The sequence below is a fragment of the Oerskovia sp. PE-21s genome (genome assembly GCF_056158145.1).
In genome coordinates this window covers 56,148-113,818 of the sequence record NZ_JBUXJM010000008.1, presented here as the reverse complement: position 1 = coordinate 113,818, position 57,671 = coordinate 56,148, and the positions used below count along the sequence as shown (strand labels likewise).

Here is a 57,671-nt window from a genome sequence, read left to right as displayed (position 1 = left end):
TGGTACCAGGGCGGGATCTCGGTGTGGGACTTCACGGACTCGGCCAACCCGGTCGAGGTCGCGTGGTTCGACCGTGGCGCGCTGTCGCCCGACCGGCTGATCCTCGGCGGGTCGTGGTCGGCCTACTGGTACAACGGCGCGATCATCTCGAACGACATCCAGAAGGGCCTCGACGTCCTGCTGCTCGACGACCCGGTCACCAACGCCGCGAAGTCGGTCCTGACGGACGAGCTCAACCCCCAGGCCCAGCCGACGTACGTCGAACCGGCCGCGTGGTCGAAGAAGACCGCGTACGCGGGCGGAGCGACGGTCACGTACGGCGGCGCAGTCTGGCGGGCCCAGTGGTGGACCTCGAGCCAGACCCCCGGGGACCCGTGGGGCCCGTGGGAGGAGATCGCGGGCGTCGACTCGAAGGGCGTCGGGGCGTGGAAGCCCACCCGGGTCTATTCCTCGGGGGACACCGTGACGCACGACGGCACCACGTACACCGCGAAGTGGTGGACGAGGAACCAGGCCCCCGGCGACCGCTGGGGACCGTGGGCGCCGCAGGGCTGACCTGCGTCTCGCCCGGGCCCCGGCCCGGGTGAGCCACTGCCCGACGGCGCCGCTCGCCTCACAGGTGAGCGGCGCCGTCGGGCTCCGGCTCGTCCGGGATCAGCCGGGTCCCGCTCGGCGATGTCCTGACACCTGGCCACCCTCCGTGGGCGGCCCTGACCGGAGCCGGTCGGCCACCCGGCCGAGGACGAGCATCGCGTCACGGCTGGTCGTGGCTCGTGCCCCGACGTCTGCGGGCAAGGGCGGCCGCTGCCAGGCCGCTCAGGACGAGAGCGCACGCGAGCAGTGCCAGGGGGCCGAGATCCGCTCCGGTCGTCGCGATGAGACGACCGGCTGCGGGGGTGTCCGCCGAGGTGTTCGAGGGGTCGGTGGGCAGGGTCGGCGGGGGCGCGGGGGTCGGCGGGGGCGCGGGGGTCGGCGGGACCACGGCCGCTGCGACGGTCCACACGCCCTCGGTGTCGTTGTTGGTGGGGCTGGCGCTGGTGTCCGTCGCGAGCGTCGGCACGACGAGGGGGTTGGCGAGCTCGGCGATCACGTCCGCGAAGCCGTCGCCGTCCAGGTCGGTCGCGTCGGGTTCGACGAGCGGAGCCACGTACGCGACGTTCTTCATCTGCGTGTCGGCGTCCACGACCTCGGTGATGCGCACGACCACGGTCAGGACCGGGCCGTCGGCGCCCACGGGCAGGTCCGAGTCGGCGGTCGCCACCAGGCCCGCGACGGAATAGCCGGCGCCGGTGAAGGAGACCAGCTCGACGCCGTCGGGCAGGAGCTGGGTGACCGTCCACCCGGCCGGCGCCGGCAGGGGGCCGTCGTTGTGCGGGACGAGCGTCCAGGTGACCTCGTCTCCCGTCGCGAACGGGCCGGCTCCGGCGGGCCCGAGAGCCTCCGTGACGGTCAGGTCGATGCAGTTGCGCGGGTAGAGAGCGGGCGCGGCGGCGACCTGGTCGACGCGCGCACCCCCGCCCGCGTACACGACGACGCCGTCCACGATGCCGGTCGCCCTGCACTGCGAACCCCAGTCGTTCGGATCGCCCTGGTCCCTGGCGTCCACGGCGACCAGCGCCCCGGCGACGTCGCTCTCGTAGTCCGCGGTGGGGTCGGTGTCGTCCCCCACGATGGCGTTGCCGAACGTGCGGACCGCGGTCGAGTCGGCGGGGAAGGTGTTGCCGACGACCTGCGCGGTGTCTGTCGTCGCGCGCCACGCGGCGGAGGTGCTGCCGAGCGGAGGCGGGTCGACGAGCGGGAGGACGGCCAGTGCGAGCGCCTCAGGAGCCGGGTCGGGTGCCGGCTCAGGTGCCGGTTCCGGCTCGGGCGGCGGGGTCGGCCCGGGAGTACCCACCTCTCCGAAGCCCTGGTCGTCGAGCGAGCCGACCTGGACGAACGGGCCGGTACCCGTGAAGTCGTTGTTCAGGACGCTGAGCCCCGAGGACGAGTGCGACCCGGTCTCGCCGAGGTTCTCGTAGTACGGCACCACGCGGACCGCGGCATCGAACGCCGGGTTGGTGGCCGTGAACGCGATGTCGTTGTCACGAACGACGACGTCGTGCGCGGGGGTGATCTGCACGACGTACGTGTTCGTCCCGGTCACGACGTTGCGTTCGAAGGTGAAGCCCCGGAACCCGAGGGGCAGGTAGACGCCGGTGATGTTGTCGGTGAACTCGTTGTCCGCGAAGACGACGTCCCGGCTGATCTGGGTCAGGTCCTCGGTGCTCGACTCGGTCGGGTTGATCGTCAGGTTGGCGATGCCGACGTTGCCCGTGAAGGTGCTGTCGCGCAGCTCCAGGCCGGTGGCCGACTCGGAGTAGATGCCGTACCAGGTCTCGGCCGACACCGTGACGCGGGTCAGGATCGCGTCGTACGTCACGTCCAGGTAGATGCCGGTCGAGCCGCCCGTGATCACGGCGTCGGTGACGGTGACGCCCTCCGAGAAATAGGTCCGGACCCCGTTGGTCCCGTTCTGGTAGGACGTACCGGCATGACCGGTGATCGTGATCGTGTCGATGGTCAGGTCGCTCAGGTAGCGCCCGTAGACACCGCTGCCCGTGGCGTCGATGGTGGCGTTCGTGATGGTCGCGCCACCGTTGTTGTTCAGGGAGATGCCGTTGCCTCCCGAGAGGACGGCGTCGGTGATGGTGGCGCCCGGGACGTCCTTGCGGAACGTGCCGTCGGTGCGCGACATGATGCCCGTGACGAACGCGTCGGTGACCGGCCGCACCACGGTCGCGCCCTGGGAGACCGAGAGGTCGATGCCGACGGAGCTGCCGAACATCGTGCCGGTCACGTGGACGTCGGTCAGGACCGCGCCCGCGGTCGATCCGATGGACACACCGGCATCGATCGCGCCCGTCACCGTGACGTCGGTGGCGATCATCCCGGTCCCGGTCGTCGCACCGAGCGTGCGCACCCCGTAGCCGAAGTCGCTCACGACGATCCTGGAGACCACGGCGCCGGTCGAGCCGGACAGGTCGATCCCGACGCTGTTGCGGATGCTGTTGCCGGTCACGGTCGTGTCCTCGATACGCGCCCCGGTCGTCGCGCCCGTCGTGATCCCGAAGGTCGCCGCCGCGCCCACGGGCGTGGTCGTGACGGTCGAGCCGGTGATGACGGGGCCCGCGCCGGTCGTGGTGAGTGCGGTGCTCACCCCTACCGGATATCCGGCCAGGTTCGCGCTGGTGATCACGACACCCGTCGACGCCTGGAGGTCGATGGCCGCGACCGTCCTGTTCGCGATGCCCGTCCCCGAGATGGTCACGCGCGTGAAGGAGGCCCCCGTGGTGGCCCCGGTGTTGACCGCGTTGGCGGTCGCCCCGGTCACGGTCACGTCGGTCATCTGCACGCCGGCCCCGGTCTGGGCGGGGGTCTGGGCGTAGGCGCGAGCAGCGCCGGTGATGGTCGAGCCGTCGACCGTGACCCCGGTGGCGCTGGCAGCGTTGATCGCGGTGGCCACCCCCGTCGTGGCGGTCACCGTGAGACCTGTGATCGTGACGCCGGTGGTCCCCGTGAGGTTGATGCCCGTGACCGAGGTCAGCGCCGCAGGGTTGGTGATCGTCAGTCCCGTCAGCACTGCACCCGTTCCGGTCACGGAGACGACCGCCCGGTTGGCCAGGTTCGGCGAGAGGGTCAGGTTCCTGGTCGTCAGTCCTCCCCCGGTGACGGACCACAGGGCGACGATCTGCGACGGCGTCGCCGAGGTCACGGTGACGTCGCGCGGCACGGCGAGCGTGCCCGTGAAGGTGAAGGTGCCCTCGACGACGTGCAGCGTGTCCCCGGCCGCCGCCGCGTTCAGTGCTGCCTGCAGGGTGACCAGGGTCGGGGGCTGTACCTCTCCCCCGACCCAGGCGACGGGGACGTTGTTGGCGGGGTTGACCACGATCGGGTCGGCGAGAACCACGGCTTCGTCCTGCTCGGCCGCCACCGCCACCGTCTTGGCCTCGGACGCGGGGCCAGCCTCGGGGACGGGCGCGGCAGCTGCCAGCTCCGCCGCGCTCTCGGTCGGCGCGTCCGCGGGTTCCGCAGTGCTCTGCGGGACGGGTTCCAGTGCACCCGGGGGTCGGGGCGCGGGTGCGTCGACAGCGGCGGCCGGTCGAGGCGCCGCTGAGCTCGCGTCGGCCCCCGGCCCTGCGGGGTCCGCGGGGCCCACCTGGGTACCGACGGCGGGCTGCTCCGTCGCGCCGTCCGCCGGGGCGTCGTCGACGGCCCACGCGCCCGAGCCGGGGAGCAGGAAAGCGGCGACCAGGGCCAGGACGACGAGTCCCCGCCCCGGGCGCGACCGGACCGGACGACTGCTCAGCCTGGTGTTGGACATCTCTGACCCGCCCGCTCGTCGACCAGCATCGGTTCGAGGCCCCCGAGGCGGAGCCTGACGTCTCCACGTCACCGTATCCACGGGCGGCGGCGAGCGCGAGCCGTGTCCCCTCAGCGGGTGAGAGGTCGCGCCGTGTCGGCCTGCAGCGCAGACCACAGGGCGGTCATGGTCTGCGCGACGGTCACCGCCTCGCTCACCGGGCGGCGTACTCGGCGTCGGTGACGTGCTCGAGCCAGGTCGTGCTCCGGGCGGGGTCGTCGGCACCCTCCGAGATCGCGAGGTGTTCCATGAAGGAGTCGGGGGCAGCGCCGTGCCAGTGCTGCTCACCCGGAGGGCAGTACACCGTCTCGCCGGGCAGGGCCCGGACGACCGCGCCGTCCCTGGTACCGACCAGCGCGACACCGGAGACGACATGGAGGAACTGACCGCGGGCGTGGACGTGCCAGGCGGTGCGTGCACCGGGGGCGAAGCGAACGCGTCCGACGACCGTGCGTTGGTCGTCGTCCTGCGGGCTGACGATCATGTCGAGCCAGACGTCGCCGGTGAACTGCTCGGGCGGGTTCTTCGTCGTGGGGGTCTGCGGCAGGTTACGCATCAGCGTTCTTCTCCTCGAAGCGTGGACGGGGACGGGGACGGGGACGGGGCGGGGCGTTCCTCCTGCTCGCGGGTCGCCGCCCAGGACGCGAGGAGCTTGAGCCCGTCGTCGGACGGGGAGCCGGGGACCGCGGTGTAGACGTTGAGCTGCAGACCGGTGTCGGCGGGCAGTTCGAGGGCCTCGTAGTCGAGCTCGAGCGTGCCCACTGCGGGGTGGTGGAAGACCTTGGTGCCCGTGCGGTGGAGCCGCACGTCGTGCGACGCCCACAGCCGGCGGAAGTCCTCGCTGCGTGTGGAGAGCTCCCCGACCAGTCCGGTGAGGGCCGTGTCGTACGGGTTCTTGCCCGCCTCGGCCCGCAGGATCGCGACCGCGTCGTGCGCGATGCGGTCGTACCGGTCCCCCCAGAATGCCCGTGCCGCCTCCGCGTCGAGGAACTGGAACCGGGCACTGTTGACCGGCCTCTTCGCGATCCGCTCGGGCGACTCGTACATGGGCGAGTACAGGGCCCGCCCCAGCGTGTTCGCCCCGAGCACGTCGAGCCGACCGTTGCGCACGAACGCCGGCGCGCCCTCCATCGCGTCCAGGATCCGCTGGACGGCCGGACGGAGGACGGGCGCAGAGGTGCGCCTGGCGCGTGACCGGGCAGCCCCGGACTGGTTCGCCGCGCGGGCGAGATCGAACAGGTGGTGGTGCTCGGCCTCGTCGAGCTGCAGTGCCTGGGCCACGGCCTCGAGGACCTCCTCGGACACGCCGCCCAGGTTCCCGCGCTCGAGGCGCGTGTAGTAGTCGACGCTCACGCCCGCGAGCATCGCGACCTCCTCGCGGCGCAGACCTGGCACACGCCGGTTGCCGCCGTACGCGGGCAGCCCGGCACGCTCGGGGGTGATGCGCGCCCGGCGGCTGGTGAGGAACTCGCGGGTCTCGGCCTTCAGGTCCATGCCTTCGACGGTACGGCCGACGCCTCCCTCCTGGGAGGTTCTGCTGGTACCTGGGGCTCCCTTGTCGGAGGGGACCGGCGCCGCGACGTCGTGTCCGAGCGGGGTACCAGCAGGACCTGCCTCATCCGGCAGACACCTCCTAGCGTGAAAGGCATGACGACGAACCCGATCCCCACCCTGACGCTGAACGACGGCACCGAGATGCCCGCCCTCGGGTACGGCGTCTTCCAGACGCCCCCGCAGGAGACCGTCGACGTGGTCACCGAGGCGCTGCGTACCGGCTACCGGCACATGACACCTCCACCTACGGCGCGCACGAGCTGACTCCCGCGGCGCGGCGCCGCTGAACCACCTCTTTCCCTGAACCATCCCCGCACCGAGAGGCACCACCTCATGCGAGCAACACTCATGTACGGCGCCGGAGACGTCCGCATCGAGACCGTCCCCGACCCCGTCCTCCAGCAGCCCACCGACGCCGTCGTACGCGTCGTGCGGGCCTGCGTCTGCGGGTCGGACCTGCACCCCTACCACTCCATGCGCGGCTCGACCCGGGGCAACCCGATGGGCCACGAGCTCATCGGCGTCGTCGAGGAGACCGGCAGCGCCGTGACGAACGTCAAGAAGGGCGACTTCGTCATCGCCCCGTTCGCGTTCTCCGACAACACCTGCGTGTTCTGCCGAGAGGGCTTCCAGACCTCGTGCGTGCACGGCGGCTGGTACGGCTCCCCGGAGACGGGCGGCCTGCAGGCCGAGCTCGCGCGCATCCCGCTGGCCGACGGCAGCCTCGTCGTCGTCCCCGACGTCGACCCGGCGACCGCCGACGAGGGACTGCTGAACTCCCTGCTCACCCTGTCCGACGTGTACCTCACCGGCTACCACGCGGCGCACGTGGCACAGGTGCTGCCCGGCCAGATCGTCACCGTGATCGGTGACGGAGCCGTCGGGCTGTCCGCCGTGCTCGCCGCCAAGCAGCTCGGCGCCGAGCGGATCATCCTCATGGGCCGCCATACCGCGCGCACCGACCTGGGACGCGAGTTCGGCGCGACCGACGTCGTCGCGGAGCGTGGCGCCGAGGGCATCGGCAAGGTCATGGACCTCACCGGAGGCGAAGGCTCGCACGCCGTGCTCGAGGCCGTGGGCCACATGCCCGCCTACGAGCAGGCCTACGGCGTCGTCCGCCCCGGCGGGACCATCTCCCGCGTCGGCGTGCCCCAGTACGAGGACGCCCCCGTCGGGTTCGGGTCCCTGTTCGGGAAGAACGCACGCCTCGCCGGCGGCCCCGCCCCGGTGCGGGCATACCAGGAGGCCGCGATCGCCCAGGTCCTCGCCGGGGAGATCGACCCCGGCAGAGTCTTCGACGCGACCCTGCCGCTCGAGGACGTCGCCGAGGCCTACCGCCTCATGGACTCCCGCGAGTCCCTCAAGGTCGCCCTGCGGCCCTGACCACCGGGGGTGGGCGCCCTCGGCCTCGGTCGTCCTGCCACGGTAGGACCCCGGCGCGCTCGCGTCCGACGACGGGCTGACGCCCGGACGCGAGCGCGCGCCTAGCGTCGAGGTGTGCCCGACCCGACGTCTCTCCACGCCCCCCTCGACGACCGATCGCCCGTCGCCCCGGCCCGCCCCGGCGGGACGACGGCGTCCAGCGGACAGCCCTGGTCGCGCGGCGCCCTCGTGCTCGCCGCGAGCTTCCTGCTCGGCGGGCTCACTTCTTTCGCCCAGGGATTCCTGCCCGACGCCGCAGCTCCCTTCGCGAACTCGGCGAGCGGCTGGACCCTGCTCACGGCGCTCCTCGTCACCTGGGCGGCACGCGACCCGCGGACCCGGACATGGCACGCCGCCGTGCTCGGAGCCGCGAGCTTCGTGCTGCTCGTCCTTGGCTACACCGTCGCCGCCGACGTCCGCGGGTACGTCTACGACCCGACGCTGTTCGGGGTCGTCGGCCTGCTCGTCGGCCCGTTCGTCGGTGTCGCGGCGGCGTGGCTGCGTACGGCGGGCATGCGCGCCGCCCTGGGCGCGGCGCTGCTCGCGGGGATCGGCCTCGGCGAGTCCGTGTACGGGCTGACGACCGTGGCGGAGACGACGGGAGCCGGCTACTGGGTCGCGATCGGGCTCGTGTCGCTCGCCCTGCTCGCCCTCATGCTTGCGCGCGCCCTCCGCAGCACCCTGCAGGTGGCGCTGGCCGTAGCGGGTACCGCCGTCGTCGCCGCGGCGTTCCTCGTCGCCTACCGCGCGCTCGGCACGATCGGCTGACGAGCCAAGCGCCCGGAAACCCACCCCTGCTTGATTCGCGAGACGAGGAGCACCCGGTAGACCGGTCTGGACGACGGGTCACAGCGAGGAGAGCGTGGCTCTTGGCCGTACGTCACCCTGGCGGCAGTCCAGTTCCCAGACGGCCCGCGCTGCTCAGGGAGTTCTGTCGCGGGTGGGGGGAACCTGGTTCGCGATCGCCACCGCTCGCCCGAGGTGGCGACCCCATTCCTCGGCGCGTTCGAGCTCCCCAGGGTGCAGAGGGCCCTCGCTTCCGTCGACGTAGAAGGAGTGGGGGTCGTCGATCAGCGTGATGCCCTTGGCCCGGAGCATGTCGGCGGCCTCTCTGGCCGCGCTGCCAGGGATGTATCGGAACGACGAGAGCCGGGTGTCGAAGACCACCACAGAGCGCCCGCTGGTCTCGTCGATCAGTGCCTCGAGCCACTCGCGGATGCCACCCGCCTGCTCACAGTGGTCGCGATGCTCTTTCGCAACCGCCTGACGGCTGTCGGGGCGTGACATGCCGAAGGTGTGGGTCGGGCCGCCCAGGACGACCAACCCGGCGTCGAGGATGTCGGCGGCTGGGCCGAGCGCAGGGAGCTGCACCTCGCGCACCTGCACCTGGTGGGAAAGGCCTCGCACGATGGCCTGGGCGATCGCGCGAGTGTTGCCGAAGATCGACTCGTAGATCACGACGGCTTCCATGACGTCCTCTCCTGGGTCCTTGGTGGCGGGCACCATGACGATGAGGAACTTCGAGAACCAGCCCATCACAACCACCAGCGAACAGGAAGGGCCCAAGTCCCTGCCGGTTGGGGTCGTTCGACCCGGTTGCCGAAGGTGTGCGCAGGGCAAAGACTGAAGGGGTCGAAGAGACTCCGCACCCGCCCGACGCACGAGGCTGTGCTCCGTGCCCCGATGCTGCTGCGAGGTCCATCGCAAACCGTCAGAGCGGGGGAACCTCATGTCCGAGAACCGTGTGGTGGTAGGGATCGACGGCTCGACGAGCAGCCGGTCGGCGCTGATCTGGGCGGCGCACGAGGCCCACCTGCGAGAGGTCGACCTGCTCGTGGTGCACGCACGGTTTCGGCCCGCCTACGACGTCCTGTTCGCCGGCGGGTTCTACCTGCCACCGATCGCCGACGAGGGCGAGGAGGTCGCCGAGATCCTGCGGGTAGCGACCGGGCTCGTCGAACACGTCGCACCCGACCTGGAGGTGAAGGTGTCGGCCCGTCCAGGCCCAGCAGCACTCGCCCTGCTGGAGGCCGCCACCGAAGGCGCCGGGTGCGTCGTCGTCGGGTCCCGCGGCCTCGGGGCCTTCGGATCGCTCTTCCTCGGGTCGGTCAGCATCCACGTGGCTGCACGCTCGCCCGTGCCCGTGGTCGTCGTTCCCACCGATACCACGTTCTCCACCACAGGTCCGGTCGTCGTTGGCGTCGACGGATCACCGCACGCCCAGGCCGCGGTCCACGCAGCAGCCGAAGAAGCCGCGCGCCGCCACGTCCCCTTGGACATCGTGGCCGCCTACACCGTCCCGACCGACCTGCTCGTCACGCCCCTGGCAACGTCGCGCGACGAGTTCCGCCTGGCCTTCCAGATCCAGGCCCAGGCGAACGCCGAGACCGCCGCCCACGCCGCTGGCGATGCCCACACCGTACGCACACACGTCGCCGAGGGCCCACCCGCCCGTGAGATCGCCCGCATCGCCGAGACCGCATCCCTCGTGGTCGTGGGCTCCCGTGGCCACGGCGAGATCACCGGCCCAGTCCTCGGATCCGTCAGCCAGACCCTCCTACGTCATGCCACCTGGCCCGTCCTGGTCGTCCACCACACCTCGACCGACTGATCCCGACCGCGCATCGCACGCCGGTCGCGCACAGCAGCCCACGGCCTCTCTCGTCGTGCGCTACAGCGCTGCTGACTCTGAGACGGCTAGAGCATCCCGATGTCATCGCCATCGGCCCGTGCGTGCGCCAGCTCTACCCTCGACGGGCCGATGTCGGCTATGCAAGATGGACGGAAGAACGTACGAACCAGACTGCATCGCGGAGGAGTCCAGCAGCGCTGACGTGAGGTATCTGGAGGATGACCAAGAGTAGGCTGCACGTCCACAACAGCAGCGGCGTCAGACCTGCATGTCCACGAACCGCGCGTAGTGCCCCTGGAACGCGACGGTGATCGTGTCGGTCGGGCCGTTTCGGTGCTTGGCCACGATCAGGTCTGCCTCGCCGGCTCGCGGAGACTCCTTCTCGTACGCGTCCTCGCGGTGGAGCAGGATGACCATGTCGGCGTCCTGCTCGATAGAGCCCGATTCACGCAAATCCGACATCGCGGGCTTCTTGTCCGTGCGCTGCTCAGCGCCACGGTTCAGCTGCGAGATCGCGATGACCGGGACCTCGAGCTCCTTCGCGAGGAGCTTGAGCGCACGGGAGAACTCGGAGACCTCCTGCTGTCGGGACTCGACGCGCTTGCCCGACGTCATGAGCTGGAGGTAGTCGATCACGACGAGCTTGAGGTCGTGCTTCTGCTTGAGCCGACGGCACTTGGCGCGGATCTCCATGAGGGACATGTTGGGCGAGTCGTCGATGAAGAGCGGCGCTTCGGAGATCTTGCCCATGGTGCCCGCGAGCTTCTGCCAGTCGTCCTCCCCCATGGAGCCGTTGCGCATCTTCTGCAGGTGGATGCGCGCCTCGGCAGCCAACAGACGCATCGTGATCTCGTTGCGGCTCATCTCGAGCGAGAACACGACGGACGTCATGTTGTGCTTGATCGACGCCGACCTGACGATGTCGATACCCAGGGTCGAGTTGTGGGTGGGGATCATCGCGCGGCTGGCCAGGTAGAGGTGCTCGGGGTGGTCGACCTCCACGCAGCGGACGGGCACCGAGTCGATGCGCCGGACGTCGACGATGAAGCGAGACCTCAGTCGCGGGGTCGACGGGCGACGACGCTCCTTGTGAACCAGCTTCTTCCGCTCGAGCGCGAAGACGTCGTCGTCGGTCGTGAACGTGATGGTGAAGGCGGTCGACGACTGCTCGGACCGTCCGCCCACCCGCTTCTCGGACCAACCAGTCCGATACCCGAGGCTGTGGATCAGTTCGCGGACGCCCTCGGCAAGTCGCCGGTTCGTCAGAGCGATCTGGGGGCTACCCGTGGGGTTGACAGTGCCATCAGTGTCTAGGAGCCCTGCGAGCAGTTCACGACGTTGCCCTTCGCTCGCCCGGAGGTAGGTGAGCGGGATGTGCTTGTCGTCCATCACTCCGAGCGTGCGCAGGATCCCGGCGACGGTCCCGCGAGCGTTGTGGCAGTCCTGGCAGCGCCGAAGACCGGTGCTGGGGCGTCCGCAGTCCGGGCACGTCGGAGCGGGCATCTTCTCGGAGATGCCCTTGGACTTCCCTCCGCACGAACGTCCACAGGTCTTGACCTGGCTCGTGCGTGGCAGGAACTCGACCCCGCAGACGACGCAGTTCCGCGTGGCGACTGCCGGCGCTTCAGGAAGTTGCAGCGTGTAGAGGCGGGCCGCACCCTCGAAGCGGGTGCGCTCCTCGGCGACCAGTCCCAGCCCTTCGATGCGGGCGGCGATCTCGGGATCGGCCGACGTGAAGCGTGCCGACGCGGAGTGACCGTCGCCCAGCCAGACACCCAGCGCGTAGGGGTGCAGAGGAAGGTCTGCCTCAGGGAGCGCCAGTGCGCCCGCCGTCGTCACGGCGTGGTTCGCACGGCGGTCCGCAGTCTCGCACCGCAGCGTCGCGGCGATCTCCTCGGTGGTCCGAACGCTCCCGTCCAGACCGCTCTTTCGGCGCGACGCCCTGGTGCTCGTCGACCACTCGTGCAGAGCATCGGCGACGATCGTCGTGCCGTCGTCGAACACGACCTCGTAGCACGGCCGGTCCGTGAGGACCTCGGTCGCACGCACGACGGTCGTCGAGGTGCCGTCCGCAGCGAGAAGCTGGTCGCCGACCGCGACCTCGCCCATGGTGGTCCAGCCGGTCGGTGTCGGCAAGAGGGTGTCGAGCGCTAGCGCCTTGCCGATGGCCGGGCGTGCCGCGATCACGATCATCTGCCCGGGGTGCAGCCCGTTGGTCAGCCGGTCGAGGTCCGCGAACCCGGTCGGGACCCCCACCATGCCCTCGCCGCGGTGCCCTGCGGCCTCGATCTCGTCGACGGTCCCGCCGATGACCTCGCCCAGGACGATGTAGTCCTCGGCGGTGCGGCGCTCGGTCACGGCGTAGACCTCAGCCTGCGCGTTGTTCACGACGTCGTCGACGTCGCCGCCGTCGGTCGCGTACCCGAGCTGGACGATGCGGGTCCCGGCCTCGACGAGGCGGCGCAGCACGGCCCGCTCGCGCACGATGCGTGCGTAGTAGCCCGCGTTCGCGGCGGTGGGGACCATGGCCATGAGGTCGTGGATGTAGGGCGCGCCACCGATCCGGCCCAGCTCGCCGCGGCGCGTGAGCTCTGCGACGACCGTGATGGCGTCGGCGGGCTCGCCGCGCCCGTAGAGGTCGATGATGACGTCGTAGATCGACTCGTGCGCCGGCTTGTAGAAGTCGGTGCCACGGATCTGCTCGATCACGTCCGCGATGGCGTCCTTGGACAGGAGCATGCCGCCGAGGACGCTCTGCTCGGCCGCGATGTCCTGCGGCGGGGTGCGGTCGAACCCGGGACCGCCGCTGCCTGCGGGTGGTCCGAAGCTCGACTCGAGCTCGTCGATCGACATGCGGGCCCCTCACTCCCCCGGCATGGCCGGGTATCGTCCTGCGTCGCACATCTGTTCTACTCCGGCCCACCGACACGTCTTGAGCCCGCGTCGTCGAGGGGTGTCGTGTGGTGCTGCACCGTCGACCGTCCGTAGGCCCGAGCATGCACGACTCAGCGACAGTAGATCGCGCTTCCATCCCCCGCAAACGACCCTGTTCACAGAGGTGTGGACAGCCTGTGGACAGACCCCGCCAGCCTGTTCACAGCCATGTGGACAACCATGTGGACAACTGACGAGTTGTCCCCTGTACACGCCCATGAGCAGCCTGTTCACTAGGCTCAGGGGTGTGGACGAAAGAAATTCCGGCGACACGCCGCACGCACGCCAGCCAGCTCCCGGTCAGCCCTCCGACGCCGGTCGTTCACCCCGTTCACCCGAGGACCGCTCCCCGGTCACCGACGGCGCCCCGCACCGGCCGTCGTCGTCCACAGGGGACGGGCCCCCCAGCCGTCGCCTCATCGACAAGCAGATCCTGGCCCTCGCGGTGCCGGCCCTGGGGGCGCTCGTCGCGGAGCCGATCTTCGTGCTCGTGGACAGCGCCGTCGTCGGGCACCTGGGGACCGCCGAGCTGGCCGGGCTCTCCTTGGCCTCCACGGTCCTGCTGACCCTCGTGGGCCTGTGCGTCTTCCTCGCGTACGCGACCACCGCGGCCGTGGCCCGGCGCATCGGTGCGGGCCACCGGCGCGAAGCCCTCCAGTCGGGGATCGACGGCATGTGGCTCGCGCTCGGCCTGGGCCTGGTCCTCGCGGCGACCCTGTGGATCGGGGGCGGCTGGGCGATCGGCGCGATGGGTGGCACGGGCGAGGTGGCCGAGCACGCGCTGGTGTACCTGCGCTGGTCAGGCCTGGGCCTGCCCGGCATGCTCGTCGTCCTGGCGTCCACGGGTGTGCTGCGCGGCCTGCAGGACACCCGCACTCCCCTCTACGTCGCCGCGGGGGGCGCGACGTTCAACGCCGTCCTCAACGTCGTCCTCGTGTACGGCGTGGGCCTCGGCATCGCAGGCTCGGGCATCGGGACGGCCGTCGCGCAGCTCACCATGGGCGCGGTGCTCGGCGTCGTCGTCGTGCGCGGTGCCCGGCGCGAGGGCGCGTCCCTGCGCCCCGCCGCAGGCGGCATCTGGTCCAACGCGCGCGCGGGCGCGCCGCTGTTCGTGCGCACGCTCTCGCTGCGCCTCGCGATCCTCCTGACGGTCTTCGTCGCGACCGGGCTCGGGGAGGTCACGCTCGCGGGCTACCAGGTGGTCGCGTCGGTCTGGGGGCTCGCGGCGTTCGCGCTCGACGCCCTCGCGATCGCCGCGCAGGCCCTCGTCGGCCACGGCCTGGGCGCGGGAGACCGGTCGCACGTCCGTTCGGTCCTGCGCCGCACGCTCCAGTGGGGAGTCGCGGCGGGCGCGCTGCTGGGCCTCGTCATGGCCGTGGGCGGCTGGTGGTTCGCGCTGTTCTTCACGTCCGACCCGGACGTCCGCACCGCAGTCGCGCTCGGCATGGCCGTGTGCGGCCTGCTGCTGCCCATGGCGGGTTGGGTGTTCGTCCTGGACGGCGTGCTGATCGGCGCCGGGGACGGCCGCTACCTCGCGTGGGCGGGCATGGTCACGTTCGTCGTGTACGTGCCGTTCGCGCTGGCGGTCCGGGCTCTCGCGCCCGACGGCGCCGCAGGCCTCGCGTGGTTGTGGGCGGCCTTCGCGGGGGTCTTCATGGCGGCGCGCGCCCTGACCACGGGGCTGCGTGCGCGCAGCGACCGCTGGATGGTCACCGGGGCGTGAACGGACCTTTCAGACCGAGTGAGGAGCAGGGGCGCTCGTCCTGACGGACGAGCTCAGGGGGAAACGCCGACGGCCCGGCCCCCTCCGCAGAGGGGACCGGGCCGTCGGGTGAGATCTCCGATCCATCCATCCCTCACGGGACAGGGGCGATCAGTCGATCAGGCAGCCACCACGTTGACCGCGATGTTCGCCGAGACCTCGGCGTGCAGGCGGATGGTGACCGTGTACGAACCGGTCGACTTGATCGGCTGGCCGATCTCGATCTTGCGCTTGTCGACGGACGGGCCGCCGGCAGCCTTCACGGCCTCGGCGATGTCACCGGTGGTGACGGCACCGAACAGACGGCCGCCCTGGCCCGCCTTGGCCTGCACGACGACAGGCTTCGACTGCAGCGAGTCGCGGGTCGCCTTGGCCTCGTCGAGCGTCGCGATCTCGCGAGCCTTGCGAGCCTTGCGGATCGCAGAGATCTGCGACTCGGCACCCTTGGACCATCCGGTCGCCAGGCCACGGGGCACGAGGAAGTTACGGGCGTACCCGTCCTTGACCTCGACCACGTCGCCGGGCTCGCCCAGGCCGGTGACCTCGTGGGTCAGAATGAGCTTTGCCATGTTCTATCCCCTCTCGATCAGCGTGCGGACGACGAGTACGGCAGGAGCGCCATCTCGCGAGCGTTCTTGACGGCACGTGCGATCTGACGCTGCTCCTGGACGGAGACGCCGGTCACGCGACGGGCACGGATCTTCCCGCGGTCGGAGATGAACTTCCGCAGCAGGGTCGTGTCCTTGTAGTCGACCGACTCGATCTTCGCCGACTTCAGGGGGTTGGACTTCTTCTTGGGCTTGCGCACCACTGGCTTCGCCATGGTGTTGCTCCTTCACAAGGTGCTATCCCCGGCCGGGGTGGGTGCCGTCGTCGGGCACCTGCCCTGCCGGGAAGGGTTTTGTCTGGGGTGAGCGGTGACTAGAAGGGGGGCTCGTCCGAGAACGAGGACCCACCCGACGACGCGGGGCCAGCCGTGGCCCACGGGTCGTCGTTGTTCTGCTGGCCACCGCCGGAAGCGCTGAAACCACCGCCGCTCGAAGCGCCGCCGCCGCCGAAACCGCCGCCGCCACCGAAGTTGCCGCCACCCGAGCGCTGGGCCCGGGTGACCTTCGCGGAGGCGTACTTCAGGGAAGGACCGATCTCCTCCACCTGCAGCTCGACGACCGTGCGCTTCTCCCCCTCGCGGGTCTCGTACGAACGCTGGACCAGACGGCCCTGAACAACCACGCGCATGCCCTTGGTCAAGGACTCGGCGACGTTCTCCGCGGCCTCGCGCCAGATCGAGCAGCGCATGAACAGCGTGTCGCCGTCCTTCCACTCGTTGCTCTGGCGGTCGAAGGTGCGCGGCGTGGACGCCACGGTGAAGTTGGCGACGGCAGCCCCTGCGGGGGTGAAGCGAAGCTCCGGGTCCCCGGTCAGGTTTCCGACCACCGTGATGACGGTTTCACCAGCCATGCCAGCTCCTCATTGTTCGTTGCGTATCGAAGAAACTTCGAAGGGGATGACCCCCGTCCGCGCACATCCCACCACGTGCCACTGACGGCGCCCACGAGGACGCGCAGAGCACCGGGACGGCGCGAGGGAAGTCAGAAAGTGCGGGTGATCAGCGAGCGTCGGTGCGCAGGACCTTCGTGCGCAGGACGACCTCGTTGAGGCCGAGCTGACGGTCCAGCTCCTTGGCCGTGTCCGACGTCGAGGTGAAGTCGACGACGGCGTAGATGCCCTCGGACTTCTTGTTGATCTCGAAGGACAGGCGGCGACGGCCCCAGATGTCCACCTTGTCGACAGTGCCACCGTCGGTCTTGATGACCGTCAGGTACTTGTCGAGCGACGGAGCAACGGTGCGCTCCTCGATCTCGGGGTCGAGGATGATCATCAATTCGTACTGACGCATGCGGTTAACCCACCTCCTGCGGACTCAGCGGTCACGGTCTCTCCGTGACAGGAGGGTTGTGCGTCGCTGCGCCGTCCCCGCACTGATGGCAGCACGGATCGAGACACAGCAAGTTCCCAAGGTACCCGGTCAGGGCCGGGGTCGGGAAATCTGGGTGCTACCCCTGGGGCGGTCCCTTGGAGACGACGAGGGTGACCGTGCTGCCCGGTGGGACCTTCTGGCCGGCTCCCGGCTCCACCCGGATCACCTGCCCCTTGGGCAGCTGGCTCTCCTCCTCGCGCACGGTGGAGACCAGGTTGGCACGTCGGATCACCGCCTCGGCAGCGCCTTGCGCCTGGCCGGTCACCTCGGGCACGACGACCTCGTTGGTCGGCAGGTTGTTCGGGTCCTGCCCCTTCGAGACGACGACCGCCACGGTCGTCCCCGGCGCGGCGGGCTGCCCCGCGCTGCCCACGCGGATGACGACGTCCTTCGCGACGTCCGCCGAGTACTCCTCGGTGAATGCCACGCGGAAGCCCAGCGCCTCGAGTGCCGCCCGGGCATCGGCCTTCGACCTGCCGACCAGGTCGGTCGGGATGGCTGTCTGGGTCTCAGGCTGCTCGGGCTCTTCGGGCTCGTCGACCGGCGGGATCTCCGTGGGGACCTCGCTCGGCGTCTCGGTCGGGACCGGCTTCTTGGGCGTGTACTGCGGGAACTCCTGCACCTCGGCGTACTGCGGGAGCGCGATGACGCCCTCCATGTACTGCGTCCAGGCGTCCACGGGCCAGGTTCCACCCGTGATGGACTTGCGGTAGTACTCGCCGAAGGGCTCGATCTGCTCCTGTGCCTGCGTCTCGGGGTTGGTCTGGTAGAGGCCGACGATGGTCGCGAGCTGGGGGATGTACCCGGTGAACCAGGCCGACTTGTTGTCGTTCGACGTTCCGGTCTTGCCCGCCACCGGTCGCTTGAGCGCCTTGGCCGGCGCACCCGAGGCGCCCTTGGCCTCGACGACCTGCGTCATGGCGTAGGTCGCGGCTGCCATGGTGTCCGGCTCGAAGACGCGCTCGTTGCGGCCCGCGGGCTCCCAGATCTCGGCGCCGCTGCTGAGCAGCTTGACGGACTGCACGACGTGCGGGGTCGACTCGAAGCCCTGCGCCGCGAACGTCGCGTAGGCGTGCGCGAGGTCGATCGGGTGGACCGACGCCGTACCGAGCACGTTCGACGGGACGGGCTTGAGGTCCATGGTGTCGGCCGGGATCCCGGCCTTGACGGCCGCTTCGACCGTGGCCTCGGGGCCGACCTCCATGTTGAGCGCCGCGTAGACCGAGTTGATCGAGTTCGCGGTGGCCTTGACGAGGTCGACCTCACCGAACGTGCCGTTGTCGAAGTTCTTGACCCCCTTGCCCTTCTCGTAGAACCCGGGCACCTCGACGTCGTTGTTGCCGTCGTACCTCGCCGACAGGTCGATCCCCTGCTCGAGCGCGGCGACGAGCGTGAACGGCTTGAAGGTCGATCCGGCCTGCGCGATGCCGTCCGTCGCGGAGTTGAACGGCTTCGTCACGAAGTCCGGCCCGCCGTAGATGGCCTTGACCGCACCGTCGGCCGAGTCGATCGAGACGATCGACGGGCTCAGCCCCGCGTTGGCCGGGTGCTCGCCGTCCCGCGGGATCGTGCCCTCGGCGGTCGCGACGGCCAGGTCCTGCATGGCCTTGTCGATCGTCGTGACGATCGTGTAGCCCTTGGTGAACAGGTCCTCGGCGTCGCGGCCCGAGCTGGCCCACTCGTCCTGGACCATGTCCAGGAGGTAGCCCGCCTGGCCGCCCTTCGTGTTGGTGGCCGTGGCCTTCGGCAGGAGAGTGTCGACCGGAAAGGCGGCAGCGGCCTTCTCCTCCGGCGTGATCAGTCCCTGCTCACCCATGCGCCGGATCACGCGGTTCCACTTGGCCTCCGCGGTCTCGGGGTTGACCGCGGGGTCGTAGTTGTTCGGGCTCGGGATGACGGCCGAGATGAGCGCGGCCTGCGAGAGGGTGAGGTTGGCAGCCGGCACGCCGAAGTAGGCCTGCGCCGCGGCCTCGATGCCGTGCGCGCCACGACCGAAGTAGATCGTGTTCAGGTAGTTCCCGAGGATCTCCTTCTTGTCCTCATTCTGCGTCAGACGCAGGGCGAGCATCGCCTCGCGGAACTTGCCCGCGTAGCTCGAGATGGTCTCGTCGGAGTAGTAGCGCTCCGCGTACTGCTGCGTGATCGTCGACGCGCCCTGGCGCGGACCCCCGGTGACGTTGTTCAGCGCGGCGCGGGCCATGCCCTTGATGTCGACCCCGGAGTTCTCCCAGAACGTCGCGTCCTCGGACGCGACGACCGCGTTCCCGACGTACTCGGGCAGGCTGTCGAACGGGACGATCACGCGGTTCTCGACCTGGAACGTCCCGATCTCGGTCACGCCGTCGGCGTAGTAGACGGTCGTCTTCTGCTGCTTCGCGTAGGCGGCTTCCTCGGGGACCGTCGTGGTGGCGTAGGCGGCGATGACGATGCCGGCGACCAGCGCGACGCCGGTCAGGAAGGTCCCGAGCAGCACGCGCCACGACGGGAGCCAGCGACGGAAGCTCTTGACGTGGGATCGGGGGTAGTTGAAGAAGCGACGCTTGCGCGCCGTGGTGCCCGTCCGCGCTGTGCTGGCGGTGCGCGCCGTGCCCTTCGTCTGCCTCGCGGAGCTCGCCACGGTTCACCTTCCTCTGGGGGTCACTTCAGGTCCGGACCGGACCGCGCTTCGCCCAAGGAGAGGACGACGGGGGACGCGGGACATGCATCGGACCACCCTGAACAATAGGCCGTCACCCCGTGAGGACAAGGGCCTCGCCAGCACGAATCGCATTGTTTCGCCACAGCCACGCGGCAGTTCCGCCAGTCCTTCACATCTGGCCGGACGCACCGGTCACACACGCCTCTATGCACCGACGCATTGCGCAGCGGTCCGATTGCACCTAGCCTGTCGATGTATCGACTCGATACATCGAGGAGATGACGCAGCCCGATCCGCCCTCCGCGGTGACAGCCTGACCGAGGAGGAGGTGCCATGGCACGCAGCCGTTCCGACGTGCTGGAGACCGCCATCCTCGGCCTCCTGAACGAGTCGCCGCTGCACGGGTACGAGCTCCGCAAGCGGCTCAACCTGCTGCTCGGTTCGTTCCGCGCCTTCTCCTACGGTTCCCTCTACCCGGCGCTCAAGGCGATGGTCGCGCACGGCCACATCGTCGGCACCGAGTCACCCACCACCCCTCCCCACGCGCTGTCCGGCAAGCGGGCACGCATCGTGTACCAGCTCACGGCCGAGGGCAAGGAGCGTCTCCAGACGGTCCTCGCGACCTCGGGTCCGGCAGCCTGGGAGGACGAGAGCTTCGACGTCCGGTTCGCGTTCTTCGCGCAGACCGACGCCGAGACCCGTCTCCGCATCCTCGAGGGTCGGCGCAGCCGGCTCACCGAGAGGTTGGAGTCGGTCAAGGAGTCCGCCGCCCGCACTCGCGAGCGCCTGGACGAATACACCCTTGAGCTGCAGCGTCACGGCCTGGAACAGGTCGAACGTGAGGTTCGCTGGCTCGACGGACTGATCACGACCGAGCGCGACCGTCGTCGCACCCGGCCGTCGAGCGGCCCCGAGAACCGTCACGGGCAAGACAACCACTAACTACGAAGCCGTCGGCGCGCAGCGCCTCCGGCACTGACAGCAAGGAGCGAGGATGTCCTCCATCCGCGTCGCCATCGTTGGCGTCGGAAACTGCGCATCTTCCCTGGTCCAGGGCGTGCACTACTACCGCGACGCTGACCCGAGCAGCACCGTGCCCGGACTGATGCACGTGCAGTTCGGTGACTACCACGTGTCCGACCTGGAGTTCGTCGCCGCTTTCGACGTCGACGCCAAGAAGGTCGGCTTCGACCTCTCGGAGGCCATCAACGCCTCGGAGAACAACACCATCAAGATCGCCGACGTGCCGCCGCTGGGCGTCACCGTCCAGCGTGGTGTGACGAACGACGGCCTCGGCAAGTACTACCGCGAGACCATCGAGGAGTCGGACGCCGAGCCGGTCGACATCGTCGCCGCGCTCAAGGAGTCGGGCGCTGACGTGCTCGTCTGCTACCTGCCGGTCGGTTCGGAGATCGCCGCGAAGTACTACGCGCAGTGCGCGATCGACGCGGGTGTCGCGTTCGTCAACGCTCTGCCGGTCTTCATCGCCTCCGACCCCGAGTGGGCCGCGAAGTTCGAGGCCGCCGGTGTCCCGATCGTCGGCGACGACATCAAGTCGCAGGTCGGCGCGACCATCACGCACCGCGTGCTCGCGAAGCTCTTCGAGGACCGCGGCGTCGTGCTGGACCGCACGTACCAGCTGAACGTCGGCGGCAACATGGACTTCAAGAACATGCTCGAGCGCACGCGCCTCGAGTCCAAGAAGATCTCGAAGACGCAGGCCGTGACGTCGAACCTCGAGGGTCCCCTCGGTGGCAAGACCGAGGACCGCAACGTCCACATCGGCCCGTCGGACTACGTCGCGTGGCTCGACGACCGCAAGTGGGCGTACGTCCGCCTCGAGGGCCGCGCGTTCGGCGAGGTGCCCCTGAACCTGGAGTACAAGCTCGAGGTCTGGGACTCCCCCAACTCGGCGGGCATCATCATCGACGCCGTGCGCGCCGCGAAGATCGCCAAGGACCGCGGCGTCGGTGGCCCGATCCTCTCGGCCTCGACGTACTTCATGAAGTCCCCGCCGGTCCAGATGGAGGACACGAAGGGCCGTGCGGCTCTGGAGGCCTTCATCTCCGGCGAGAACGAGCGCTGATCCGTAGCGAGCTCGCGAGCGCAGGACCAGCGCGACCGTAAGTACCTGCGCTGACCCGTAGCGAGCTCGCGAGCGCAGGACCAGCGCGACCGTAAGTACCTGCGCTGACCCGTAGCGAGCTCGCGAGCGCAGGACCAGCGCGACCGTAAGTAGTTGCGCTGACCTGACGGCTCATGAGGAGGGTCCGGGACCTGAGGGTCCCGGACCCTCTTCGCATGCCCGACGGCGTCGCCCCCTGGGCACCGGCCGACCCCGGGGGGCGGGGTTCGGACGAGATGGGTGCTTCCGCACGAGACGGGTCGTGCGGACCGTGGCCCGGAGACCCGTCTCGGACCCAACCACCCGTCTCGCCGACAGGACCGGCCCCGCCACCCCGTGCACACCCCACCCCGGCACACCGGTACGCCCCCCGATCCGGGGCGCGCGCCGCCGTCGGGCCGTCCTGGGGCGGGGATCGCTCTCACCACCGCATACCCTGAACCGGTGGGTGTGATCTCGGAACTCGGTGTCCTGCTTCGGCTGCGCGACTTCAGGAAGCTCTTCGCGGTCCGGCTGGTCAGCCAGGCGGGCGACGGGATGTTCCAGGTCGGGCTGGCGTCGCTCCTCTTCTTCTCCCCGGAGTCCCAGGGGACGGCGGGCTCGATCGCCGCGGCGTTCGCGGTGATGCTGGCCCCGTTCACGATCGTGGGTCCGTTCGCGGGGGTCTTCCTGGACCGTTGGAGCCGCCGCCAGGTCCTGGTGTGGGGCAACGCGGTGCGCGTGGTCCTGACGGCCGCGACCGCGGTGCTCATGCTGACCACGGGCGTGACGCCGTGGATCTACGTGCTGGCGCTCGCGACGCTCTCGGTCAACCGCTTCCTGCTCGCGGGCCTGTCCGCGGGGCTGCCGCGCGTGGTCGACGGCCCGCTGCTGCTGACCGCGAACTCCCTGACCCCCACGCTGGGCGCCGCGGCGGCGTTCGTGGGCGGTGGCATCGGCTTCCTGCTGAGCCTGACGTTCGAGCCGGGGCGCCAGAAGGACTCGGTCGCGCTCGTGTGCGCGGCCCTCGTGTTCGGGGCGGCGTCGTTGCTGGCGCTGCGCATGTCGCGCGGGCTGCTGGGGCCGGACCGGCCCGCGGAGGCGGCGATCACGACGGAGATCGCGAAGGTCGCGCGCGGCCTCGCGGACGGCGCCCGCTATCTCGTCGCGCGCCGCACGCCGGGCCAGGCCCTCGTGGTCATGGCGACGCACCGGTTCCTGTACGGGGTCACGTTCATCGCGTCGATCCTCATCTCGCGCAACCTGCTCTCCGACCCGGGCAACACGAACGCGGGCCTGGCGACGTTCGCGACGGTCGTGGGCCTCACGGGGGTCGGTGGCGCGCTCGCCGTCGTGCTGACCCCGACGTTGTCGCGGTACACGGGTCCGCACCTGTGGATCGCGCTCATGCTGGGTCTGGCCGCGATGAGCCAGCTCCTGCTGGCCACGACGCCGTCGCGCACGGTCGTGTTCGCGGGCGCCCTGCTGCTGGGCCTCGCTGCGCAGGCGACGAAGATCGCGGTGGACACGATCGTGCAGCGCGACACGGCCGACGCCTTCCGCGGGAGGGCCTTCGCGTTCTACGACGTCCTGTACAACGCGGCGTTCGTGGGCGCGGCAGCCCTCGCGGCGTTCACGCTGCCGGACACGGGGTACTCGCGCCCGGTCTTCGTGGTCCTCGCGGTCGCCTACGCGGGGGCTGCGCTGGTCTTCGGCCGCTTCGGGGCGCGTCACGCGGCGGGGCCCGACGGCGACGCTCCCCTTCCCGAGGCGGCTCCGGACGGACGCCCCACGGCGGGGTGAGGTAGCCCACCCGCTCGTCCTCCGCGCGGCCCCGGTGCCGCAGCGACCCGCCGTCGCGCCGATGAGTCCTGCCCGGAAAAGGAGTCGTCAGGACCGGGGGAATATCCGAGGATGGTTCAGCGTAGTTCTCGTAGGGCGTACGACATCCCGATGGACGCTCCCCCCACCTCGCTGCGCACTTCCCCGTCGCGCGTGCGCACCGACCCCACAGGAGAGCCATGCAGGTACCGCAGAGCACCGCCCCGTCCTTACCCGTCTCGGAGAAGCTGTCACGGGAGAACTTCCTCGTGATCGCGCTCCTCCTCGTCTCTGCGTCGGTCGTCATCCTCAACGAGACGACCATGGGCGTCGCGCTGCCTCACCTCATGGAGGAGATGGACATCACGGCGTCGACCGGCCAGTGGCTGACCACGGCCTTCATGCTCACGATGGCGGTCGTCATCCCGGCGACGGGCTTCCTGCTCCAGCGTCTCGGGACGCGCGGGGCGTTCCTGCTCGCGATGTCGCTGTTCAGCGCGGGCACGGCCCTGGCCGCGTTCGCGCCGGGCTTCGGCTGGCTCCTCGGGGCCCGCGTCGTGCAGGCGTCGGGCACGGCGATCATGATGCCGCTGCTCATGACGACGATCATGACGCTCGTCCCGCCGTCGGCCCGTGGCCGGATCATGGGCAACGTCGCGATCGTCATGGCCGCGGCGCCGGCCCTCGGCCCCACGCTGTCCGGCCTGATCCTGGAGACCCTGTCCTGGCGTTGGATCTTCGGCCTCGTGCTGCCGATCGCCCTCGTCGCCCTCGTGTTCGGTGCCAAGTACGTCAAGGACTCGGCCGACCGTACGCGCACGCGCCTCGACCCGCTGTCGCTGTTCCTCGCCGTCCTGGCTTTCGGCGGCCTGGTCTTCGGGCTGTCCAACCTGGGTGAGGCCGCGCGCGCCACGCCGGCCGTGCCCGTGTGGATCCCGCTCGTCGTCGGGCCCGTGTTCCTCGTGCTGTTCGTCGCGCGCCAGCTCGTGCTGCAGCGCCGCGACGCGGCGCTGCTCGACCTGCGCGTGTTCTCCTCGCGCGGATTCACGGTCTCGCTCGGCATCATGTCGGTCGCGATGATCGCGCTGTTCGGCTCGATCATCCTGCTGCCGCTGTACCTGCAGAGCTCGCTGGGGCTCGACCCGGTCTACACGGGTCTGATGATGCTGCCGGGCGGACTGATCATGGGACTGCTGGGCCCGACCGTCGGCCGCCTGTACGACCGCCTCGGCCCGCGCCCCCTGGTCCTGCCGGGGCTCAGCGCGGTCGCGGTCGCGCTCGCGGCGCTGACCACGGTCGGCGCGACGACGTCGCCGTGGTTCGTCCTGGGTGCGCACGTCGTGCTGAGCCTGGGCCTGGCCTTCGTGTTCACGCCGCTGTTCACGGGTGCGCTCTCGGCGCTCAAGCCGTCGCTGTACTCGCACGGCAGCGCCATGATCGGTACGGTGCAGCAGCTCGCAGGCGCGGCCGGGACGGCCCTGTTCATCGCCGTCATGACGTCGCACGAGGTCGCCAGGACCGCGGAGGGCGCGAGCCCGCAGGTCGCCCTCGCCGACGGAGTGTCCTCGGCGTTCGTCTGGGGTGCCGTGGTCATGCTCGTCGCGGTCGCGCTGTCGTTCCTGCTGCGCAGGCCGGCGGTCGTGGAGGCCCCGGCGATCCTGTCCGACGACGTCGCGCCCCTCGCGCAGGACGCTCCCGTCCTCGAGACGGCGGGCGAGGCGACCGAGCGCCGCTGACGGATCGACCGGTCCCGCAGGGGACCCCGCACGAAGGGCGGGCACCGACGGTGCCCGCCCTTCGGCGTCTCGGCGTCAGGTCACGCCTCGCGTGCGGCCCACCAGGTCAGCAGCTCCTCGCGGGCGGCGTCCTCACCGAGCGGCCCGCGGTCGAGACGCAGCTCCAGCAGGAACTTGTAGGCCTGTCCCACCTCCGGCCCCGGCGCGATGCCCAGGGTCGCCATGATCTGCTGGCCGTCGAGGTCGGGCCGGATCGAGGCCAGCTCCTCCTCCCCGCGCAGTCGCTCGATGCGCTGCTCGAGGTCCGTGTACGCGTCGGACAGGCGCTGGGCCTTGCGCTTGTTGCGGGTGGTCGAGTCCGCCCGCGTCAGGCGGTGCAGTCGCTCCAGGAGCGGTCCCGCGTCGGTCACGTAGCGGCGCACGGCGGAGTCGGTCCACTCCCCCTCCCCGTACCCGTGGAAGCGCAGGTGCAGCTCCACGAGCCGCGACACCTGCTTGACCGTGTCCTTGTCGAAGCGCAGCGCCTTGAGCCGCTTCGCCGTGAGCTTGGCGCCCACGACCTCGTGGTGGTGGAAGCTGACACCGCCGCCCGGCTCGAACCGCCGCGTGTCCGGCTTGCCGATGTCGTGCAGGAGCGACGCGAGACGCAGGACGAGGTCCGGACCCGGCACCGCGCCGTCGGGCCCGGTCTCCTGGGCGATCGCCTGCTCGAGCACGGTCAGCGAGTGCTGGTAGACGTCCTTGTGCCGGTGGTGCTCGTCGATCTCGAGACGCAGGGCAGGGAGCTCGGGCAGGACGTGGTCGGCCAGGCCGGTCTCGACGAGGACCTCGAGCCCCTTGCGCGGGTCGTCGGACAGGAGCAGCTTGGTCAGCTCGTCCCGCACCCGCTCGGCCGAGACGATCTCGATGCGCGACGCCATGTCGACGATCGCGGCACGCGTCGCCGGCTCGACCTCGAAGCCCAGCTGGGCCGCGAACCGCGCGGCCCGCATCATGCGCAGCGGGTCGTCGTCGAACGAGCGCTCCGGGGCGATCGGGGTGCGCAGGACGCCCGTCGCGAGGTCGGCGAGCCCGTCGTGCGGGTCCACGAACAGCATCTCCGGGACGCGCACCGCCATGGCGTTGACCGTGAAGTCGCGCCGCGACAGGTCGCCGACCAGGGTGTCGCCGAACGCGACGAGCGGCTTGCGCGACGCCGGGTCGTACTCGTCGGTCCGGTACGTGGTGACCTCGACGACCAGCTCGGCCACACCCCGCGGGGCACCCTTGGGCGCGAAGCGCTTGGCGCCGATCGTGCCGAACTCCTTGCCGATGTCCCAGTGCGCGTCGCCCCAGGCTGCGAGCAGGGCCTGGGTCTGGTCCGGGTCGGCCGACGTGGCGAAGTCGAGGTCGTTGCTCGCGCGCCCCAGGAAGGCGTCACGGACCGGGCCGCCGACGAGCGCCAGCTCGTGGCCGGCCGCGCGGAACATCTCGCCCAGCTCGATCGCCGCGGGCGCCATCTCCGTCAGCACCGCCAGCGCACGCCGCAGGAGCTCGAGCTGTTCGGGCGTCGTCGGCACCCCGCGAGACACCTCGACGGGCGGCGCGGCAGGCTCGGGGGCGGGAGAGTTCTGGGAAGGAGTCGGCACGACATCCAAGCGTGCCAGATCAAGCGCGGACTCCACACTCGGTAATGTTGGGTCATGTCCACCCCAGCGCACTCTCCGGACCATCGCGGTGTACCAGCGCCGCCCGGTGGTCACGCGCTGCGGAGAGACCCGGAGACCCACCGGGGTCCCGCCCCGTCCGCCAGCCCACCCGCTCCGCTGCCCGTCGTCGAGGAGATCTCCGCAGGTGGGCTGGTCGTCGACACGTTCGAGGGCCTGTTCCGGGCCGCGGTCATCGCGCGGCGCAACCGCGGCGGTCGGCTCGAGTGGTGCCTGCCGAAGGGCCACCTCGAGGGCGCGGAGACGCCCGAGGAGGCCGCCGTCCGGGAGATCGCCGAGGAGACGGGGATCACGGGGGCCGTCCAGACCCCGCTCGGGATCATCGACTACTGGTTCACCGGTGAGGACCGTCGGGTGCACAAGGTCGTCCACCACTTCCTGCTGCGGGCGACCGGCGGGCACCTCACGGTCGAGGGCGACCCCGACGGCGAGGCCGAGGACGTCGCCTGGGTCCCGTTCGAGGACCTGCCCGACCGCCTGTCCTATCCCAACGAGCGCCGCCTCGCCGCGGTTGCGCACGACGTCCTGCGAGGGCGACGCACGAGCGCCCACTTCCGGGGTACCGTGACTCGCACCGTCGTCCGTACCAGCCGGCCGGCACCCGACGACCCACGGAACCCGACCGACCACCCATGAGCTTTCACTTCTCCGGTGGCGCGCCCCGCGCCTCGACGCACGGTCTGGCAGCAAACGGCCCCCGCCGGACCGACGGCCGCACCGCCCTCGGCACGACGCCACCCGCCCCGAGCCGACGGTCGGCCCGCTCTCACGTGCGAGCCTTCCTCGCGCCGTTGCTCGCCCTAGGGCTCGCCGTGCTGCCCTCGGCCGCCCTCGCGGCAACGCCTGCCGAGGTCGTGACGGGGGCCCGGGCCACGTCGGTCGAGGCGAGCACCCTCGCCACCGACACGGACCCCACGGCGGCCCCGGCCGACGAGGGAGACGAGGCAGACGAGGGAACGGTCACGACGACGCTCGTGTCGATGTCGCCGACCACGGTGCAGCCCGGCGACACCCTCACGATCGTCGTGCGGATCCACAACGGCACCGAGGACAGGCTCAAGGCTCCCCGTGCCACGCTCGGCGTCAGCTGGCGGCCCGTCGGCACCCGGTCCGCCCTCGAGGCCTGGGCCGACGCCCCCGTCTCCCAGCAGCCGGCCGGGCGCATGACCACCGAGGACGTCGACCCGCTCGCACCGGGCGAGGACGCCACGGTCACGTTCGAGGTGGCCGCCGACGACCTCAACCTGGAGCCGGGCTCGACGTGGGGGCCTCGGCCCCTCTCCGTCATGGTCGAGGAAGGCGGCGAGCGGCTCGACGTCCTGCGCACCTTCTTCCTCTGGGGCGACTCGCAGGCCCCCGTCCCGGTCCGGGTCAGCATGATCGCCCCGGTCACCGGCCCCGCTCTCTCCCTGACGAGCACGACCGGGACCGCCACGTCGAGCGTCGACGTCCGCGCCGTGGACGAGGCTCTGGGAGCCGACCGACGGCTGGGCAGGCTCCTGTCCGCCACGGCCCAGGTCCCCGAGATCGCGTGGGCGCTCGACCCCTCGCTCCTGGCGGCCGCCGAGACGTCGCCGGACACCGACTCGCAGGCATGGGCTGCGGCGGTGCGCGACGGTGCCGCCGGCCGCACGGTCTTCGGCCTGCGACCCTACGACCCGGACCCCGCCGCCTATGCGCGGGTCGGCGCGCTCCTGCCCGCCACCACGACCCCGCTGCCGGGCGGTGCGATTCCTGATACCGCGTGGCGGACCGACCTCGTCTACCCGGCCGACGACGTCCCCGACGTGCAGACGGTCCGCACGGCCGTCCAGTCCGGCTCCCCCCTGGTGGTCGTCCGGGGCGACGGGCTCGCCCCCGAGAGCTCGGTGAACTACACCCCGAACGGCCTGGCCACCGTCCCGACCGACGCAGGCCCCGCGACCGCGCTGGTCGCCGACGCCGCTCTCACCCAGGACGTCGAGGACGCGACCCGTGCCGGGCGCGACGCCGACGACCCGTCCACGGCCGACGCGACGCAACGGCTCCTCGCCGACCTGGCGGTGGCAGCCTCCGAGCGACCGACCGAGGCTCGACACGTGCTCGTCGCCCTCCCGCGCTCGTGGGACCCGGACCCTCACGCCCTCACGTCCGTCCTCGATGCCCTGGCAGAGGCGACCTGGGTCGACGTCGCCCCGGTCGACGACCTCCTCGGCTCGGCGGTCCCGGACGTCGCGCGCTCCCCGCTGCCCGAGTCCTCGGTGAGCGAGGGAACGCTGCCGGTCTCCCAGATGAACGAGCTCCAGCGCGCCCGGACCCAGACGGCGGACTTCGCCACGATCACCGCCGATCCCGCGGCCATCGCCCAGGAAGCGGAGCCCGCCCTCGTCGTACCCACCGCGGTCGCCTACCGGTCGCTTCCCGACGACCGGACCGTCGCGGTGGACACCGCGGTGAAGGATGCGGCACTGATCCGGTCCGCCGTGTCGATCGTCCCCCGCGAGCTGGACGTCACCCTGATCAACACGTCGGGCAAGATCCCCGTCTGGGTGCGCAACACGCTCGACCAGCCGGTCACGATCCAGGTGGCGCTCCGTCCCGACAGCGGTCTCCTGAAGGTCGTCTCCTTCCCGGTCGGGCCCGTCCCGGCAGGCGCCGAGGTCGCCTTCAAGGTTCCCGTCCAGGCCATCGGCAGCGGTGACGTCGAGGTCGAGGTCGAGCTTCTCGCGGTTCCTTCCGGCGCCGTCGTCTCGCCCTCCTCGGCGTTCGTCGTCCAGGTGCGCGCCGAGTGGGAGAACACGGGGACCGCGATCTTCGCCGGGCTCGTCGCTCTCCTCATGATCGGCGGCATCTGGCGCACCATCCGACGCGGCCGGTCGCCGCGCCGCGTCGCCGAGATGACGCCCGCGGCGGGTGTGCCGGGAGCCCACGGGGTGGCGGCGTCGTCGGGCCGCTCGACAGGGCACGACGAGTGAAGCACCTCCGACCTACCGGGACCACGCGGGCAGGACGCCCCCGTCCCGACGCCGCCATGGCCCCCGTCGAACCCGCTGACGAGACCGAGACGCCGACCGGCGAGCCCGCCGTGGCCACCACCCCGAAGAGCAGCCTCGGTCGCAGCTCGGCGCTCATGGCCTCGGGCACCGCGGTCTCCCGTGTCCTCGGACTCGTGCGCAACGTCCTCCTCGTCACCGCGATCGGCACCACCGGCCTCGCGGCCGACGCGTTCGACGTCGCCAACAAGATCCCCAACGTCCTGTTCGCGATCCTCGCGGGAGGCGTGCTCAACGCCGTCCTCGTCCCGCAGATCGTCCGTGCCTACCGCTCCAAGAACCCCCAGGAGCGTCTCGACAAGCTCCTGACCCTGTCCGGGGTGCTGCTCCTCGGACTCAGCCTGATCCTCACCGCGGGTGCCGCGGTGATCGTGACCCTCTACACCGACGGCTGGGGCTCCGCGCAGTTCTCGCTCGCCGTCGCGTTCGCGTTCTGGTGCACCCCGCAGCTCTTCTTCTACGGTCTGTACACGCTCCTCGGGCAGGTCCTCAACGCGCGTGGCCAGTTCGGCCCGTTCATGTGGGCCCCCGTCGTCAACAACATCGTCTCGATCGTCGGGTTCGGTGCCTTCATCGCGATCTACGGGCCGTACGCCACGGGCGCGGCCGACGACCTCGGCACCTGGGACGGCACCAAGATCGCCGTCCTCGCCGGGACCGCGACCCTCGGGGTCGCGTCGCAGGCCCTCATCCTCCTCGTGCCCCTGTGGCGCGCGGGGTTCCGCTGGCACTTCCGGCTCGGGATGCGCGGCATCGGGCTGCGCTCCGCCGGACAGGTCGCGATCTGGACGTTCGGCGCGGTCATGCTCGAGCAGATCGGCGTCCTGTTCACGACCCAGTTCGCCTCGAGCGCACCTGCGGCCGCACTGCGCGAGACCTTCGGTGCCTACGACGGCGACCCCCTGACGAACGGCGTCGTGACCGGCGTGGTCACGGGCGCCCCCGAGGCCTTCGCCGTCGCGGGCAACGCCGCCTACACGCAGGCGCTCATGATCTACCTGTTGCCGCACTCGCTCGTGACGGTCTCGATCGCCACGGCCCTGTTCACCGGGATGAGCGCCGCCGCGGGCGCGGGCGACTTCGCCCGGGTGCGGCACGACCTCTCGCGCGGGGTGCGGACCGTGGGTGTGTTCACGGTGTTCGCCACGGCCGTCTTCGCGATCCTCGCCCTGCCGATCACCAAGCTCCTGCTCATCAACGTCACGCCCTCGAGCGCCGTGGCGGTCAGTCAGATCCTCGTCGCCATGGCCTTCGGCCTCGTTCCGCTGGGTGGGATGGTCCTCATGAAGTGGGTGTACTACGCCTACGAGGACGGCAAGACGGTCTTCTGGATCCAGGTGCCGGCGACGATCGCGCTCGTCGGGGTCGCCTGGCTCGCGACCCGCACGCTCGACCCCGTGTGGTGGGTCGTCGGGGTCGGGGCGGCGATGTCGCTGTCCAACGTCGTCGCCGTCCTGCTGCGGACCGCGGGACTTCGACGCAAGCTCCATGGTCTCGACGCCTTCCGGATCGTGCGGATGCACGTCAAGACCGCCCTCGCGGCCGGGGTCAGCGCGGGGATCGGCTGGGGGGTCCTCCAGCTCTTCGGAGACCTCTACGGACTCTCGTGGCTGCGGGCTGCTGTGGTCACTACAGTCGTCGGGATCGTCATGACCGCCGTGTACATCGGCGGCCTCAAGGTCATGCGGGTCCGCGAGCTCGATCAGCTCGCCGACCCGTTGCTCCGCAAGCTCGGGCGGCGACGCCCGACCACGAGTTAGAGGACGCCCGTACCATGTGGGGGGAAGATGTCGACGGCAAGAAAGTTCGAGGTGGGCAGGTGACCGCAGCAGGACCCGGCACGACACTGGTGGGCCGCTACCTGCTGGGTGAACGGCTGGCGAGCGACCTGGTCGACGTCACCGCCTGGTCCGCGCACGACTCGGTCCTGAACCGTTCCGTGCGGGTCTCGCTGCTCGCCGGCGAGCACGTCGCAGAGGCCATCGACTCGGCCCGCCGGGCCGCGCTCGTCGCCGACCCGCGACTGACCCGGGTGCTCGACGTCGGGACCGACGACGGTGTCGCCTACGTCATCACCGAGCCGTTCGCCGGGATCACCCTGTCCGAGGTCGTGGCGGGCGGGATCGTCGACGCCCAGCAGGCGCGCGCCATCGTCGGCGAGGCTGCGGCCGCGCTCGAGGTCGCCCGCCGGCGCGGCGTCCACCACCTGGCACTCCGACCGGAAGCCCTGCGGGTCGACGGGGACCGCGTCGTCGTGACGGGCCTCGGGCTCGACGCGGGCATCAGCGGACAGGACCAGCACGACGCCGACGAGACCTCGCGAGCCGACACCCTCGGCCTCGTCGCGCTGCTGTACTACGCGATGACGGCACGCTGGGCGGGACCCAGCCTCGACGTGCCCTGGATCAGTCCTGACTCGGTCCACCCGCTCCCCGCCCAGCGCGACGCGGCAGGAGTGCTCCCGTTGTCGACGCTCGTCCCTGGGGCACCGACGGACCTGTCGGACCTGTGCACCAAGGTCTTCGCCGACGCAGAGGCCTCGCACACCCGGGCAGGCACAGACGGTGGCGGGTCGACGAACGACGACACCCAGGAGTTCGACAGCCTCGCAGCACCGCCCTCGTCGCCGGCCGACCTGGTGAGCGCCCTCGCGCCCTGGGGGGCGCTGTCCGTCGTCGCCGCTCTCCCGACGTTCGTCCAGCCGCCCGCCCCGACCACGCCGAACCGGGTCAGCCGGCAGTCCATCCGGAGCGCGTTCGACGTCCCGCTCTCGACACCGCCAGGCACTCCGCCCCCCGCGGTCCCCTTCCACCGGCCCACGACCGGGCGGATCCACCGCGTGCCCCTCACGGGCGCCTCCGCGCTCCCTGACGGTGCCAGCTACCCCGCGCCCACCTACGCCGACGCCCCCGTCGCGTACGCGGCATCGTCCGCTCCGACGACGGGCGCCTACCCGACCCAGGTCGCCTACCAGCAGCAGCCCCCGACGGGGTCTCACCCGACGGCCCCACCGCCCCCGCCGGTCGCCCCGGTCACGGCGCAGCCCACCGGGCACGGCCCCGCCGTCGACCCCGCGGCCGGACCGCGGACCGGTCCCTTCGCGACGACGAGCGCCAAGAAGACCAGCGTGAAGAGCACCTGGATCATCATGCCCGTCATGCTCCTCCTGGTGATCGCCGCCGTCGTCTGGGGCGTGAAGTCCGGTCTCGGTGGTTTTGGCGCCGTCCTCACGCCGGGATCGGCTCAGGGTGGGTCGTCCACGACCGGCTCCCAGCCCCCCGAGACGGCCCCCGACGACGGCGAGGTGCCGGTGAACACCGAGCCCCTCCCGATCGCCGCAGGCGGTCTGCTGGACCCGGACGTCGCGAACCCTGACGACGTCGGCGAGAAGCCCGAGTCCGTGCCCCTCGCGGTCGACGGCGACCCGACGACGTTCTGGTACACCTACTCGTACAACACGGCGGCCTTCGGCGGCAACAAGACCAAGACGGGCTACACGTTCACGCTCGACGACGAAGCGACCGTCCAGCGCATCGTGCTCGACACGAACAACACGGGTGGCCGCGTCGAGGTCCGAGCCGTCACCGACGACGCGCCCACGGGTGGCGACGTCCTCGCATCGGGGACGTTCTCGGACACCGTCGAGCTCGCGCTCGACCCCGCGACCGAAGGCACCACGTTCGTCCTGTACATCACGGAGCTCCCGACGAACGGTGACGGCAAGTTCCGCGTCGAGCTCAACGAGATCACGGTCTACTGACGTCGTGGCCGCACCCTTCGGGGTGCTCAGCCACGACGTCGGTGTCGACCATCCATCGGCCCACCGACCGACGGTGCCCTCGGAACAGAACGACGCCGCTCGGCGTTGGACCCGGTGCACCACCCACCACTGAGGAGTACACGTGACGGAACAGACCCCCACGACCGCCCCGCGGAACGTCATCATCGTGGGTTCGGGCCCCGCCGGGTACACGGCCGCCGTGTACGCCGCGCGCGCGGGCCTCGAGCCCCTGGTCCTGGCGGGTTCGATCACCGCGGGTGGCGCTCTGATGAACACGACCGAGGTCGAGAACTTCCCTGGGTTCCCCGACGGCATCATGGGCCCCGAGCTCATGGACAACCTGCAGAAGCAGGCCGAGCGCTTCGGTGCGCAGGTCGAGTGGGACGACGCGATCGAGCTCCGGCTCGACGGCCCGGTCAAGACGGTCGTCACCGGGAACGGTGAGACCTACACGGCTCGCGCAGTGATCCTCGCGACCGGCTCGGCGTACCGCGAGCTGGGCCTGGAGGACGAGAAGCGACTCTCCGGCCGCGGTGTCTCCTGGTGCGCGACGTGCGACGGCTTCTTCTTCCGCGACCAGCACATCGTGGTCGTCGGCGGCGGCGACTCCGCCGTCGAGGAGGCCACCTTCCTGACCCGCTTCGCGTCGAAGGTCACGATGGTGCACCGTCGTGGCGAGCTCCGCGCCTCGAAGATCATGGCCGACCGGGCCAAGGCCGACCCCAAGATCGAGTTCGCCTGGAACAGCGAGGTCGTCGGGATCCACGGCGAGAACAAGGTCGAGTCGCTCACGCTGCGCGACACCCTCACGGGTGAGGAGCGTTCGATCGACGCGACCGGCCTGTTCGTCGCGATCGGGCACGACCCCCGCTCCGAGCTCGTCAAGGGGCAGATCGACCTGGACGACGACGGCTACATCCAGGTCGTCGGACGCACCACCGCGACCAACCTCGAGGGCGTGTTCGCGTGCGGCGACGCGGTCGACCACACGTACCGCCAGGCCATCACCGCGGCCGGCTCGGGCTGCTCTGCGGCGCTCGACGCCCAGCGCTACCTCACCGAGCTCGTCGACGCGATCGAGGACGCCGAGGGGCTCCCCGAGATCGCCGGCACGCCCGAGTCCCCCGCCCCCGACGAGCTGCCCCGCGCACTGGAGGAGATCCGATGAGCAACACCGTCAAGGTCACCGACGACACCTTCAAGTCCGAGGTTCTGGAGTCGGACATCCCCGTCATCGTGGACTTCTGGGCCACCTGGTGCGGGCCGTGCCTGCAGATCGCACCGATCCTCGAGGAGCTGGCCGGGGAGTACGCCGGCAAGGTCAAGATCGCCAAGCTCGACTCCGACGAGAACCCCGCGATCACCGCGGCGTACGGCGTGATCTCGATCCCCACGCTCAACTTCTACTCCGGTGGTGAGCTCGTGAAGTCGATCGTGGGAGGACGGCCCAAGCGCATCCTCGCCGAGGAGATCGACGCGCTCATCGCCTGACGCTCTCGCCCGCGCGATCTGCGGGCAGTCCCGGAGGGGCGGTCGGTCCGGTGGACCGACCGCCCCTCCGGCGTCTGGGCTCGCCGCTGGTGGCATCTGGTCGGGACGGGCTGTCCGTCACCCGGGCCGGCCGGTGACGGGCTGGTCCCACAGGCTCCCTGCGGTCGTCCGGTCAGCGGCCCCTTCACGGTTTCCACCGATCCGCCGTGGGAGACTGGGGAGCGTGAGCACGACACCGACGCACCCCGCTCAGCCTGCCGCCTCGGGCGGCACCCGCCTCGACCCGTGGTTCGGCGCCTACGCCGAGCGCGCCCACGGCATGCGAGCGTCGGAGATTCGCGCCCTCTTCGCGGTCGCGAATCGCCCCGAGGTCGTCTCGCTCGCAGGTGGCATGCCCTACCTCGAGGGACTTCCCCTCGACGTGATCGCGGACGCGATGCAGAAGCTCGTCGCGACGCGCGGCACCACAGCGCTGCAGTACGGCTCGGGCCAGGGCGACGAGTCGCTGCGCGAGAAGATCGTCGACGTCGTGCGCCTCGAGGGCATCGACTGCCACCCGGACGACGTCGTGGTCACCACGGGGTCCCAGCAGGCTCTCGACCTCGTGACGCGCATCTTCATCGACCCGGGCGACGTCATCGTCGCTGAGGCACCCAGCTACGTGGGGGCCCTCGGCGTCTTCCGGTCCTACCAGGCCGACATCGTCCACGTCCCGCTCGACGAGCACGGTCTGATCCCCGAGGCCCTCGAGGAGACCCTCACCCGGCTGGCCGCCGAGGGTCGGCGCGTCAAGCTCCTCTACACCGTTCCCAACTTCCACAACCCTGCCGGCGTGACGCTCTCGGTCGAGCGGCGGCCCCGCATCCTCGAGATCGCCCAGCGGTTCGGGGTGCTGGTGATCGAGGACAACCCGTACGGTCTGCTCGGCTTCGACGGCGACCCGTTGCCCGCGATGCGTTCGCTCGACGACCAGGGCGTCCTCTACCTGGGCTCCTTCTCCAAGACGTTCGCTCCCGGCTACCGGGTCGGGTGGGTGGTCGCCCCCCACGCCGTCCGAGAGAAGCTCGTGCTCGCCAGCGAGTCGGCGATCCTGTGCCCCTCGAACGCCTCGCAGCTCGCGATCGCGACCTACCTCGACACCTGTGACTGGCAAGGCCAGATCAAGCAGTTCCGCGAGCTCTACCGGGAACGACGCGACGCCATGATCGGGGCCCTCTCGGAGCACCTCCCGTCTGCCTCCTGGAACGTCCCGAACGGCGGGTTCTACACCTGGGTCAAGCTTCCGGACGGGCTCGACGCGCGGTCCATGCTCCCCCGCGCGGTGACGGCCCGCGTCGCCTATGTCCCGGGGACGGCGTTCTATGCCGACGGGACGGGCGCGGACCATGTCCGTCTCTCGTACTGCTTCCCGACGCCGGAGCGCATCAGGGAGGGGGTCCGGCGGTTCGCCGGGGTCGTCTCTGCCGAGCGCGAGCTCGTGGACCTCTTCGGCACCTCCGGCGCCCAGGACCCGGACCTGACCGACGTCGAGAACCCTGGCCCCAACCTCGCGTGAGCGCCACCCCTGCCCGCGTGAGAAACCTGCTGAACGTCGAGAGGACCAAGACCGTGGGTACCGCTGCGGAATCACAGATCGTCACCGAGGACGTCGCCGAGCTCGCGCCGGCCGATCACCCCGCCTCGCGGGACGGGGGCGCTTCGAAGAACGAACCGCGCCCTGTCGAACGAGTTGCCGTTCTCGCGGGGGGGCTGTCGCACGAGCGCGACGTCTCGCTCCGCTCGGGGCGCCGTGTCGCCGACGCCTTGCGTGGTGCAGGCCTCGAGGTGACGGTGCACGACGTCGATGCGTCCCTCCTCCCGTTCCTCTCCGAGGAGAAGCCCGACGTCGTCTGGCCGCTCCTGCACGGCGCGAGCGGGGAGGACGGCTCGATCCGCGACGTCCTCGAACTGCTCTCCCTCGACTACGTAGGGACCGGTCCCCGGGCATCGCGAGCCGCCTGGAACAAGCCCATCGCCAAGAACGTCGTGCTGGGCGCGGGCCTCTCGACCCCGGACTACGTGACTCTCCCCCAGAGCCTCTTCCGCGAGCTTGGCGCTCAGCCTGTGCTCGACGCCATCGTCGGTCGCCTGGGGCTCCCCCTCGTCGTGAAGCCGACCAGAGGGGGCTCCGCGCTGGGCGTCACGCTCGTCCGCCGTGCCGAGGACCTGCCTCGTGCGATGGTCGACTGTTTCTCCTACGGCGACATCGCCCTTATCGAGCGTGCCGTCGAAGGCACCGAGATCGCCGTGAGCGTCGTGGACGGTCCGGACGGCCCCGAGGCGCTCCCAGCAGTCGAGATCGTGACCGAGGGCACCTACGACTACGACGCCCGCTACAACCCGGGCCGCACCAGCTACTACGCCCCCGCCCGACTGGCTCCCGAGGTCGCTGCGCGCGTCGAGGAGACGGCGGTCCGCGCCCACCTCGCTCTGGGCCTGCGTGACCTCTCGCGATCGGACCTCATCGTCGACGCCGACGGCGTTCCGCACTTCCTCGAGGTCAACGTCGCGCCCGGGATGACGGAGACCTCGTTGTTCCCGCAGGCAGTTCATGCTGCGGGGCGCGATCTAGGGGACCTCTACCGCACGATCGTGACGCAGAGCGCGGTGCGTCAGGGTTCCCAGCGCTGACCGCTTCTTCCTCGACGAACGTCATCGGCCCCGATGAGCAGCTGCTCATCGGGGCCGATGTTTCACGTGGAACGTCGGGGATCTGCCCGAGTGGCACCTACCGGCGCAGCAGGCCCGGATCCTGGGGTGCCATGAGGTCGAGGATCCTGTTGAGGTCCTCGACCGATGCGAACTCGACCGTCAGCCGGCCCTTGTTCTTCCCGAGGTCGACCTTGACGCGCGTCTCGAAGCGGTCCGAGAGTCGGGATGCCAGCTCGTCGATCGCCGCACTGCGCTGGCCCGGTCTCGGCGTACGCTCCACAGGACGCTTCGCATCCAGTCCCCCGAGAGCGACGATCTCCTCCGTGGCTCGCACAGAGAGCCCTTCGGAGACGATGCGCTGAGCGAGGCGTTCGATCTCCGCACCATCCGTCAGACCGAGCAGCGCACGGGCGTGCCCGGCGGAGAGAACTCCGGCCGCCACTCGACGCTGGACCAGTGGCGGCAGACGCAGCAGGCGCAGCGTGTTGGAGATCTGCGACCTGCTCCGGGAGATGCGTGTACCCAGCTCCTCGTGCGTGCAGCCGAAGTCGTCGAGCAGCTGGCGGTATGCCGCAGCCTCCTCCAACGGGTTCAACGCACTACGGTGCAGGTTCTCGAGAAGCGCGTCGCGCAGGAGGTCAGCGTCGTCCGTCTCGCGAATGATCGCGGGAATGACGTCCAGGCCCGCTGCCTGGGTCGCCCGCCAGCGCCGCTCGCCCATGATGAGCTCGTAGCCCCCGGGGTTCTCGGGGTCGCGGCGGACGACGACGGGCTGCAGGACGCCGATCTCCCTGATGGAGCCGACGAGCTCGTCGAGCTCGCCCTCGTCGAAGACGGTGCGTGGCTGACGAGAGTTCGCCCGGATCAGCCCCACGGGCAGTTCTGCGAACGTCGCCCCCGGCACCGGCACGAGGTCGGCCGGTGCCGGCTCGGCCGAAGCGTCCGTCGTCTCCGTCGTACGTGTTTCACGTGAAACGTCTGCCGGCGCGCCGTCAGCCTTGGTGGGCTCGCTGTCGCCTCCGGTCGCTTCGATCGACGAGGGTGTCTCGGCCCGTGCCACCCCCTGCTCGGTGCTCGTGCTGGTGAGCGCGACGAGATCCACCTCGTCGACGCCCCCGAGCGAGGCCGGCGAGTCGGCATCCGTGCGCTCGATGGTCAGCACGGGAGCACCGGATTCCTCAGTCTCCCCTCCCCCGGAGTCCGGACCCGCGGGGGGGCTGGACTCCGCCACACGCGGCGCGGAGGGGAAGAAGACGTCCACCGGACGTTCACGCTCAGGACTGGTCGGAATCAATGCTCCGAGACCACGACCGAGCCCACGGCGCTTCTCACTCATCGTGCATCCTCCTGGTAGCTAGGCAGCACTGCCCATCGCTCGGCGAGGTAGTTCTGCCGTGAGACGTTGCGAGACGCTCCGTCGACGGTAGGGACAGGCAAGGGTTCAGGGCGGCCGCGATCCGCGACCTCGCGTGCAGCCTCAAGGTAGGCGAGAGCGCCCGTGGAGCTCGGGTCGTACGTGATGACACTCTGACCGTGGCTAGGGGCCTCGGAGATCCTCACCGAGCGCGGGATAGACGTCTTGAGGGTCTGCTCGGGGAAGTGTTCACGCACCTCAGCGGCGACCTGCTGCGCGAGGTTGGTGCGACCGTCGTACATCGTGAGCAGGATCGTGGAGACGTGCAGCCGCGGATTCAGGTGCGCCTTGATGAGCTCGATGGTCTTCAGGAGCTGGCTGAGCCCCTCGAGGGCGTAGTACTCGCACTGGATGGGGATCAGCACCTCGCGCCCGACCACGAAGGCATTCACGGTCAGCAGACCGAGACTTGGCGGGCAGTCGACGAGGACGTAGTCGATCGGCTCCAGGCCTTGGGCGACACGTTCCTCCAGGAAGTCGTCGACCGCCTTCCGCAGCCGTGTTTCACGTGAAACCAGCGAGACCAGCTCGATCTCCGCCCCCGACAGATCGATCGTCGCGGGCACGCACCACAACGTCGGAAGGTCTGGGCACTGCTGGACCGCTGAAGAAAGTGGCGCGCCATCGACGAGGACTTCGTAGACCGAAGGTGTACCCGCACGATGCTCGACCCCGAGAGCAGTGGATGCATTGCCCTGCGGGTCGTTGTCGATCACCAGCACGTTGAGCCCAGCCTGTGCGAGCCCGGCTGCCAGGTTGACAGTCGTCGTCGTCTTGCCGACGCCGCCCTTCTGATTGGCGATGGTGATGACCCGTGTCGAAGCCGGACGCGGGAAGCGTCGCCCGTGGAGATCGATCCGGCGACGGGCATCGATCGTGAGCTGCGCCGCCAGAGGGGTGTCGTCATCCATCTCGGGGAGGCTCGCCATGAGTTCCTCGCGCCGACTCTCGTCGAACGCGGCGTCCGACGGGTAGCCCTCGGATGTTTCACGTGAAACGTTCGCGAGATACGTCATGTCCCGACTCTCGAACGGGATGTCCTGCTGCTGGTCGGAACTCTCAGTCACGCCCATCTCCCTCACTTGACCTACTCCAGCATGCGCCCCACCACAGCCTCATTCATGGACCGCCGGACGCGTGTCGTCACCGAGTCTCACCGTCGGGACCCGGGCTCTGCCACCCTATGCGGTGCGCTCCTCCCCCTGGTCTCCACTCACCGTGGCTCCCACGTGACGGACGCGGGGTCACGTCGCGTAGGGCCTGAGGGGCACCGTTCAGACCTGAACAGGCGTGCGCCGGATCCGGAGCACGGTTGTCGGCTCGACGCCGTCAACACTCGACGCTTCGAGAATCTCCGGCTCTTCCGTCTTGTACTTGCGGAGCACCTTGCGCGCCGGCTCGATCTCCTGCGCCACATTGCGCCCCTTGAGGACGACCATCTCCCCGCCACGCTCCACCAAGGGAAGGGACATGCGCGCCAGCTTCTCGAGGGCGGCAACAGCACGCGAGGTCACTGCGTCACATTGGAAGGCGCCGTGATACTCCTCGGCGCGCCCTCGCTTGATCTCGACGTTGGAGAGTCCGAGATCCTCGACGACCTCGGACAGCCACGCGCAGCGTCGTTCCATCGGCTCGATCAGAAGTACCTCTGCGTCAGGGCGCATCACCGCAATGACGATCCCGGGAAGGCCCGCACCGGATCCGATGTCGGCGATCGTGCCGGTCACAGGAAGAAACTGGACCACCGCTGCGGAGTTGAGGATGTGCCGCTCCCAGATGCGCGAGACCTCCCGCGGACCGATCAGCCCACGCAGCTCCCCCTGGTCGTGCAGCAGATCTGCGAAGCGGGCGACAAGCGGGTACGCCGCACCGAAGTACGCCTGGACTTCTGGAGAGTCGGCGAGTGTTTCACGTGAAACACTGCCCTCGACGGCGTCGCTCATCTCGTGGGTCATCTACTCCTCTTTCGGTGCTCAAGCTCCCAGGGGACGTCGGACGATGCCGAACGGTCCGGGTCCATGGTGTCACGTCTCGCACGGCTGTGGCGCGATGCCCGGCCAGGCCGGCAACACGTCGAGCCGAGGTGGTCTCGATGCAGCCGGAGGCGTAGCGATGGGCAGGGCGCGGCCCCAAGAACTCGCTGTGCCAACGACCACCGGATCTCGCACAGGACGGCGGAACCTGCGCGCACGCGGGGTTGGATGGGCGGTGCGATCAGCCCCCACGCCGTGAACCTCCACGTACCCCTGGCGACCCGAGCCCCGGGGACCCTCGTTTACCCCCGCCGAGCGCGGCGATTCCCGGCAGAACCGTCAACTCGCCTCAGGCGACAAGCCGTCGAACGCGGCTGCGTCTTGGGGATCAGACCTCCGCGATGCTCGACGAGCGATGCGTGCTTCTCGTGCCCCGATCCGTGGCGACCTCCGGAGCGAACCTCGAGGCGGGCCGACCGAGCGTCGAACCTGCTCGTCCCGCTACTGGCAGGCGATGGGAGATCGTCAGGAACTGACGGTCACCCCCCAGGGACCGCCTCACCTACCGGCAACCAGTTCGTGGGTCGTCATCGGGCCGTGCTGCTGTCGTGTTCGGGGCGCTGTGCAGTCCCACCGTCACGGCGGGGGCCCGTGCCTCGTCCCGCGTCTCGACCTTGTAGACGGCCGTGAGCATCGGCCGCAGTGCGATCGACAGCCGGGGACACCTCAGGCTGCGGCCACGCTCCCCTGCGGGGGACGCAGGGTGCCGGTCACCTTGCGACGCCCGTCCTGGCAACGATCTCGGCTTCACATGAACTCATCGGGCGACCGTCGGTTTACAACACACAGCGGCCCGGTGTTTCACGTGAAACACCGGGCCGCTGTGGAGACGAGACGAACGAGGTCAGGAAACCTCAGCGGGACGGATCACGACGTAGCGCTCCGGGTCCGTGCCTCGCGAGTCACTGCTCAAGCCGGCTGCTGCGACGACGTCGTGGACGACCTTTCGCTCAAAGGCGTTGAGCGGATCCATCGACAGCTCGGAACCCGACTCGCGCACCTTCGCGATCGCCTTGGTCGCGAGCTCGGTCAGCTCGATCTTGCGCTGCGCCCGGAAGCCAGCGATGTCGAGCATGAGCCGACTCCGCTCGCCGGTCCGTGCCTGGACCGCGAGCCGCGTCAGCTCCTGGAGCGCGTCCAGGACCTCCCCCTCCTTGCCCACCAGGTGGCGCAACGAGGTCGGCTCGTCGGCGACGATCTCGAGTGCTGCGCGCCCGTGGTCGATGTCGATGTCGATGTCGCCGTCGAGGTCGGCGATGTCGAGGAACTCCTCGAGGTAGTCCGCTGCGACTTCGCCTTCCTCCTCGAGACGCGTCATCTCGTCGGGTGCGTGATCTTCGGCAGCGGGTGCGTCGGTCGACGACATTGCTGACTCCTTGGGGTCATGAGAACCCCGGGGTCTCGAAGGAACCTCGGCGCTCTCGGAACAGGACTGGGGCTACTTCTTCGGCTGCTTCGGCTTCGGGGAACCCTTGCCGGTCCCCTTGGCCGGACCGTCAGTCTCACCATCGACCGGGGCATCGTTGACCGGGGCATCGTTGACCTCGGCAGACGGAGCCGTCGTTCCGTTGATGATGCGAGGCGTGCCTGGCTTCTGGCGGTCCTTGCGCTTGGGCTGCTGACGCTGGCCGCGGGGCTGCTCGATGACCGGAGCCGCCTCCTCGACGATGCCCTTGGCTGCGGCCTTGCGAGCCTTGCGCTCCTTCATGAGACGCTCGGCCTCGGATCCCGGAGCGGGCATGCGCTTGATCGTGTAGAACTGCTGGCCCATGGACCAGAGGTTCGTCGTGGTCCAGTAGACGAGGACACCCACGGGGAAGTTCACGCCGGAGACCGCGAAGATGAAGGGGAAGACGTAGAGCATCATCTTCTGCGTCGACGCCATGGGGCCCTCGAGCGCCGACTTCGGCATGTTTTTCATGGTCAGCTGGCGCTGCGTGAAGAAGGTCGTGGCACACATCGCGACGATGAGGACGCCGATGACGATCTTCGCCTGCATGTCGTCGGTCTTGAGGAAGATGTCCGAGAGGTGCGCCCCGAACAGCGACGAGCTCTCGATGTCGCTCGCGACGCTCGCGTCGATCGGACCGATGGCCTTGGCATCACCGTTGGAGATCGGCACCAGGCCGTTGAGCACGCGGAAGAGTGCGAAGAAGATCGGCGACTGGAGCAGGATCGGCAGGCACGACGCGAACGGGTTGGTGCCGTGCTTCTTGTAGAGCTCCATGGTCTCGCGACTCATGGCCTCGCGAGACGCCGGGTCGGACTTGCCCTTGTACTTCTTCTGGATGGCCTGCATCTCGGGCTGCAGCATCTGCATGCCACGAGAGGCCTTGATCTGCTTGAAGAAGAGCGGGATCAGCAGGATACGGATGATGATCACGAGGCCGACGATCGAGAAGACCCAGCCGAGCCCGGGGCCGTCGCCCATGCCCAGGAACACGAGCCCCTGGTGGCACAGGTACATGATCCACGCCACGACCCATTCGATCGGCGCGAGGAACGCGAAGAAGTCCATCCGTACTACTCCCTAACCTTCAACAAACTGGGTCCTGACCGGCGTCGCCGGCAGGAGGACTAGTGCGAGTGCTTCCTCAGCGCCTCGGGAACGTCGTCGACGCCCCCCTTGCTCCAGGGGTTGCACCTCAGCAGCCGCCAGACGGCGAGCCGTACGCCTCGCAGCACACCGTGCCGTCGTATCGCGACGAGCGCGTACTGCGAGCACGAGGGGTAGTACTTGCAGGTGGGACCCGTCATCGGTGAGATGACGCTCTGGTACGCCCTGATGAGTCCCACCAGCACGAGCAGCGGGATCCGCTGGACGAACCGCCACGACCGGGCGATCCAGCCCGGTGAGTTGATCCCTGCAGGTTCGGCCTGGACCGTGGCGCTCATGCGTCGGCCGATCGACGGTCCCACTGGGCGACGGCGCGCTTGATGCAGGACGCGAGGTCCTGGTCGAGCCGGGCGTAGTCGCTGTCGGACGAGGCCGGAAGAGCCCGCACGACGACACGGGACCGTGGCGGCAGTGCGTCGAGGTACGCCGAAGACGCGGCGCGCAGGCGCCGCTTCACTGTGTTTCGGTGCACGGCGTTGCCCACGGCATTGGAAACGACAAAACCGACCTGTGGTGGCTCGTCGCCCCCAGGGTCTTGGGAGAGATGAACCACCACGGTCGATCGTCCCGCGCGCACGCCACGTCGCACCGCCCGTTCAAAATCTACGGAACGGCGCAAGCGGTGCGCCGCGGGTAGCACCTGCTGTCAGGCAGAGAGCTCGGCGCGGCCCTTGCGACGACGGGCTGCCAGGATGGCGCGGCCGGCGCGGGTGCGCATACGCAGCCGGAAACCGTGGGTCTTCGCACGGCGCCGGTTGTTCGGCTGGAAAGTCCGCTTGCTCACGAGGTACTCCAAGAACGTCGGGGAGGTACACCGTCTATGTCCTCGACGATGCAGTGCTACAGCTGGAAGGGATGCAGTTCTGCACCCCAGCCGCCCGTGTACCCGCCACGATCAGTCCGTGGATTCGCCCCCGTGAGGGCGCGCGAAAGTACCTGGAACGGCTGTCTGACGTTACGCCGCGGACCCCCCTCGGGTCAAACCCGGGTTCCACGACGCCGAGCCTGTCATGATATGTCGTGCAGCGACCGGTACGTCTACCCTGGTCCTGGCGTGAGAGGCCGAGTCCCGCGAGAGAGGCCGAGCGGGGCACCACCCTCCGCGCCGTCACCCTCTTGTCGAACGACCGTCCATCACCCGACCACCGGTCGACGGCCGCCATGCTCGGGAGCGTTGCGAGTACTCCCCACAGGTTGTGGAAAACTATGTGGATAACGGGTCCGCGTGGCACACTCCAGACTGATCCTGATCATCATGCAGCACCCGACGACGAAGGAATCACCTGGTGTCCAACCCCGACGAGAACATCGCAGACGTCTGGGCTCAGACCATCGCCGTCCTCGAAGCCAGCCCCGACATGACGCCGCGCCAGATCGCCTTCATCAAGCTGGCCAAGCCGCTCGCGATCCTCGACGACACCGTCTTCATCGCCGTCCCGCACGAGCAGACGCGAACCTACCTGGAGACGCGGGTCCGCGACGAGCTCGTCTCCGCGATGGCGGGAGCGCTCGGCAGGGACGTCCGCTTCGGGATCACGGTCGACCCCGAGCTGGCCGCCGAACCGCCGTCGCCGGCGGCGCTCACCGCCAGCGTGCCCGAGCCGCCGATGCAGGTCCACGTCGAGCCCGAGCGCGAGCGCATGCTCCCCGCACCGGTCCCGCAGCGCCCGCACGCGGAGCCGACCCGTCTGAACCCGAAGTACATCTTCGAGACGTTCGTCATCGGCTCCTCGAACCGCTTCGCGCACGCCGCGGCCGTCGCTGTCGCCGAGGCCCCGGCCAAGGCCTACAACCCCCTGTTCATCTACGGGCAGTCCGGTCTGGGCAAGACGCACCTGCTCCACGCGATCGGGCACTACGCGCACAACCTGTACCCGAACGTGCGGGTGCGTTACGTGAACTCCGAGGAGTTCACCAACGACTTCATCAACTCGATCGGCGAGGGCAAGGCCGGGGCGTTCCAGCGCCGCTACCGCGACGTCGACGTCCTCCTCATCGACGACATCCAGTTCCTGCAGGGCAAGGAGCAGACGATGGAGGAGTTCTTCCACACCTTCAACGCGCTGCACAACGCCAACAAGCAGCTCGTCATCACGTCGGACCTGCCGCCCAAGCAGCTCAACGGCTTCGAGGACCGCCTGCGCAGCCGGTTCGAGTGGGGTCTCATCACCGACGTCCAGCCCCCCGACCTCGAGACCCGTATCGCGATCCTCCGCAAGAAGGCCGCGAGCGAGCGCCTCGCCGTCCCGACGGACGTCCTGTCCTACATCGGTTCGAAGATCTCGACGAACATCCGCGAGCTCGAGGGCGCCCTGATCCGCGTGACCGCCTTCGCGAACCTCAACAGGCAGCAGGTCGACCTCGCTCTCGCGGAGATCGTCCTCAAGGACCTCATCACCGACGACGACGCGTCCGAGATCACGCCCGCGAGCGTCATCGCCCAGACGGCTGCCTACTTCGGCCTGACGATCGAGGACCTGTGCGGCAGCTCGCGCTCTCGTGTCCTGGTCACCGCGCGCCAGATCGCGATGTACCTGTGCCGCGAGCTGACCGATCTCTCTCTGCCGAAGATCGGTCAGCAGTTCGGCGGCCGCGACCACACGACGGTCATGCACGCGAACCGCAAGATCACCGAGCAGATGGCCGAGCGTCGCTCGACGTACAACCAGGTCACCGAGCTGACGAGCAGGATCAAGCAGCAGCACCGGGGCTGAGCCCCGGCCGTGCCGCGAGCGGTCGCGCTCGCTGGATGAGGGTCGCCCTGGGTGGGGTGGGTGGGGATGTGCCCCGCTCAACCCTCCGCGCCCTCGTTCCTCGGGCGCTCTCGCCAGGCCCACGACGAGCGGCGCACCCTGCCCCACCCCAGGTCGACGCACCTTGTGCGTAGCGCAGCCTCTGGCGAACACCTGCCACCTGGGCTGCGGTGACCTCACCCCTCCGCCCAGCACACGGTGCCCCTGCGCTCCGCGTACACCTCCGCCCAGTCGTCCAGCGGAGCGCTCGTCCACGCGGGCTGGACGTCGTCCACAGCGCCTGTTCACACGGCCTGAAGAACGTCCGATCCGGAGCGCCGGTACCCGCAGACCCAGCAGCCTGGCGTCCTCGGACTGATGTCACCGGTGTCATCGTCCCCAGCTCGCAAGGAGGCCTGCTGCCTGTTATGCACCTTAAGCGGCTTTCCTGTGGATGAACTTCCGCCGGGTCTTCTACGTCTGTGCACAGAGGCCCGACGCCGGCGCGCGTCCCCGAGATGACGGCTCTCCACAGTCCTGTGGATGCACAGGCAGTTCATGCCCATGTGTACAAGTGCCGGTGGATATCCGCTTGTCCCCATAGTTGTCCACAAGGCCTGGGGGTATGTCCACCGCTCGACGCCGGCCGTCCCCAGATCAGCATCACTGCGTCCCCAGCGGCCTGTGTACAGGGCACTCTGTGCTGTGTACAGATCGCTCGCCGGAGGGCCTCCCCCACAAGCTTGTGCACCTACCTGTGGATAACTGTGGACGACGGGGCACATCGTGTGGACAGAGGAGGTCCCGTCGGTGGACGGTGATCTGTGGACAACTCGTCGTCAACAGTGCCTGCGATTTACCCACAGGCCCGTACCCACTTCGTCCACACGCAGAATCGGCCTCTGACCTGCGCGAAGACCCGTTTTCCACACTTTGCACAGCACCGATGACTACGACGAATGATCTCTAAGCAGGAAAAATCCACACGCCTTCATCTGGTCCCGGGCCGTTCGAGCTGCCTCATCTCGCATCTGTGACGGCCATCACATCGAGCCCGGGCAGGCGCAGGACGGGCACCGATCCACAGAGCGTGCCAGAGGTACCGGGCAACGCCGGGTCTCGCGTAGGGTTCATGCGGGCACGACGACCCGAACAGGTCTTGCCCTCCCCGACGGCGAGGAGGGTGACGCGAGAACACGCGACGTGCGATCTTCATGCACAAGCGAACTCACCCCTGTGTACCGCGCGGTCGAGTGCCTGACATGTGAAGATCGATCCATGGACGAGAGGGTGTGGGATGAAGTTCCGGGTTGAGCGTGATGTCCTGGCCGACGCAGTGACCTGGACGGCCCGTACGTTGCCGACGCGGCCTCCGGCGCCCGTCCTTGCAGGGGTACGCATCGAGGCCGACGCGGTCGGCACCATCGGGCTGTCGAGCTTCGACTACGAGGTGTCCGCACGCTCCGAGATCCCCGCAGAGGTCGTCGAGCCGGGGACGGTCCTGGTGTCCGGTCGCCTCCTCGCGGAGATCTCTCGCGCGCTGCCCGCCAAGCCGGTGGACTTCGCGGTCGAGGGCAACAAGGTGATCGTCACGTGCGGCGCGAGCCGTTTCACGCTCCTCACCATGCCTGTGGAGGACTACCCGGCGCTGCCGGCGATGCCGGAGCTGTCGGGCACCGTCTCGGGCGACGAGCTGACGCACGCCGTGGCCCAGGTGACGGTGGCCGCGAGCCGCGACGACACGCTGCCGCTGCTGACGGGCGTGCGCATGGAGATCGACGGCGAGCGGATCACGCTGCTCGCGACGGACCGCTACCGTCTCGCGCTGCGCGAGCTCACCTGGACCCCGTCCTCCCCCGACTTCAACGCGGTCGCCCTCGTCCGCGCGCGCACGCTCAACGACGTCGCTAAATCCCTGGGCAGCTCGGGCCTGGTCAACGTGGGTCTCACGGCGGGCTCGGGCGTCGACCTCATCGGCTTCGAGGCCGGGGGCCGTCACACGACCTCCCAGCTCGTCGACGGCGACTACCCTGCGGTCCGCCGGCTCTTCCCGGACGAGACCCCCATCCACGCGGTCATGGCGACCGCCCCGCTGATCGACGCGGCGAAGCGTGTCTCGCTCGTCGCCGAGCGCAACACCCCCATCCGCCTGTCGTTCACGGACGGTCAGGTCGTGCTCGACGCGGGCCAGGGGGACGACGCGCAGGCGTCCGAGGCCCTCGAGGCCGTCCTGGTGGGCGAGGAGATCTCGGTCGCGTTCAACCCGCAGTTCCTGCTCGACGGCCTGGGGGCGCTGGGTACGGACTTCGTCCGACTGAGCTTCACGCACCCCAACAAGCCGGTCGAGTTCACCGGTCAGGAGTCGTTGGACGGCGAGGACTCGTCGCACTACCGCTACCTGCTGGTCCCCATCCGCTTCGCGAGCTGACGGCGACCACGCCGCGCACGGCTCGAGCTCTACGGTACGGAGGCACGCGATGGTCACGCACATCGGACTGGTCGGGCTCGGCAAGATGGGCGCGAACATGCGCACCCGTCTGCGCGCGGGCGGCATCGAGGTCACGGGGTTCGACCAGAACCCCGAGGTCTCGGACGTCGCCTCGCTCGCGGAGCTGGTCGCCGCGCTGCCCCCGGGGCAGCGGTTCGTGTGGGTCATGGTCCCCTCGGGGCCCGTCACGCGCGGCGTGGTGACCGAGCTCGCGGGACTGCTCACGGACGGCGACGTCGTGATCGAGGGTGGGAACTCCCACTTCTCGGACGACTCCGAGCATGCCGCGCACCTCGCCCCGCTGGGCATCGGCTACCTCGACGTCGGCGTCTCGGGGGGCGTCTGGGGGCTCGAGAACGGCTACGGCCTGATGGTGGGCGGTGACGCGGCGCTCGTCGAGGCCGCGATGCCGGTCTTCGACGTGCTGCGCCCGGAGGGGCCGCGCGAGGAGGGCTTCGTGCACGCCGGGGCGGTGGGGGCCGGTCACTACGCGAAGATGGTCCACAACGGCATCGAGTACGGCCTCATGCAGGCCTATGCCGAGGGGTACGAGCTGCTCGAGGCCAAGGACATCGTCACGGACGTCCCGGGGACCCTCAAGGCCTGGACGCGTGGCACCGTCGTGCGGTCGTGGCTCCTGGACCTCCTGGTCAAGGCGCTCGAGGAGGACCCGGAGCTGGGCGAGATCAGCGACTGGGTCGAGGACTCGGGCGAGGGCCGCTGGACCGTGGACGAGGCGATCGACAGCGCGGTGCCGCTCCCCGTGATCTCGGCCGCGCTCTTCGCCCGGTTCGCCTCGCGTCAGGGCGCTTCGCCCGCGATGAAGGCGGTCGCGGCCCTGCGTCAGCAGTTCGGCGGGCACGCCGTGAAGCCTGCCGGCGGTTCCTGAGGCGGAGGTTCTCCCTGCCCGACGACGTCGATCGCCCGGTAGGTCGTCGCACCGGGGAGGCCGCACACTGGTAGGCGTCGTCCGGTGCCCTCTCCACAGGCCGTCCACTTGCTGTGGGCGGACCGCACCGGCACGACCAGACGAACCGACCCGACGCCGTAGGACCTGATGTACATCTCTCACCTCTCGCTCGCCGACTTCCGCTCGTACACGTCCGTCGACGTCGAGCTCGAGCCTGGTGTGAACGCGTTCGTCGGGCCCAACGGTCAGGGCAAGACGAACCTCGTCGAGGCGATCGGGTACGTCGCCACGCTGGGCAGCCACCGGGTGCCGTCCGACGCGGCACTGGTCCGTGCGGGGGCCTCACGAGCCGTGGTCCGGGCGCGGATCGTCCGGGGCGACCGGGCGAGCACGGTCGAGATCGAGATCGCCGCGGGCAAGGCGAACCGTGCGCGGATCAACCGTGCACCGGCGGGCAAGCCTCGTGACGTCCTGGGCATCGCCCGGACGGTGCTCTTCGCCCCGGAGGACCTGGCCCTGGTCAAGGGTGACCCGGACGGCCGTCGACGGTTCCTCGACCAGCTCGCGGTGCTCCTGGTGCCGCGGTTCGCGGGGGTCCTCTCGGACTACGACCGGGTCCTGCGCCAGCGCAGCGCGCTCCTCAAGTCGGCGGGCGGGGCGATGCGTGCGTCGCGCTCGTCGACCCCGGACCTGCGCACGCTCGACGTGTGGGACGCCAAGCTCGCGGCGACGGGGGCGGAGATCGTCGCGCTGCGTCTCCAGCTCGTCGCGGCGCTCCAGCCCTACACCGCCGCCGCGTACGAGCAGGTCAGCTCGGGGCAGGGCGAGGCGCACATCGCCTACCGGTCCTCGGTCGCGGCCGCCCTCGAGGACGTGGGCGACGCCGTCGGGCAGGACGGCCGGCCGCAGACCGTCGAGTCCCTCGAGGCCCAGCTCCTGGAGGCCATGGCCTCCTTGCGCAGCAAGGAGATCGAGCGCGGGGTGTGCCTCGTCGGCCCGCACCGGGACGACCTCGTCCTGACCCTGGGCGGTCTGCCCGCCAAGGGGTACGCGAGCCACGGCGAGTCGTGGTCGTTCGCGCTCGCGCTGCGCCTCGCGTCGTACCGGCTCCTCACGGACGGGGCCCCGGAGGCGGCGGGCTCGCTCCTGTGGTCGCCGGACTGGGGGCCCGACGGCGAGCCCGTCCTCCTGCTCGACGACGTGTTCGCGGAGCTCGACGTGCGTCGCCGCAACAAGCTCGCCGACCTCGTCGCGGGTGCCCACCAGGTCATCATCACGGCGGCCGTGCCCGAGGACGTGCCCGCGCAGCTCTCGGGGCTGCGGCTCGACGTGCACGACGGTCAGGTGACCAGGCGTGCGTGAGGCCGAGGAGCCCGCGAAGGACGGCGAGGACGAGGAGCACCGCCGTCCCCCGGGTCTGCCTGTCGGCGAGGTCGTGGACCTCACTCCTCCTGCACAGGTCGCGCGCGAGGCGCTCAACCGTGCGCGCGCGGCCGCACGGGCGAAGGGCATCCGGCCGGGTCAGCCGTCGCGACGCGTCCTGGCGGACCCTCCGCCGTCCACAGGTGCGCGCCCGGGGGGCCGGGACCCGCAGACGTTCGGGGCGGTAGTGCAGCGGCTCCTGCACGAACGCGGCTGGGTCCAGGACGTGTCGGTCGGTGGGGTGATCGGGCGCTGGCGCGAGGTGGTCGGCGACCAGGTGGCCGACCACTGCGAGCCGGAGACCTTCGAGGACAAGGTGCTCGTCGTCCGCGCGGACTCGACCGCGTGGGCCACCCAGGTCCGCCTGCTGACGCCTCGGCTGCTCGAACGTCTGGCCCAGGAGGTCGGCGAGGGAGTCGTGGAGACCGTGACGGTCCTCGGCCCGACCGGACCGAGCTTCCGGCGCGGACCGAAGTCCGTCCGGGGCCGTGGACCGCGCGACACGTACGGCTGACACGCTGCCCGATTCGACCTGGTTTGCCCACCCAGAGGCCCCGCGGACCCGCATCGTCGGTGGATAGATCCCCCACCCTGTGGAGAACCTTGTGGAGAACTTGCCTCCAGGGCCTCATAATCCGCTGTTTCGGCCACCTCCCAGGTAGAATGGAGAGGTCATTCCGGGTACCTCCGCACGCACCGACTGGTGCACCGCGCGAGCCGGAACCGATGAGCCGTGCAGCGATCCTCCCCAGCGGGTGAACCTGTCGCGTGCATGATGACGAGGAGCGCTTCCGCCCGTGGCAGACCACACAGACAACGTCCCTTCCAGCCTGCCCCCGGAGAGTGGTGGAGGGCCGGGCGTGGACCGGGATCCCTCTGGCGGCACGTACGACGCGAGCAACATCACGGTCCTCGAAGGCCTCGAGGCGGTGCGCAAGCGACCCGGTATGTACATCGGGTCGACCGGTGAGCGCGGACTCCACCACCTCGTGTACGAGGTTGTGGACAACTCTGTGGACGAAGCCCTCGCGGGGTACGCCGACACGATCGACGTGACACTTCTGGAAGACGGAGGTGTACGAGTCACGGACAACGGCCGCGGCATCCCCGTCGCGATCCACCCGACCGAGGGGAAGCCCACGGTCGAGGTGGTCATGACGATCCTGCACGCCGGCGGAAAGTTCGGCGGTGGCGGCTACGCGGTCTCGGGTGGTCTGCACGGTGTGGGCATCTCCGTGGTGAACGCGCTGTCGCGCAAGGTCCAGACCGTCGTCAAGCGCGACGGCTACACCTGGAGCCAGCGCTTCAAGGACGGTGGCAAGACGGACGGACCGCTCGTCAAGGGCGAGGCGACGACCGAGACGGGCACGACCCAGACGTTCTGGGCCGACCCGGAGATCTTCGAGACGACCGAGTTCGACTTCGAGACGCTGCGCTCGCGCTTCCAGCAGTACGCGTTCCTCAACAAGGGCCTGCGCATCACGCTCACGGACGAGCGCCGCCAGTTCCTCGACACCGACGACGAGGTCACGGGTCAGGTCGCCGACCCCGCGGAGGACCTCGTCGCGGCTCCGGAGGGCGAGGACGAGTTCAAGCCCCGCGTCGTGTCGTACAAGTACGACGACGGGCTCGTGGACTACGTGAAGCACCTCAACTCGGCCAAGAAGGTCGAGCTGATCCACGACGAGATCATCGACTTCGAGTCCGAGGACAAGGAGCGGCGCATCTCGGTCGAGATCGCGCTCCAGTGGACCGGCTCGTACTCCGAGTCCGTGCACACGTTCGCCAACACGATCTCGACGACCGAGGGCGGCACGCACGAGGAGGGCTTCCGTGCGGCCATGACCTCGTTGGTCAACGAGTACGCGCGGGCCAAGGGCATCATCAAGGAGAAGGACGACAACCTCACGGGTGACGACATCCGCGAGGGCCTCACGGCCGTCCTGTCGATCAAGCTCGGCGAGCCGCAGTTCGAGGGGCAGACGAAGACCAAGCTCGGCAACACCGAGGCCAAGTCCTTCGTCCAGCGTGTCGTGCGCGCTCAGCTCACGGACTGGTTCGACTCGCACCCGACCGAGGCGCGCGACATCATCCGCAAGGCGATCCAGGCCTCGCAGGCGCGGCTCGCGGCCCGCAAGGCGCGCGAGGCGACCCGCCGCAAGGGCCTGCTCGAGTCGGGCGGCATGCCGGGCAAGCTCAAGGACTGCCAGTCGAACCGGCCGGAAGAGTGCGAGGTCTTCATCGTCGAGGGCGACTCGGCAGGTGGCTCGGCGGTGCGTGGACGCAACCCGCACAACCAGGCGATCCTGCCGTTGCGCGGGAAGATCCTCAACGTCGAGCGGGCGCGCCTCGACCGGGCCCTGGGCAACAACGAGGTCCAGGCGCTCATCACGGCCTTCGGGACCGGCATCGGCGAGGACTTCGACATCGCCAAGCTGCGGTACCACAAGATCGTCCTGATGGCCGATGCCGACGTCGACGGCCAGCACATCTGCACGCTGCTGCTGACGCTGCTCTTCCGGTACATGCGTCCGCTGATCGAGCACGGCCACGTGTACCTCGCCCAGCCGCCGCTGTACCGCCTCAAGTGGTCCAACGCGCCGCACGACTACGTGTACTCGGACCGGGAGCGCGACGCGTTCCTGCTCTCCGGTCAGGCCGCGGGCAAGCGCATCCCCAAGGAGAACGGGATCCAGCGCTACAAGGGTCTCGGCGAGATGGACTACTCGGAGCTGTGGGACACGACCATGGATCCCGAGCACCGCACGCTCAACCAGGTCACGCTCGACGACGCCGCTGCCGCGGACGAGATCTTCTCGATCCTCATGGGCGAGGACGTGGAGTCGCGCCGCAACTTCATCCAGCGCAACGCCAAGGACGTGAGGTTCCTGGACATCTAGCGTGCGGTCGTGGTCGGTGCCACGGAGCGGTCGGGTCCTCGACCCGGCCGCTCGCGGCGCCCGGCCCGACCCCGGGCCCGGCGCGAGAACCGGGCCCGGACCCGGCACAGCCACCGGCGCCGGCGGACCGTCCGAGAGGGCGGGACCCGCTGGCGCGGGCACGGGCTCCGTGCCATGACGACTCAGCTTCACCACCCAGCAGGACCACGACAGGACGAGGTAGACGACGGTGACGGACGAGACTCCCGAGCAGGACGAGAACCAGGGGACCCTTCCCGGGGACGGGACCGAGGCGACGCCGGCCGACGGCGCGGTCGCGGTGCAGCACGGCCGGATCGCGCAGGTGGACCTGCAGCTCGAGATGCAGCGCTCGTACCTCGACTACGCGATGAGCGTCATCGTGGGTCGCGCGCTCCCGGACGTGCGTGACGGTCTCAAGCCCGTCCACCGTCGTGTCCTGTACGCGATGCACGACGGTGGATACCGCCCCGACCGGGCGTTCTCCAAGTGCAGCCGTGTCGTCGGCGACGTCATGGGCAAGTTCCACCCGCACGGTGACACGTCCATCTACGACGCCCTGGTGCGTCTGGTCCAGGACTGGTCGCTGCGCTACCCGCTGGCAGCCGGCCAGGGGAACTTCGGTTCCCCCGGCAACGACCCGGCGGCCGCGCCGCGATACACCGAGTGCCGCATGGCGCCGCTGGCCACGGAGATGGTCCGGGACATCGACAAGGAGACCGTCGACTTCCAGGACAACTACGACGGTCGCACGCAGGAGCCCGTCGTCCTGCCGTCCCGCTTCCCGAACCTGCTGGTCAACGGTTCGGCCGGGATCGCGGTCGGCATGGCCACGAACATCCCGCCGCACAACCTCCGCGAGGTCGCGGACGGCGTGAAGTGGCACCTCGAGCACCCGGAGGCCTCCAAGGAGGAGCTCCTCGAGGTGCTGCTGACCAAGATCAAGGGCCCCGACTTCCCGACCGGCGCGACGATCCTCGGTCACAAGGGCATCGAGGAGGCGTACCGCACGGGGCGTGGCTCGATCACGATGCGCGCTGTCGTGAACGTCGAGGAGATCCAGAACCGGATCTGCCTCGTCATCACCGAGCTGCCCTACCAGGTCAACCCCGACAACCTGGCGCTGCGCATCGCGGACCTGGTCAAGGACGGCAAGGTCCAGGGCATCGCGGACATCCGTGACGAGACCTCGGGCCGCACGGGTCAGCGTCTGGTCATCGTGCTCAAGCGCGACGCGGTCGCCAAGGTCGTCCTGAACAACCTGTACAAGCACACGTCGCTCCAGGAGAACTTCGGCGCGAACATGCTCGCGCTGGTCGACGGCGTGCCGCGCACGCTGAGCATCGACGCGTTCGTCCGCCACTGGACGACGCACCAGATGGACGTCGTCATGCGGCGTGCACGGTTCGACCTGCGGGCCAAGGAGGAGCGCGCGCACATCGTGCGCGGCTACCTCAAGGCGCTCGACGCGCTCGACGCGGTCATCGCGCTCATCCGCGGGTCGGCCACGGTCGAGGACGCTCGCGAGGGCCTCATGGCGCTGCTCGAGGTCGACGAGATCCAGGCCCGGGCGATCCTGACTCTGCAGCTGCGCGCGCTCGCCGCGATGGAGCGTCAGAAGCTCATCGACGAGTACGCCGAGCTCGAGGCCGCGATCAAGGACCTCAACGACATCCTGGCCCGTCCCGAGCGTCAGCGTCAGATCGTGGGCGACGAGCTCGAGGAGATCGTGGCGCGGTACGGCGACGAGCGTCGCACGACGATCCTGCCCTACGACGGCGAGGTGTCGATCGAGGACCTCATCGCCGAGGAGGAGGTCGTCGTCACGATCACGCGCGGCGGCTATGCCAAGCGCACGCGCAGCGACAACTACCGTCAGCAGAAGCGTGGCGGCAAGGGGGTGCGCGGCGCGCAGCTGCGTGAGGACGACATCGTCGACCACTTCTTCGTCACGACGACGCACCACTGGCTCCTGTTCTTCACGAACCTCGGGCGGGTCTACCGGGCCAAGGCGTACGAGCTGCCCGAGGGCGGGCGTGACGCCAAGGGGCAGCACGTCGCGAACCTCCTGGCGTTCCAGCCGGGCGAGAAGATCGCCCAGGTCCTCGACCTGCGCGACTACGACGCCGCCGAGTACCTGGTCCTCGCGACCCGTCGTGGTCTGGTCAAGAAGACGCGCCTGGCGGAGTACAACTCGCCGCGCTCGGGCGGCCTCATCGCGATCAACCTGCGCGAGGACGAGGACGGCAACACCGACGAGCTGGTCTCGGCCCGTCTCGTGGACGCGACCGACGACCTGATCCTCGTCTCGCGCAAGGGGCAGTCGATCCGCTTCACGGCCGACGACGACGCCATGCGTCCCCTCGGGCGCTCGACCTCGGGTGTGACGGGCATGAAGTTCCGCGAGGAGGACGACCTCCTGGCCATGGACGTGGTCCGTGACGACGCCTTCCTGTTCACGGTCACCGAGGGCGGTATCGCCAAGCGGACCCAGCTCACGGAGGACAACTACCGCGTCCAGGGCCGCAACGGCTTCGGCATCAAGGTGGCCAACCTGCCGGAGCGCAACGGTGACCTGGTCGGCGCGCTCGTGGTGGACGCGGACGACGAGGTGCTCGTCATCATGGAGCGCGGCAAGATCGTGCGCTCGTCGGTCGACGAGGTCAAGCCCACGGGTCGCACGTCGCAGGGCGTCATCTTCGCCAAGCCGGACAAGAACGACAAGATCATCGCCGTTGCGCGTAATGTCGAACGTCGGCTGGGGGAGGATCGGGATACCGTGGACGAGGACGCGTCCGAGCAGGGGCAGTCCGAGGCAGCCTCTCCCGCCAGCACCACCGGGCAGGAGGCTTCGTCGGAAGCGGCCCCCGGAGCCACCGAGGATGGTAGATGAGCAGCGAGAAGAAGTCCCCGCCGACGATCGTGCCGAAGGCGGTGTCGCCGCGCCCTGACGAGGTGACGAGCACCGCCACCCGCCCACCGGCGAGCAACGGCACCGCACGGACCGCAGGGGGCGGGACGACCAACGGTGCCCAGACCGGGGCGAGCGCTCCGGTCCCGCCGCCTCCCCCGGCGACGGGAGCGACGCCGTCGGGCGTGGCAGGGGCGAACGAGACGCCCGTCCCGCCGCCCCCGAGCAGCACGACCGCTCGGTCCGGCGCGCTGAAGGCGGCCGCTGCCGCCATGGCGACCGCCAAGGCGGCCGCCAAGAAGCTGGCCGAGCCCGCACCGGCGCCCGCGCCTGCGAAGCAGAGCGAGAAGTCCTCCGACGAGATCGACGACCGAACGGTGCCACGCGTGAACAAGACCCCGACGAGCGCCGGCGCACCCCCTGCAGGAGGCACGCAGGAGGTGCCCGCCATGCACTACACGGCGGCGGGCTTCAGCGGGACGGCGAGCCCGGTCACGGGCGCGACGCCCGCAGCCGCGGCCCCCGCTGCGCAGCAGGCGCCCAGG

45 protein-coding genes (2 of these 45 cut by a window edge) are annotated in these 57,671 nt (G+C 69.8%); 26 read left to right on the top strand and 19 right to left on the bottom strand.

What is annotated here, in order from left to right; translation table 11 throughout:
• On the top strand, positions 1-555 hold the 3' portion of the coding sequence (locus tag ACZDYF_RS15660; RefSeq protein ID WP_475059061.1) for a carbohydrate-binding protein. It extends 1,179 nt beyond the left edge of the window; the window shows 555 of its 1,734 coding nt (coding positions 1,180-1,734); the start codon falls outside the window, past its left edge; the stop codon is at positions 553-555.
• A gap of 199 nt (positions 556-754) precedes the next feature.
• On the opposite strand, the gene ACZDYF_RS15655 is transcribed toward ACZDYF_RS15660, so the two are convergent.
• The 3 genes from ACZDYF_RS15655 to ACZDYF_RS15645 form a co-directional block, all read right to left on the bottom strand.
• Positions 755-4,360, bottom strand: coding sequence for a beta strand repeat-containing protein (locus ACZDYF_RS15655; RefSeq protein WP_475059058.1), 3,606 nt, complete (start codon positions 4,358-4,360; stop codon positions 755-757).
• A 193-nt stretch (positions 4,361-4,553) separates the two neighbouring features.
• Complete coding sequence (locus ACZDYF_RS15650; protein WP_475059052.1) at positions 4,554-4,955, bottom strand: (R)-mandelonitrile lyase; 402 nt, start codon at positions 4,953-4,955, stop codon at positions 4,554-4,556.
• Positions 4,955-5,893 (bottom strand): helix-turn-helix transcriptional regulator, encoded by a 939-nt coding sequence (locus tag ACZDYF_RS15645; RefSeq protein WP_475059049.1) that lies wholly within the window; start codon positions 5,891-5,893, stop codon positions 4,955-4,957. Before ACZDYF_RS15645 ends, ACZDYF_RS15650 begins: the two co-directional genes overlap by 1 nt.
• Positions 5,894-6,046: 153 nt before the next feature.
• Here ACZDYF_RS15645 and ACZDYF_RS15640 point away from each other — a divergent pair, with 153 nt between their 5' ends.
• From ACZDYF_RS15640 to ACZDYF_RS15630, 3 genes are all read left to right on the top strand, one after another.
• Positions 6,047-6,217 (top strand): hypothetical protein, encoded by a 171-nt coding sequence (locus tag ACZDYF_RS15640; RefSeq protein ID WP_475059045.1) that lies wholly within the window; start codon positions 6,047-6,049, stop codon positions 6,215-6,217.
• A 69-nt stretch (positions 6,218-6,286) separates the two neighbouring features.
• Positions 6,287-7,336 (top strand): zinc-binding dehydrogenase, encoded by a 1,050-nt coding sequence (locus ACZDYF_RS15635; RefSeq protein ID WP_475059042.1) that lies wholly within the window; start codon positions 6,287-6,289, stop codon positions 7,334-7,336.
• 114 nt (positions 7,337-7,450) lie between these two features.
• Positions 7,451-8,143 (top strand): DUF6518 family protein, encoded by a 693-nt coding sequence (locus tag ACZDYF_RS15630; RefSeq protein ID WP_475059039.1) that lies wholly within the window; start codon positions 7,451-7,453, stop codon positions 8,141-8,143.
• 153 nt (positions 8,144-8,296) lie between these two features.
• Here the strand turns inward: ACZDYF_RS15630 and ACZDYF_RS15625 are convergent, their stop codons facing one another.
• Positions 8,297-8,911 (bottom strand): flavodoxin family protein, encoded by a 615-nt coding sequence (locus ACZDYF_RS15625; RefSeq protein WP_475059036.1) that lies wholly within the window; start codon positions 8,909-8,911, stop codon positions 8,297-8,299.
• 193 nt (positions 8,912-9,104) lie between these two features.
• Here ACZDYF_RS15625 and ACZDYF_RS15620 point away from each other — a divergent pair, with 193 nt between their 5' ends.
• Positions 9,105-9,986 carry a universal stress protein gene (locus tag ACZDYF_RS15620; RefSeq protein WP_475059033.1) on the top strand — a complete coding sequence of 294 codons (882 nt, stop codon included), beginning with the start codon at positions 9,105-9,107 and terminating at the stop codon, positions 9,984-9,986.
• Positions 9,987-10,265: 279 nt separating this feature from the next.
• Here the strand turns inward: ACZDYF_RS15620 and dnaB are convergent, their stop codons facing one another.
• Entirely contained in the window at positions 10,266-12,860 is a 2,595-nt protein-coding gene (gene dnaB / locus ACZDYF_RS15615) for a replicative DNA helicase (protein WP_475059030.1), read from the bottom strand.
• A 298-nt stretch (positions 12,861-13,158) separates the two neighbouring features.
• Here dnaB and ACZDYF_RS15610 point away from each other — a divergent pair, with 298 nt between their 5' ends.
• Positions 13,159-14,664, top strand: coding sequence for an MATE family efflux transporter (locus tag ACZDYF_RS15610; protein ID WP_475059027.1), 1,506 nt, complete (start codon positions 13,159-13,161; stop codon positions 14,662-14,664).
• A gap of 158 nt (positions 14,665-14,822) precedes the next feature.
• Here ACZDYF_RS15610 and rplI read toward each other — a convergent pair whose 3' ends face one another.
• The 5 genes from rplI to ACZDYF_RS15585 all read right to left on the bottom strand — a co-directional run bounded on the left by rplI (position 14,823) and on the right by ACZDYF_RS15585 (position 19,298).
• The gene (rplI, locus tag ACZDYF_RS15605; protein ID WP_138827012.1) at positions 14,823-15,272 is read right to left on the bottom strand and encodes a 50S ribosomal protein L9; all 450 of its coding nucleotides are present in this window, start codon (positions 15,270-15,272) and stop codon (positions 14,823-14,825) included.
• 17 nt (positions 15,273-15,289) lie between these two features.
• The gene (gene rpsR / locus ACZDYF_RS15600; protein WP_030152654.1) at positions 15,290-15,526 is read right to left on the bottom strand and encodes a 30S ribosomal protein S18; all 237 of its coding nucleotides are present in this window, start codon (positions 15,524-15,526) and stop codon (positions 15,290-15,292) included.
• A 98-nt stretch (positions 15,527-15,624) separates the two neighbouring features.
• Complete coding sequence (locus ACZDYF_RS15595; RefSeq protein ID WP_191791218.1) at positions 15,625-16,161, bottom strand: single-stranded DNA-binding protein; 537 nt, start codon at positions 16,159-16,161, stop codon at positions 15,625-15,627.
• Between the two features lie 148 nt (positions 16,162-16,309).
• On the bottom strand, positions 16,310-16,600 hold the full coding sequence (gene rpsF / locus ACZDYF_RS15590; protein ID WP_030152648.1) for a 30S ribosomal protein S6: 291 nt from the start codon (positions 16,598-16,600) through the stop codon (positions 16,310-16,312).
• Positions 16,601-16,757: 157 nt separating this feature from the next.
• Positions 16,758-19,298, bottom strand: coding sequence for a transglycosylase domain-containing protein (locus ACZDYF_RS15585; protein WP_475059022.1), 2,541 nt, complete (start codon positions 19,296-19,298; stop codon positions 16,758-16,760).
• A 354-nt stretch (positions 19,299-19,652) separates the two neighbouring features.
• Between ACZDYF_RS15585 and ACZDYF_RS15580 the strand changes: the two genes are divergently transcribed.
• From ACZDYF_RS15580 to ACZDYF_RS15565, 4 genes are all read left to right on the top strand, one after another.
• Complete coding sequence (locus ACZDYF_RS15580) at positions 19,653-20,261, top strand: PadR family transcriptional regulator (RefSeq protein ID WP_191791220.1); 609 nt, start codon at positions 19,653-19,655, stop codon at positions 20,259-20,261.
• Positions 20,262-20,313: 52 nt separating this feature from the next.
• On the top strand, positions 20,314-21,405 hold the full coding sequence (locus ACZDYF_RS15575) for an inositol-3-phosphate synthase (RefSeq protein WP_191791221.1): 1,092 nt from the start codon (positions 20,314-20,316) through the stop codon (positions 21,403-21,405).
• Positions 21,406-21,888: 483 nt separating this feature from the next.
• Positions 21,889-23,226, top strand: a complete 1,338-nt coding sequence (locus ACZDYF_RS15570; protein WP_475059018.1) for an MFS transporter — start codon at positions 21,889-21,891, stop codon at positions 23,224-23,226.
• Positions 23,227-23,444: 218 nt separating this feature from the next.
• Positions 23,445-24,980: an MDR family MFS transporter gene (locus ACZDYF_RS15565; protein ID WP_475059015.1), complete on the top strand. Its 1,536-nt coding sequence runs from the start codon at positions 23,445-23,447 to the stop codon at positions 24,978-24,980.
• A gap of 80 nt (positions 24,981-25,060) precedes the next feature.
• On the opposite strand, the gene ACZDYF_RS15560 is transcribed toward ACZDYF_RS15565, so the two are convergent.
• Positions 25,061-26,539, bottom strand: coding sequence for a CCA tRNA nucleotidyltransferase (locus ACZDYF_RS15560; protein ID WP_475059407.1), 1,479 nt, complete (start codon positions 26,537-26,539; stop codon positions 25,061-25,063).
• A gap of 123 nt (positions 26,540-26,662) precedes the next feature.
• Between ACZDYF_RS15560 and ACZDYF_RS15555 the strand changes: the two genes are divergently transcribed.
• From ACZDYF_RS15555 to ACZDYF_RS15520, 8 genes are all read left to right on the top strand, one after another.
• Entirely contained in the window at positions 26,663-27,322 is a 660-nt protein-coding gene (locus tag ACZDYF_RS15555; RefSeq protein ID WP_191791224.1) for an NUDIX hydrolase, read from the top strand.
• Between the two features lie 134 nt (positions 27,323-27,456).
• Positions 27,457-29,640 carry a DUF6049 family protein gene (locus ACZDYF_RS15550; protein ID WP_475059011.1) on the top strand — a complete coding sequence of 728 codons (2,184 nt, stop codon included), beginning with the start codon at positions 27,457-27,459 and terminating at the stop codon, positions 29,638-29,640.
• A gap of 110 nt (positions 29,641-29,750) precedes the next feature.
• The gene (murJ, locus tag ACZDYF_RS15545) at positions 29,751-31,478 is read left to right on the top strand and encodes a murein biosynthesis integral membrane protein MurJ (protein WP_377535648.1); all 1,728 of its coding nucleotides are present in this window, start codon (positions 29,751-29,753) and stop codon (positions 31,476-31,478) included.
• A gap of 59 nt (positions 31,479-31,537) precedes the next feature.
• The gene (locus tag ACZDYF_RS15540; protein WP_475059007.1) at positions 31,538-33,478 is read left to right on the top strand and encodes a protein kinase family protein; all 1,941 of its coding nucleotides are present in this window, start codon (positions 31,538-31,540) and stop codon (positions 33,476-33,478) included.
• Positions 33,479-33,620: 142 nt separating this feature from the next.
• A complete protein-coding gene (trxB, locus tag ACZDYF_RS15535) occupies positions 33,621-34,667 on the top strand; it encodes a thioredoxin-disulfide reductase (protein ID WP_191791228.1) in 1,047 nt (348 codons plus the stop codon).
• A complete protein-coding gene (gene trxA, locus ACZDYF_RS15530; RefSeq protein WP_191791229.1) occupies positions 34,664-34,990 on the top strand; it encodes a thioredoxin in 327 nt (108 codons plus the stop codon). Before trxB ends, trxA begins: the two co-directional genes overlap by 4 nt.
• A gap of 223 nt (positions 34,991-35,213) precedes the next feature.
• Positions 35,214-36,545 carry an aminotransferase-like domain-containing protein gene (locus ACZDYF_RS15525; RefSeq protein WP_475059003.1) on the top strand — a complete coding sequence of 444 codons (1,332 nt, stop codon included), beginning with the start codon at positions 35,214-35,216 and terminating at the stop codon, positions 36,543-36,545.
• 17 nt (positions 36,546-36,562) lie between these two features.
• Positions 36,563-37,660 carry a D-alanine--D-alanine ligase family protein gene (locus tag ACZDYF_RS15520; RefSeq protein WP_475059000.1) on the top strand — a complete coding sequence of 366 codons (1,098 nt, stop codon included), beginning with the start codon at positions 36,563-36,565 and terminating at the stop codon, positions 37,658-37,660.
• A 97-nt stretch (positions 37,661-37,757) separates the two neighbouring features.
• Here ACZDYF_RS15520 and ACZDYF_RS15515 read toward each other — a convergent pair whose 3' ends face one another.
• From ACZDYF_RS15515 to rpmH, 8 genes are all read right to left on the bottom strand, one after another.
• Entirely contained in the window at positions 37,758-39,017 is a 1,260-nt protein-coding gene (locus ACZDYF_RS15515) for a ParB/RepB/Spo0J family partition protein (protein ID WP_475058997.1), read from the bottom strand.
• The gene (locus tag ACZDYF_RS15510) at positions 39,014-40,024 is read right to left on the bottom strand and encodes a ParA family protein (RefSeq protein WP_191791261.1); all 1,011 of its coding nucleotides are present in this window, start codon (positions 40,022-40,024) and stop codon (positions 39,014-39,016) included. Before ACZDYF_RS15510 ends, ACZDYF_RS15515 begins: the two co-directional genes overlap by 4 nt.
• Before the next feature lie 345 nt (positions 40,025-40,369).
• A complete protein-coding gene (gene rsmG, locus ACZDYF_RS15505) occupies positions 40,370-41,050 on the bottom strand; it encodes a 16S rRNA (guanine(527)-N(7))-methyltransferase RsmG (RefSeq protein WP_475058994.1) in 681 nt (226 codons plus the stop codon).
• 922 nt (positions 41,051-41,972) lie between these two features.
• Complete coding sequence (locus tag ACZDYF_RS15500; protein ID WP_191791231.1) at positions 41,973-42,494, bottom strand: Jag family protein; 522 nt, start codon at positions 42,492-42,494, stop codon at positions 41,973-41,975.
• A 72-nt stretch (positions 42,495-42,566) separates the two neighbouring features.
• Positions 42,567-43,646, bottom strand: coding sequence for a membrane protein insertase YidC (yidC, locus tag ACZDYF_RS15495; protein WP_475058991.1), 1,080 nt, complete (start codon positions 43,644-43,646; stop codon positions 42,567-42,569).
• A gap of 59 nt (positions 43,647-43,705) precedes the next feature.
• Positions 43,706-44,023, bottom strand: a complete 318-nt coding sequence (yidD, locus tag ACZDYF_RS15490) for a membrane protein insertion efficiency factor YidD (RefSeq protein WP_475058988.1) — start codon at positions 44,021-44,023, stop codon at positions 43,706-43,708.
• Entirely contained in the window at positions 44,020-44,385 is a 366-nt protein-coding gene (gene rnpA / locus ACZDYF_RS15485; RefSeq protein ID WP_475058985.1) for a ribonuclease P protein component, read from the bottom strand. The genes yidD and rnpA overlap by 4 nt, the downstream gene beginning before the upstream one ends.
• A 6-nt stretch (positions 44,386-44,391) precedes the next feature.
• Positions 44,392-44,529 carry a 50S ribosomal protein L34 gene (gene rpmH / locus ACZDYF_RS15480; RefSeq protein ID WP_010849920.1) on the bottom strand — a complete coding sequence of 46 codons (138 nt, stop codon included), beginning with the start codon at positions 44,527-44,529 and terminating at the stop codon, positions 44,392-44,394.
• Positions 44,530-45,031: 502 nt separating this feature from the next.
• Between rpmH and dnaA the strand changes: the two genes are divergently transcribed.
• From dnaA to ACZDYF_RS15440, 8 genes are all read left to right on the top strand, one after another.
• Complete coding sequence (gene dnaA / locus ACZDYF_RS15475) at positions 45,032-46,459, top strand: chromosomal replication initiator protein DnaA (RefSeq protein WP_191791235.1); 1,428 nt, start codon at positions 45,032-45,034, stop codon at positions 46,457-46,459.
• Positions 46,460-47,774: 1,315 nt separating this feature from the next.
• Positions 47,775-48,905 carry a DNA polymerase III subunit beta gene (gene dnaN, locus ACZDYF_RS15470; RefSeq protein WP_138826994.1) on the top strand — a complete coding sequence of 377 codons (1,131 nt, stop codon included), beginning with the start codon at positions 47,775-47,777 and terminating at the stop codon, positions 48,903-48,905.
• A 49-nt stretch (positions 48,906-48,954) separates the two neighbouring features.
• Complete coding sequence (gnd, locus tag ACZDYF_RS15465) at positions 48,955-49,854, top strand: phosphogluconate dehydrogenase (NAD(+)-dependent, decarboxylating) (protein ID WP_475058977.1); 900 nt, start codon at positions 48,955-48,957, stop codon at positions 49,852-49,854.
• Between the two features lie 168 nt (positions 49,855-50,022).
• Entirely contained in the window at positions 50,023-51,237 is a 1,215-nt protein-coding gene (gene recF / locus ACZDYF_RS15460; RefSeq protein WP_400274949.1) for a DNA replication/repair protein RecF, read from the top strand.
• Positions 51,238-51,292: 55 nt separating this feature from the next.
• The gene (locus ACZDYF_RS15455) at positions 51,293-51,811 is read left to right on the top strand and encodes a DciA family protein (RefSeq protein ID WP_225227219.1); all 519 of its coding nucleotides are present in this window, start codon (positions 51,293-51,295) and stop codon (positions 51,809-51,811) included.
• Between the two features lie 346 nt (positions 51,812-52,157).
• Positions 52,158-54,197 (top strand): DNA topoisomerase (ATP-hydrolyzing) subunit B, encoded by a 2,040-nt coding sequence (gene gyrB, locus ACZDYF_RS15450; RefSeq protein ID WP_307823900.1) that lies wholly within the window; start codon positions 52,158-52,160, stop codon positions 54,195-54,197.
• Between the two features lie 229 nt (positions 54,198-54,426).
• On the top strand, positions 54,427-57,108 hold the full coding sequence (gene gyrA, locus ACZDYF_RS15445) for a DNA gyrase subunit A (RefSeq protein WP_372440668.1): 2,682 nt from the start codon (positions 54,427-54,429) through the stop codon (positions 57,106-57,108).
• Positions 57,105-57,671, top strand: partial view of a DUF3566 domain-containing protein gene (locus ACZDYF_RS15440; RefSeq protein WP_225227187.1) — the 5' portion only. Its footprint extends 411 nt past the window's final position; the window shows 567 of its 978 coding nt (coding positions 1-567); it begins with the start codon at positions 57,105-57,107; the stop codon falls past the right edge of the window. The genes gyrA and ACZDYF_RS15440 overlap by 4 nt, the downstream gene beginning before the upstream one ends.

Bases quoted from the DNA above. Each gene is read 5' to 3' on its own strand.
- ACZDYF_RS15655 (WP_475059058.1), bottom strand. From the start codon at position 4,360: ATGTCCAACACCAGGCTGAGCAGTCGTCCGGTCCGGTCGCGCCCGGGG.
- ACZDYF_RS15650 (WP_475059052.1), bottom strand. From the start codon at position 4,955: ATGCGTAACCTGCCGCAGACCCCCACGACGAAGAACCCGCCCGAGCAG.
- ACZDYF_RS15645 (WP_475059049.1), bottom strand. From the start codon at position 5,893: ATGGACCTGAAGGCCGAGACCCGCGAGTTCCTCACCAGCCGCCGGGCG.
- ACZDYF_RS15640 (WP_475059045.1), top strand. From the start codon at position 6,047: ATGACGACGAACCCGATCCCCACCCTGACGCTGAACGACGGCACCGAG.
- ACZDYF_RS15635 (WP_475059042.1), top strand. From the start codon at position 6,287: ATGCGAGCAACACTCATGTACGGCGCCGGAGACGTCCGCATCGAGACC.
- ACZDYF_RS15625 (WP_475059036.1), bottom strand. From the start codon at position 8,911: ATGGGCTGGTTCTCGAAGTTCCTCATCGTCATGGTGCCCGCCACCAAG.
- ACZDYF_RS15620 (WP_475059033.1), top strand. From the start codon at position 9,105: ATGTCCGAGAACCGTGTGGTGGTAGGGATCGACGGCTCGACGAGCAGC.
- dnaB (WP_475059030.1), bottom strand. From the start codon at position 12,860: ATGTCGATCGACGAGCTCGAGTCGAGCTTCGGACCACCCGCAGGCAGC.
- ACZDYF_RS15610 (WP_475059027.1), top strand. From the start codon at position 13,159: ATGAGCAGCCTGTTCACTAGGCTCAGGGGTGTGGACGAAAGAAATTCC.
- rplI (WP_138827012.1), bottom strand. From the start codon at position 15,272: ATGGCAAAGCTCATTCTGACCCACGAGGTCACCGGCCTGGGCGAGCCC.
- rpsR (WP_030152654.1), bottom strand. From the start codon at position 15,526: ATGGCGAAGCCAGTGGTGCGCAAGCCCAAGAAGAAGTCCAACCCCCTG.
- ACZDYF_RS15595 (WP_191791218.1), bottom strand. From the start codon at position 16,161: ATGGCTGGTGAAACCGTCATCACGGTGGTCGGAAACCTGACCGGGGAC.
- rpsF (WP_030152648.1), bottom strand. From the start codon at position 16,600: ATGCGTCAGTACGAATTGATGATCATCCTCGACCCCGAGATCGAGGAG.
- ACZDYF_RS15580 (WP_191791220.1), top strand. From the start codon at position 19,653: ATGGCACGCAGCCGTTCCGACGTGCTGGAGACCGCCATCCTCGGCCTC.
- ACZDYF_RS15575 (WP_191791221.1), top strand. From the start codon at position 20,314: ATGTCCTCCATCCGCGTCGCCATCGTTGGCGTCGGAAACTGCGCATCT.
- ACZDYF_RS15565 (WP_475059015.1), top strand. From the start codon at position 23,445: ATGCAGGTACCGCAGAGCACCGCCCCGTCCTTACCCGTCTCGGAGAAG.
- ACZDYF_RS15555 (WP_191791224.1), top strand. From the start codon at position 26,663: ATGTCCACCCCAGCGCACTCTCCGGACCATCGCGGTGTACCAGCGCCG.
- trxA (WP_191791229.1), top strand. From the start codon at position 34,664: ATGAGCAACACCGTCAAGGTCACCGACGACACCTTCAAGTCCGAGGTT.
- ACZDYF_RS15515 (WP_475058997.1), bottom strand. From the start codon at position 39,017: ATGAGTGAGAAGCGCCGTGGGCTCGGTCGTGGTCTCGGAGCATTGATT.
- ACZDYF_RS15510 (WP_191791261.1), bottom strand. From the start codon at position 40,024: ATGGCGAGCCTCCCCGAGATGGATGACGACACCCCTCTGGCGGCGCAG.
- rsmG (WP_475058994.1), bottom strand. From the start codon at position 41,050: ATGACCCACGAGATGAGCGACGCCGTCGAGGGCAGTGTTTCACGTGAA.
- ACZDYF_RS15500 (WP_191791231.1), bottom strand. From the start codon at position 42,494: ATGTCGTCGACCGACGCACCCGCTGCCGAAGATCACGCACCCGACGAG.
- yidC (WP_475058991.1), bottom strand. From the start codon at position 43,646: ATGGACTTCTTCGCGTTCCTCGCGCCGATCGAATGGGTCGTGGCGTGG.
- yidD (WP_475058988.1), bottom strand. From the start codon at position 44,023: ATGAGCGCCACGGTCCAGGCCGAACCTGCAGGGATCAACTCACCGGGC.
- dnaN (WP_138826994.1), top strand. From the start codon at position 47,775: ATGAAGTTCCGGGTTGAGCGTGATGTCCTGGCCGACGCAGTGACCTGG.
- gnd (WP_475058977.1), top strand. From the start codon at position 48,955: ATGGTCACGCACATCGGACTGGTCGGGCTCGGCAAGATGGGCGCGAAC.
- recF (WP_400274949.1), top strand. From the start codon at position 50,023: ATGTACATCTCTCACCTCTCGCTCGCCGACTTCCGCTCGTACACGTCC.